Annotated in this window: 49 protein-coding genes, 1 tRNA gene and 1 pseudogene (2 of these 51 running past the window's edge); 28 read left to right on the top strand and 23 right to left on the bottom strand. The window is 67.5% G+C overall.

What is annotated here, in order from left to right:
- Both BLQ77_RS16345 and BLQ77_RS16340 read left to right on the top strand, forming a co-directional pair.
- Positions 1-1,170, top strand: partial view of a methyl-accepting chemotaxis protein gene (locus tag BLQ77_RS16345; RefSeq protein WP_242661746.1) — the 3' portion only. It extends 390 nt beyond the left edge of the window; the window shows 1,170 of its 1,560 coding nt (coding positions 391-1,560); its start codon lies off the left edge, out of view; it ends in the stop codon at positions 1,168-1,170.
- 172 nt (positions 1,171-1,342) lie between these two features.
- Positions 1,343-2,362: pseudogene (locus BLQ77_RS16340) on the top strand (transposase).
- Between the two features lie 185 nt (positions 2,363-2,547).
- On the opposite strand, the gene BLQ77_RS16335 reads toward BLQ77_RS16340, so the two are convergent.
- Positions 2,548-3,831, bottom strand: a complete 1,284-nt coding sequence (locus BLQ77_RS16335; RefSeq protein ID WP_089961119.1) for an MFS transporter — start codon at positions 3,829-3,831, stop codon at positions 2,548-2,550.
- 629 nt (positions 3,832-4,460) lie between these two features.
- On the opposite strand from BLQ77_RS16335, the gene BLQ77_RS16330 reads away from it, so the two are divergent.
- Genes BLQ77_RS16330 through BLQ77_RS16315 form a run of 4 tightly spaced genes read left to right on the top strand, consistent with a single transcriptional unit; the run spans position 4,461 to position 6,977 of the window.
- Entirely contained in the window at positions 4,461-4,721 is a 261-nt protein-coding gene (locus BLQ77_RS16330; protein WP_008885532.1) for a PepSY domain-containing protein, read from the top strand.
- Positions 4,722-4,723: 2 nt separating this feature from the next.
- Positions 4,724-5,368: a cytochrome b/b6 domain-containing protein gene (locus tag BLQ77_RS16325; RefSeq protein ID WP_008886079.1), complete on the top strand. Its 645-nt coding sequence runs from the start codon at positions 4,724-4,726 to the stop codon at positions 5,366-5,368.
- Positions 5,365-5,916: a helix-turn-helix transcriptional regulator gene (locus tag BLQ77_RS16320; RefSeq protein WP_008883928.1), complete on the top strand. Its 552-nt coding sequence runs from the start codon at positions 5,365-5,367 to the stop codon at positions 5,914-5,916. Before BLQ77_RS16325 ends, BLQ77_RS16320 begins: the two co-directional genes overlap by 4 nt.
- The gene (locus BLQ77_RS16315; RefSeq protein WP_165617137.1) at positions 5,916-6,977 is read left to right on the top strand and encodes a metallophosphoesterase family protein; all 1,062 of its coding nucleotides are present in this window, start codon (positions 5,916-5,918) and stop codon (positions 6,975-6,977) included. Before BLQ77_RS16320 ends, BLQ77_RS16315 begins: the two co-directional genes overlap by 1 nt.
- A gap of 57 nt (positions 6,978-7,034) precedes the next feature.
- On the opposite strand, the gene BLQ77_RS16310 is transcribed toward BLQ77_RS16315, so the two are convergent.
- The 3 genes from BLQ77_RS16310 to BLQ77_RS16295 form a co-directional block, all read right to left on the bottom strand.
- Positions 7,035-8,648: an OpgD/OpgG family glucan biosynthesis protein gene (locus tag BLQ77_RS16310; protein WP_242661745.1), complete on the bottom strand. Its 1,614-nt coding sequence runs from the start codon at positions 8,646-8,648 to the stop codon at positions 7,035-7,037.
- A gap of 756 nt (positions 8,649-9,404) precedes the next feature.
- On the bottom strand, positions 9,405-10,298 hold the full coding sequence (locus BLQ77_RS16300; protein WP_089961113.1) for a hypothetical protein: 894 nt from the start codon (positions 10,296-10,298) through the stop codon (positions 9,405-9,407).
- A gap of 162 nt (positions 10,299-10,460) precedes the next feature.
- Entirely contained in the window at positions 10,461-11,672 is a 1,212-nt protein-coding gene (locus BLQ77_RS16295) for a polyhydroxyalkanoate depolymerase (protein WP_242661744.1), read from the bottom strand.
- 103 nt (positions 11,673-11,775) lie between these two features.
- Between BLQ77_RS16295 and BLQ77_RS16290 the strand changes: the two genes are divergently transcribed.
- Positions 11,776-12,429 (top strand): glutathione S-transferase family protein, encoded by a 654-nt coding sequence (locus BLQ77_RS16290; protein WP_089961107.1) that lies wholly within the window; start codon positions 11,776-11,778, stop codon positions 12,427-12,429.
- Positions 12,430-12,507: 78 nt separating this feature from the next.
- Here the strand turns inward: BLQ77_RS16290 and BLQ77_RS16285 are convergent, their stop codons facing one another.
- From BLQ77_RS16285 to BLQ77_RS16275, 3 genes are all read right to left on the bottom strand, one after another.
- On the bottom strand, positions 12,508-13,350 hold the full coding sequence (locus BLQ77_RS16285) for a glucosamine kinase nucleotide-binding domain-containing protein (protein WP_008886227.1): 843 nt from the start codon (positions 13,348-13,350) through the stop codon (positions 12,508-12,510).
- On the bottom strand, positions 13,347-14,531 hold the full coding sequence (locus BLQ77_RS16280) for a vWA domain-containing protein (protein WP_089961106.1): 1,185 nt from the start codon (positions 14,529-14,531) through the stop codon (positions 13,347-13,349). The genes BLQ77_RS16285 and BLQ77_RS16280 overlap by 4 nt, the downstream gene beginning before the upstream one ends.
- A 466-nt stretch (positions 14,532-14,997) precedes the next feature.
- Complete coding sequence (locus BLQ77_RS16275) at positions 14,998-15,864, bottom strand: MurR/RpiR family transcriptional regulator (RefSeq protein WP_089961103.1); 867 nt, start codon at positions 15,862-15,864, stop codon at positions 14,998-15,000.
- Positions 15,865-15,976: 112 nt separating this feature from the next.
- Here BLQ77_RS16275 and BLQ77_RS16270 point away from each other — a divergent pair, with 112 nt between their 5' ends.
- From BLQ77_RS16270 to BLQ77_RS16250, 5 genes are read left to right on the top strand one after another with little or no spacing between them, the layout of a single operon-like run.
- Positions 15,977-16,999 (top strand): ABC transporter substrate-binding protein, encoded by a 1,023-nt coding sequence (locus BLQ77_RS16270; protein WP_089961102.1) that lies wholly within the window; start codon positions 15,977-15,979, stop codon positions 16,997-16,999.
- Positions 16,996-18,120, top strand: a complete 1,125-nt coding sequence (locus tag BLQ77_RS16265; protein WP_375360208.1) for an ABC transporter ATP-binding protein — start codon at positions 16,996-16,998, stop codon at positions 18,118-18,120. The genes BLQ77_RS16270 and BLQ77_RS16265 overlap by 4 nt, the downstream gene beginning before the upstream one ends.
- The gene (locus BLQ77_RS16260; protein ID WP_089961098.1) at positions 18,117-19,001 is read left to right on the top strand and encodes an ABC transporter permease; all 885 of its coding nucleotides are present in this window, start codon (positions 18,117-18,119) and stop codon (positions 18,999-19,001) included. The genes BLQ77_RS16265 and BLQ77_RS16260 overlap by 4 nt, the downstream gene beginning before the upstream one ends.
- Positions 18,998-19,816, top strand: a complete 819-nt coding sequence (locus tag BLQ77_RS16255) for an ABC transporter permease (protein ID WP_089961096.1) — start codon at positions 18,998-19,000, stop codon at positions 19,814-19,816. The genes BLQ77_RS16260 and BLQ77_RS16255 overlap by 4 nt, the downstream gene beginning before the upstream one ends.
- Positions 19,817-19,818: 2 nt before the next feature.
- On the top strand, positions 19,819-20,919 hold the full coding sequence (locus BLQ77_RS16250) for a DmpA family aminopeptidase (RefSeq protein ID WP_242661743.1): 1,101 nt from the start codon (positions 19,819-19,821) through the stop codon (positions 20,917-20,919).
- A 92-nt stretch (positions 20,920-21,011) separates the two neighbouring features.
- Here BLQ77_RS16250 and BLQ77_RS16245 read toward each other — a convergent pair whose 3' ends face one another.
- The 4 genes from BLQ77_RS16245 to moaA all read right to left on the bottom strand — a co-directional run bounded on the left by BLQ77_RS16245 (position 21,012) and on the right by moaA (position 24,304).
- Positions 21,012-21,179 carry a hypothetical protein gene (locus BLQ77_RS16245; RefSeq protein ID WP_008886047.1) on the bottom strand — a complete coding sequence of 56 codons (168 nt, stop codon included), beginning with the start codon at positions 21,177-21,179 and terminating at the stop codon, positions 21,012-21,014.
- Between the two features lie 18 nt (positions 21,180-21,197).
- Positions 21,198-22,562, bottom strand: a complete 1,365-nt coding sequence (locus tag BLQ77_RS16240) for a DUF2927 domain-containing protein (RefSeq protein WP_089961093.1) — start codon at positions 22,560-22,562, stop codon at positions 21,198-21,200.
- Complete coding sequence (locus tag BLQ77_RS16235; protein WP_089961090.1) at positions 22,562-23,014, bottom strand: GNAT family N-acetyltransferase; 453 nt, start codon at positions 23,012-23,014, stop codon at positions 22,562-22,564. Before BLQ77_RS16235 ends, BLQ77_RS16240 begins: the two co-directional genes overlap by 1 nt.
- 285 nt (positions 23,015-23,299) lie before the next feature.
- Entirely contained in the window at positions 23,300-24,304 is a 1,005-nt protein-coding gene (gene moaA / locus BLQ77_RS16230; protein WP_089961088.1) for a GTP 3',8-cyclase MoaA, read from the bottom strand.
- A gap of 83 nt (positions 24,305-24,387) precedes the next feature.
- Between moaA and BLQ77_RS16225 the strand changes: the two genes are divergently transcribed.
- The 7 genes from BLQ77_RS16225 to BLQ77_RS16195 all read left to right on the top strand — a co-directional run bounded on the left by BLQ77_RS16225 (position 24,388) and on the right by BLQ77_RS16195 (position 32,219).
- Positions 24,388-24,870 carry a hypothetical protein gene (locus tag BLQ77_RS16225; protein ID WP_375360207.1) on the top strand — a complete coding sequence of 161 codons (483 nt, stop codon included), beginning with the start codon at positions 24,388-24,390 and terminating at the stop codon, positions 24,868-24,870.
- Positions 24,871-25,056: 186 nt separating this feature from the next.
- Entirely contained in the window at positions 25,057-25,590 is a 534-nt protein-coding gene (locus BLQ77_RS16220) for an SRPBCC family protein (protein WP_008886210.1), read from the top strand.
- Between the two features lie 171 nt (positions 25,591-25,761).
- Positions 25,762-26,247, top strand: a complete 486-nt coding sequence (locus tag BLQ77_RS16215) for a (2Fe-2S)-binding protein (RefSeq protein WP_008886018.1) — start codon at positions 25,762-25,764, stop codon at positions 26,245-26,247.
- A gap of 150 nt (positions 26,248-26,397) precedes the next feature.
- The gene (locus tag BLQ77_RS16210; RefSeq protein ID WP_089961086.1) at positions 26,398-28,758 is read left to right on the top strand and encodes a xanthine dehydrogenase family protein molybdopterin-binding subunit; all 2,361 of its coding nucleotides are present in this window, start codon (positions 26,398-26,400) and stop codon (positions 28,756-28,758) included.
- A 113-nt stretch (positions 28,759-28,871) separates the two neighbouring features.
- Positions 28,872-29,660, top strand: coding sequence for an FAD binding domain-containing protein (locus BLQ77_RS16205; RefSeq protein WP_089961084.1), 789 nt, complete (start codon positions 28,872-28,874; stop codon positions 29,658-29,660).
- A gap of 119 nt (positions 29,661-29,779) precedes the next feature.
- Entirely contained in the window at positions 29,780-30,787 is a 1,008-nt protein-coding gene (locus tag BLQ77_RS16200) for an LLM class flavin-dependent oxidoreductase (protein WP_089961082.1), read from the top strand.
- Positions 30,788-30,851: 64 nt separating this feature from the next.
- Positions 30,852-32,219 (top strand): methyl-accepting chemotaxis protein, encoded by a 1,368-nt coding sequence (locus BLQ77_RS16195; protein ID WP_089961081.1) that lies wholly within the window; start codon positions 30,852-30,854, stop codon positions 32,217-32,219.
- Between the two features lie 399 nt (positions 32,220-32,618).
- Here the strand turns inward: BLQ77_RS16195 and BLQ77_RS16190 are convergent, their stop codons facing one another.
- Positions 32,619-32,810 (bottom strand): hypothetical protein, encoded by a 192-nt coding sequence (locus BLQ77_RS16190; RefSeq protein ID WP_089961080.1) that lies wholly within the window; start codon positions 32,808-32,810, stop codon positions 32,619-32,621.
- A 796-nt stretch (positions 32,811-33,606) separates the two neighbouring features.
- Here BLQ77_RS16190 and BLQ77_RS29670 point away from each other — a divergent pair.
- From BLQ77_RS29670 to BLQ77_RS28800, 3 genes are all read left to right on the top strand, one after another.
- The gene (locus BLQ77_RS29670) at positions 33,607-33,735 is read left to right on the top strand and encodes a hypothetical protein (RefSeq protein WP_278184702.1); all 129 of its coding nucleotides are present in this window, start codon (positions 33,607-33,609) and stop codon (positions 33,733-33,735) included.
- Positions 33,736-34,137: 402 nt separating this feature from the next.
- On the top strand, positions 34,138-34,830 hold the full coding sequence (locus tag BLQ77_RS16180; RefSeq protein WP_008885054.1) for a YoaK family protein: 693 nt from the start codon (positions 34,138-34,140) through the stop codon (positions 34,828-34,830).
- Positions 34,831-35,294: 464 nt separating this feature from the next.
- Positions 35,295-35,432: a hypothetical protein gene (locus BLQ77_RS28800; RefSeq protein ID WP_165617136.1), complete on the top strand. Its 138-nt coding sequence runs from the start codon at positions 35,295-35,297 to the stop codon at positions 35,430-35,432.
- 156 nt (positions 35,433-35,588) lie between these two features.
- Here the strand turns inward: BLQ77_RS28800 and BLQ77_RS16175 are convergent, their stop codons facing one another.
- From BLQ77_RS16175 to BLQ77_RS16140, 6 genes are all read right to left on the bottom strand, one after another.
- Complete coding sequence (locus BLQ77_RS16175; RefSeq protein WP_089961074.1) at positions 35,589-36,569, bottom strand: zinc-binding dehydrogenase; 981 nt, start codon at positions 36,567-36,569, stop codon at positions 35,589-35,591.
- A 15-nt stretch (positions 36,570-36,584) separates the two neighbouring features.
- Positions 36,585-37,196: a TetR/AcrR family transcriptional regulator gene (locus tag BLQ77_RS16170; protein WP_089961070.1), complete on the bottom strand. Its 612-nt coding sequence runs from the start codon at positions 37,194-37,196 to the stop codon at positions 36,585-36,587.
- 119 nt (positions 37,197-37,315) lie between these two features.
- On the bottom strand, positions 37,316-37,672 hold the full coding sequence (locus BLQ77_RS16165) for a VanZ family protein (protein ID WP_089961067.1): 357 nt from the start codon (positions 37,670-37,672) through the stop codon (positions 37,316-37,318).
- A gap of 1,658 nt (positions 37,673-39,330) precedes the next feature.
- Positions 39,331-39,407: transfer RNA gene (locus BLQ77_RS16150), tRNA-Ile, on the bottom strand.
- Between the two features lie 295 nt (positions 39,408-39,702).
- Entirely contained in the window at positions 39,703-40,770 is a 1,068-nt protein-coding gene (locus BLQ77_RS16145) for a site-2 protease family protein (RefSeq protein WP_089961062.1), read from the bottom strand.
- 107 nt (positions 40,771-40,877) lie between these two features.
- Entirely contained in the window at positions 40,878-41,345 is a 468-nt protein-coding gene (locus BLQ77_RS16140) for a YbaK/EbsC family protein (protein ID WP_008883867.1), read from the bottom strand.
- Between the two features lie 117 nt (positions 41,346-41,462).
- On the opposite strand from BLQ77_RS16140, the gene glnE reads away from it, so the two are divergent.
- From glnE to BLQ77_RS16125, 3 genes are all read left to right on the top strand, one after another.
- Positions 41,463-44,258: a bifunctional [glutamate--ammonia ligase]-adenylyl-L-tyrosine phosphorylase/[glutamate--ammonia-ligase] adenylyltransferase gene (glnE, locus tag BLQ77_RS16135; protein ID WP_089961059.1), complete on the top strand. Its 2,796-nt coding sequence runs from the start codon at positions 41,463-41,465 to the stop codon at positions 44,256-44,258.
- A gap of 284 nt (positions 44,259-44,542) precedes the next feature.
- A complete protein-coding gene (locus BLQ77_RS16130; RefSeq protein WP_089961056.1) occupies positions 44,543-45,793 on the top strand; it encodes a vWA domain-containing protein in 1,251 nt (416 codons plus the stop codon).
- A gap of 126 nt (positions 45,794-45,919) precedes the next feature.
- A complete protein-coding gene (locus BLQ77_RS16125; RefSeq protein WP_089961053.1) occupies positions 45,920-48,004 on the top strand; it encodes an OmpA family protein in 2,085 nt (694 codons plus the stop codon).
- Positions 48,005-48,097: 93 nt separating this feature from the next.
- Here the strand turns inward: BLQ77_RS16125 and BLQ77_RS16120 are convergent, their stop codons facing one another.
- The 3 genes from BLQ77_RS16120 to BLQ77_RS16110 all read right to left on the bottom strand — a co-directional run bounded on the left by BLQ77_RS16120 (position 48,098) and on the right by BLQ77_RS16110 (position 50,696).
- Positions 48,098-48,502 carry a carboxymuconolactone decarboxylase family protein gene (locus tag BLQ77_RS16120; protein WP_089961050.1) on the bottom strand — a complete coding sequence of 135 codons (405 nt, stop codon included), beginning with the start codon at positions 48,500-48,502 and terminating at the stop codon, positions 48,098-48,100.
- Entirely contained in the window at positions 48,447-48,872 is a 426-nt protein-coding gene (locus tag BLQ77_RS16115; RefSeq protein WP_089961049.1) for a MerR family transcriptional regulator, read from the bottom strand. The genes BLQ77_RS16120 and BLQ77_RS16115 overlap by 56 nt, the downstream gene beginning before the upstream one ends.
- 216 nt (positions 48,873-49,088) lie before the next feature.
- Entirely contained in the window at positions 49,089-50,696 is a 1,608-nt protein-coding gene (locus BLQ77_RS16110; protein WP_089961272.1) for a peptide chain release factor 3, read from the bottom strand.
- Between the two features lie 96 nt (positions 50,697-50,792).
- On the opposite strand from BLQ77_RS16110, the gene BLQ77_RS16105 reads away from it, so the two are divergent.
- A complete protein-coding gene (locus BLQ77_RS16105; protein WP_089961046.1) occupies positions 50,793-51,047 on the top strand; it encodes a DUF7218 family protein in 255 nt (84 codons plus the stop codon).
- A 182-nt stretch (positions 51,048-51,229) separates the two neighbouring features.
- Here the strand turns inward: BLQ77_RS16105 and BLQ77_RS16100 are convergent, their stop codons facing one another.
- Positions 51,230-52,252 (bottom strand): Hint domain-containing protein, encoded by a 1,023-nt coding sequence (locus BLQ77_RS16100; RefSeq protein ID WP_242661742.1) that lies wholly within the window; start codon positions 52,250-52,252, stop codon positions 51,230-51,232.
- 282 nt (positions 52,253-52,534) lie between these two features.
- Here BLQ77_RS16100 and BLQ77_RS16095 point away from each other — a divergent pair, with 282 nt between their 5' ends.
- Together BLQ77_RS16095 and BLQ77_RS16090 are read left to right on the top strand one after the other, a co-directional pair.
- On the top strand, positions 52,535-53,314 hold the full coding sequence (locus BLQ77_RS16095; RefSeq protein ID WP_089961044.1) for an SDR family oxidoreductase: 780 nt from the start codon (positions 52,535-52,537) through the stop codon (positions 53,312-53,314).
- Positions 53,315-53,436: 122 nt separating this feature from the next.
- Complete coding sequence (locus BLQ77_RS16090; protein WP_089961042.1) at positions 53,437-54,573, top strand: YhaZ family DNA alkylation repair protein; 1,137 nt, start codon at positions 53,437-53,439, stop codon at positions 54,571-54,573.
- Between the two features lie 561 nt (positions 54,574-55,134).
- On the opposite strand, the gene acnA is transcribed toward BLQ77_RS16090, so the two are convergent.
- A protein-coding gene (gene acnA / locus BLQ77_RS16080) for an aconitate hydratase AcnA (protein ID WP_089961037.1) crosses the window boundary here: on the bottom strand, positions 55,135-55,835 show its 3' portion. It continues 2,071 nt past the right edge of the window; 701 of the gene's 2,772 nt are visible here — the last part of the coding sequence; its start codon lies beyond the right edge, outside the window; it ends in the stop codon at positions 55,135-55,137.

Here is a 55,835-nt window from a genome sequence, read left to right as displayed (position 1 = left end):
TTTCTGCCGACTTTGATTTATCCAAGTAGTGGCTTGCTGCTTGACGTATCGCGCCTGGCCCTTCACGGCACGGTCTGGGTGGCCGAAACCGGAGGTCTGTTCTACCTTCTGCGTGTGCAACTTGGTCAGCGCGAGCAGATTGAGCAAGAGGCAAAAAGCCTGTCCGACGCGTTGGGAAGCTCGCAGGAGCTGCAATTGAGTTTGACCAGGAAGGAAGCGGAACAGCTCAATGTCATGGAGCAGTTCAGTGCGGCTTTGACAAAACTGGCAGACGGGAACCTTACGACTCGGATCGACACAGAGTTTCCGGATCAGTTCGAGCCACTGCGCAACGAGTTCAATAGTGCGGTCAACGCGCTGTCGGTTGCGATGACCAGCGTCCAGGAAAACGCAGATTCAATCAAAATAGATACAAACAGCATTGCTTCGGCATCCGAAAGACTCGCCAAGAGGACAGAGGATCAGGCGAACGCCCTGGGCAATGTGACGTCGCAAATTGATGAAATCAGTGAAGTCATGACCGCAGCGTCGGAGCACGCCCAGCGTGTGGCGGTGGCGACAGGCCAGACGAGAGACGACGCGGAGAACGGCATGAAAGTGGTCGACGGTGCATTGGAAGCAATGGGACAAATAAAAAGTAGCTCTGACCGGATCCTTTCGGTTGTCGTTTTGATCGAAGACGTGGCGTTGCAGACCAACCTACTGGCGCTCAATGCCGGAGTGGAGGCCGCGCGGGCGGGGGCCGCTGGTCAAGGGTTTGCTGTTGTGGCATCGGAAGTTCGCGCGCTTGCAGGCAGGTCGTCGGAAGCTGCGAAAGAAATCAGTGATCTTATAAACGATAGTGCCCGCCAGGTTACGAACGGTGTCAAACTGGTCGAGAACGCTGGTTCCGCACTTCGCGGCGTTCTCGACGCAGTTCGCAATGCTCTGGACTCCATGCAAAACATCGCATCTACGGTCGGAACGCACGCACAAGGCATCGCAGATTTAAAACATACCATGGGCGAGCTTGACCAGCTTACTCAGCAGAATGCTGCCATGTTTGAAGAGACCTCCGCTGCAACGACGGCTTTGACTGCTGCGACCAATTTGCTCAGCGAAGTCGTGGCAAAATTTCAAAATGTGGCGGAGCAAGATGATTCCGAGCGGCTTCTCCGCCATGTCGCATAGATGTTAAACGCCAAGTTTTGAATGTGAATTGGATTCACAAAAGAAGTGAAAGCTCTGTATGAAAACAGAAGCTTGCATGGAGAATGTGTGATGGGTCGTTATGCCCTTCGGCTCAGGACCCGTTGATTTGAGCCGAAGGGCATGATTCACCGCACGAAAACAGAGCGGTACTATGTCTGATCTCTTCTGGCTGAGCGATGCGCAGATGGCGCGTCTAGAGCCGTACTTCCCGAAGTCCCATGGCAAGCCGCGCGTTGATGATCGGCGCGTGTTGAGTGGGATTATCTTCATAAATCGTAACGGCTTGCGGTGGCGCGACGGTGAGGGTCGAGCCGCCACTGGTTCGAGGCCGACCCGAACGCCGCATACGGCCCCCACAGTTGAAGGCGACCGTGGCCCCAGTGGGGCCGCGAAAGCGCCGGAAACGCTCTACAATCGTTGGAAGCGGTGGAGGTGAGTGGATGAACGCCATCGGTCCGAGAGAAGCCACGAACAGGGCATCTTCGCGAAGATGATGGCGGGACTGGTTGCCGAGCACGGCGAGAACAAGACCGTAATGATCGAAGTGAGCAGGCGAACGCCATGCGTTCGAGTGAGCCTGCGCTAGTACCTGAAGGCTCACCGCACGGCGTCCAGTCTGGGCGTCAAAAAGGGGGGGCGGCCGCCTGATCGGACGAACCAAGGGGTTTGAGGGATTAAGAAACGGTCCGGGGGACCGTTTCGCCCGAAAACGGAACACGAAATTGCACGCCATCTGCGACAGCCAGGGACGTCCACTCAACCTGTTCGTCACTGCCGGGCAGGTGAGCGACTACATCGGTGCGCGGGCTCTTTGCGACAGTCTGCCGAATGTTGATTGGCTGCTCGGTGATCGCGGCTACGACGCCGACTGGTTTCGGGAAGCGTTGCAAGACAAGGGGATACGCGCCTGCATCCCCGGCCGGAAACAACGGAAGACGCAGGTGAAATACCCCTCTCGGGACATTGCTGCGCAATGCCCTGCCGGGCAAGGGACAAGCGGCGCAACCGCCCCTCTCGTGACATCGCTTCGCGATGCACTGCCGGGCAGCGATACGAGATCATTTTCGGCAGGCTCAAGGACTGGCGGCGGGTGGCCACGCGATACGACAGGTGCCCCAAGGTCTTCCTCTCGGCCATCGCTCTCGCCCCTATCGTCATCTACTGGCTATGAGTCCTGAGCCTAGAAACTTCGATCGCCAGCTCGCGCAGCTGCAGGTCCGCATTGCAGTGCTGAACGGCTACGCCGCGCTCGGACTACCCGTCACTGCCCCCCGTAGGATAACTGCGGCCGGGGAAAGGGGAAGACCGGCCCTCAGCCGATTTGTGCAACAAGGCCGCCTCTTAGGCTCAAAGTGGCTACAGACCAGTCTGCGCTCTCTCGCGGTGATCACCTTCCTGCTCACTCTCCGCCTGCTCCACCGCCCAGCTCGTGGCGGCCTCCACGGCGACGAGTGACGTCGTGGGCAGCACGGTCAGGTAGCTGTCGGTGTCCTGGTCCTTGACGCGCGGGCGCTGGGTCATGCGGTAGAGGGCGTAGGCGGAGATCCCGGCGAAGGTTCCTGTCAGGATGACCCAGAACCCTTGCGGCCCGAACATCTGCATGGCCCAGCCGCAGAGCAGGGGCCCCGCGATCGCGCCGATGCCGAAGACGAAGACGAGGCCTCCCGACGCCGCGGGCATGTCGTCGGGCGGCAGGTCGTCGTTGGTATAGGCGAGGAACAGCGAGTAGAGCGGGGTCGTCACGCCTCCGGCGAAGAAGGCGGCGAGGAGCAGCATGTCCGAGCGTCCCTCCGTCATCAGGCCGAAGGCGCAGGCGGCCGCGCCGAGGGCGGCGGCTCCGAAGATGAGCTTGCGGCGGTCCATGATGTCCGAGAGCCAGCCGATCGGGTATTGCAGGAACAGCGCGCCGGCGAAGAGCATGGCGACGAAGAGCGCGATCTGCGGGGTCGAGAGGCCGATCTGGGTGCCGAAGACCGCGCCCATGCCCGACTGCGTGGCGTAGATCCCGCCCAGGAGGAAGGTGCCGACGGTGCCGAGCGGCGCGTGGCCGAAGAGCTCCTTCAGCGACATCGCGCGGGTGACGGTCACGGCCGGGGTGGGTGAGACCGACAGCAGGATCGGGCCGAAGGACAGCGAGACCAGGATGGAGGCGGCGATGAAGAGCGCCGAGGTCGCCGCGTCGCCGAGCGTCAGGAGTGCCTGCGCGCCGATGACACCGAGCGTCTGGGCGATCATGTAGGCCGACAGGATCTTGCCGCGGGTGTCGTTGGTGGCGGCGTGGTTCAGCCAGCTCTCGGCCGCCACGTAGACCCCGGACATGCAGAAGCCGATGAGCAGGCGCAGGGGTGTCCAGGCCCAGACCTCGGTCGCGAGGGGCAGGGCGATCAGGCCGGCGGACATGAAGCTGCCAAGGGCCGCGAAGACACGCACGTGCCCCACGCGGCGAATCAGCACCGGGGTGACGCGGGCGCCGGAGAGGAAGCCGATGTAGTAGCCCGAGGTGATGATCGCGAGCGCGCCGGTGGAGAATCCCTCGATGTCCCCGCGCAGACCGATCAGGGTGAACTGCATGCCGTTCCCCAGCATGATGAGGAATGTTCCGAGAAGCAGCGCCCAGACGCTGCCGAGGACCGAGATCATGAGGCGCCTTCCGTCTTCCGAGGTAATTGCGCTCTCATCGTCGCACGGGAACCCCTGCGCTGTGAACGCCAGTGCGTCGTCAGCGGTGCGCTTTGCGACATCGCGGAGAGGTGACCGGTGTTTGGTCGCCAGGGCTCAACGATTCAGCAGGGGGTGAGGCGGCGCAGGGCAGAAAACGCGGGGTGGACGCGATTCTGCGAAGCGCTTCCGGGTTCACCGAAGCTGCGTGAACCGGTATCCTTGGAAAAGTCTGGCGAAAAGCTCTTTTACGAAGCGGGTATTGAACGGGACATCAATGGCGTGGCGGGCTGTCGCTTCGTCTATACCGAAGTGGCCGGTGGTTCGGGGCGCCAGGGCCCGGCCCGACCCCGGAACGCCGCTCCATTCGGCGGGCAGGGTGCATCGCGACACGCCGCCCGGGGATTGCGGCGCCTCCCGCCGCCCGCCCGAAAACAACGCCCAGAAACAGCACCCGGACCGGCGAAATCTCCCGAAAACCGCCGTAAGCGCGCGCTTACGCGCGTCCGGGGCAGCGTTTCTGCGATGGACCGGCCCCGGTCCGAAGGCTCAGGTCCAGTCGGCGGAGACATCCCGCTCCGTTCCATTCATTGCCACAGACAGGACACCCGATGACCAGACCCTTCCTTGCCAGCCTCGCGCTGATCGCAGTTCCCTTCGCCGCCAGTGCCATGCCCTCGGTGGGCGACGTGGTCGGCACCAACCCGACGGACGCCACCGCGGCGCTGGCAGCGGCGGGCTGCGCGGTGCGCGAATTCGAGGCCGAAGGCGGCATGATCGAAGCCAAGTGCACCGACGAGGCACAGAAGCTCTGGGAGGTCTACATCGACCCCAAGACCGGCGCCGTCACCAACATCAAGGATGACGACTGATCATGTCGCGTGATCTCGATCGGGGCGCCGAGGCGGCGCCCCTTCCTCCCGATCCCTGGGACCCGCTGGTGCGCATCAGCCACTGGCTGATCGCCGGGGTGGTGCTGGTGAACGGGCTGCTCAGCAAGCCGGGCGGCAACCTGCACGTCTGGCTTGGCTGGGTCGCGCTCGGCACCTTGGCCGTGCGGCTGCTCTGGGGGTTCGTAGGGCCGTCCGAGGCGCGGTTCTCGGCCTTCCTGCCGGACCCGGTGGGGGCGCTGCGGCACCTGCGTGACCTGCTGCGCGGGCGGCCCTCGGAATACCCCTCGCACAACCCGGCGGGGGCGATCATGGTCTACGCGCTCTGGGGCTGCCTTGCCATCGTCGTGGCCACCGGGCTCGTGATGACCGACATGAAGAGCCCGGTCACCATCGCCGAGGACCGCGCCGCGGTCGCCGCCGGGGACTGGTCGGTTCTTGTGGACGACAGCGAAACGGCAGAAAGTGACCACGAGGGCGACGGGATCGCGAAGGAGCTGCACGAGCTGGCGGCGAACCTGATGCTGCTGCTCGCGATGGTGCATGTGGGCGGCGTGGTGATCGAGAGCCGGGCCCTCAGGCGCAACCTCGTGCGCCCGATGCTGACTGGAAGAGGCAAGATGAAGTGACCGGCAAGTCATCCCGTGCCAGTGGCGACCGGCGGCAGCCGCTCGCGCTTGCCGCCGTTCTGCTGCTGCAGGGGATCGCCGCGGTGTTCTTCGTCGGCGACGCGGTCGGCGACATGCTGCTCGATCCGACTTCGCCCGAGGGGATGCTGGAGTCGCTCGTGGCGCTGGCCCTCGTGGCCGGCGTGGTCCTGAGCGGCTTGCAGCTGCGCGCGGCGCTGGAGCGCCTCGCGACGCAGGAGCGGACGCTCGACACCGCCCGCGGCAAGCTCTCGGACGTCATCGCCACGCAGTTCCAGGCCTGGGGCCTGACGCCCGCCGAGCGCGACGTGGGGTTGCTGGCGCTCAAGGGGCTCGACGTATCCGACATCGCCGCTCTGCGGGGCGCCGCGCAGGGCACGGTGCGGGCGCAGCTCACGCGGATCTACGCCAAGGCCGGGGTCTCGGGGCGTGCGCAGTTCGGGGCCTGGTTCGTCGAGGACCTGCTCGAGGACGACCTGACCCTGGCGCCAAACGAAAAGACAGCCGCAAGGACGGCGGAGAGATCATGATGAAACGGATCGGAGCGGGGCTTGCGGCCCTTGTGGCGGCGGCACTGCTGGTGACGGCGATCGAGGGGCAGTGGTTCGGCTACGCCTCCTTCCTGATGCACGGGCAGGACCGGTCGGCCTGGAGCGGCACCGAGAGCGAGCCTCAGCGCATTCTGGACGCGGCCTACGACGGCCAGAACGAGAGCATCACGCTGCTCGCGGTGGGCGACATCGCCGATTGCCCGGAGCGTCTGAACCTCGCCCATGTGCTGCCTGCGACCGCCGGCCTGCTGGGGCTGGCTTCGCCTTTCGACACCAGCCACGTGCCCGCATCGGCCACCGCCGAGCTTGCGGACCGCTGGCCCGACGCGCCGATCCTCGCGCTGGGGGATCTGGTCTACAACTCGGGCACCGCGCGCGAGTTCTCGGATTGCTTCGACCAGGTCTGGGGACAGGAGAGGCCGCGGATTCTGCCGACGCCGGGCAACCACGAGTACGAAACGCCCGGCGCCTTCGGCTATTACGAAAGCTGGGCCGGGCGGGCCGGGCTGGGCTCGGAGGGCTACTATGCCGCCCATGCCGGCAATTGGCTGGTGCTGTCGCTCAACAGCGAGGTCGAGGCCGGGGCGGGCTCACCGCAGGCGCAATGGCTGTCGGACACGCTGGCTGCGGCGCCCGAGGCCTGCGTGCTGGCCTTCTACCACCGGCCGGCCTACTCGCTGCAGCAACGCGGCGGGCTCGACAGCGCCACGGCGCTCTTCCGGACGCTGCAGGCTGCCGGGGCGACGCTAGTGCTGAACGGGCACAACCACTTCTACGAACGTTCCCTGCCGCTGGCCGGGGATGGCGCGCCGGATCGGAGCGACGGGCTGCTCGAGTTCGTCGTGGGTACCGGGGGCGAGACATCGAAGGTGCGCCCGGTGGCGCCCACCACCGCTTCGGCGGTATTCGGGCATCTCGGGCTCCTGCGGCTCGAGCTCGGGGCGGACAGCTATCGCTGGTGGTTTCACGACTCCGCCACGGGCGAGGTGCTCGACACGGGCGAGGGCGGCTGCAGCCAGCGCGTGGGCGCGCCCGCCTGACCCTTGCGCCATGAGCGGCGCCCGTCGCCATACGCGACGGGCGCCCTCGGGGAGGGTTCAGGGCCGGGAGGCCAACAGCGTGCGCATCTGCGACGGGAAGATCTGCATCAGCCAGGTCTCGGTGCGGGACTCGCCGTCGACCTCGACGAACATGCGCAGGTCGATGGGCGTGTCGTCATCCTCGGGGATGCTCGAGAAATCGAGGTCGAAGATGGCGCGCCAGTAATCCTCGTCCACCACCGGGTAGGCGGCGAACCCGCTGACCGTGCCGCGCGAGGCGGTGACCACGGGGCGGATGCCGGGATCGCGGGTCAGTTCCTCGAAGCCGTGGTTCTCGAAATCGCAGACGATCTTGACCACACCCTCGGGGCGGGGCTGGCCGGGGATGCCGCCGGCGCCGATGCGGGTCGCGAGGAAGCGCGCGGCATTGGGCGGCACCGGGTTGTCCTCGAACCAGGTCAGGCGGTAACCGACGTTGTACTCACGCCCCTTGCCGGCCGGGCCGGTCGGGGTCCACATCGCCACGATGTTGTCGTGGATCTCGTCATCGGTCGACAGCTCGACAAGGGTGACCGAGCCGTCGCCCCAGTCGCCCTTGGGCTGGATCCAGGCCGAGGCGCGCTTTTCGTAGAACACGCCGTCGTCCTGGTATTCGTCGAAGCTGCGCTCGCGCTGCATCAGGCCGAAGCCCTTGACGCCGGGGGTGTAGAAGCTGTTGGCCATTGTGCGCGGCGGGTTGTTGAGCGGACGCCAGATGCGCTCGCCGCTGGCGGTGTGGATCTCGAGCCCGTCGCTGTCGTGTACCTCGGGGCGCCAGTCCGGGGCCACGTGGGCGTCGGGCTTGCCGAACCAGTACATCGAGGTGAGCGGCGCGATGCCCAGCCGCTCGACGTCGCCGCGCAGGAAGATCTGCGCCTCGACATCCTGCGCCACGCCCTCGTCGCCGCGGGTCGAGGCGATCTTGTAGGCGCCGGTGGCGCGCGGGCTCTCGAGGAGCGCGTAGGCGGTCAGGTCGCCGCCGCCAGCCTGCTCGAGCCAGAACCGGGTGAAGCGCGGGAATTCCTCGGGGCCTTCCGGAATGGCGGTGTCGAGCGCGAGGCCGCGCACCGACAGGCCGAACTGACCGGAATAGCCCGCGGTGCGCCAGTAGGAGGCGCCGAGGAAGGCCATCCAGTCGTCGCCGCCCGGCTGGTCCTGCACCCGGAAGCCCGCGAAGCCCTCGGTGCGGGTCAGGGCGCGGGCGGGGTTGTTATCGGGGATGTCGAAGTAGTCGGTCGAGAACGGAACCTCGCGCGCCATGCCGTTCTCGACGGTGTAGATGTGCACGGGCTCGGGGAAATACTTGCCGGGGAAGAAGAACTGCACCGGCGAGGTGCCCGACTGGTTCCAAAGCGCCCGCTCCTTGCGGAACGAGATCTGGTTGTGTCGGTCGTAGTCGATCTTTTCGAGGATGTCGCCATCGGCGACCTGCATCGGCACGTAACTCTCGTTGGCGAGGGAGCGTGCGACGTCCCGTAGCTGGTCGAAGGAGAACGGCTCGGCGGGCCCGAAACCCGCGGCGTCTTGCGCGGCCGCTTTCTGGGCGCGCGCCACCTCGGGCAGGAGGAAGAAAGCTCCGGCTCCGAGGGCGGAGGCGAGCATGTCTCGTCGGGTCAGGCGAGGGTCGGTCATGTCAGTCCTTCTGTCTTTCATCCGGTTGCGCCTGAATTTGGAGACGCAGCGGAAAAGGGCAAATCCGACAGGCGCCGACCGGCAGAACCGTGCCGATGGAACCGCGGTCTGCCCATGTTCGCGTCAAAGGCGGGGCCGGAGAGGGCGCGGCCTGCTGAAAATTGGGGCAGATGCGGTCTGGAGGGGGGCGCACGCGACGCTCCTGCAGCCGGTTTCAGCGGCAGGCGTCGGGAAAGTGTCACAACCCTTGCGGGAAGCGCCGGGCGTCGACGCCAGAGGCTGAAGTGGCGCCTCAGGTTTCATCATCGTTCCGATATAGCTGAATATACAGATACTATCGGTCCTAAATGTGATCGAATAAGTAACATGTGACCGTTGCAAGGGTGACGCTTGGGTCACGTTCGCGAGATTTCAAGCGTTTTACAGCTAGCCTGCGGGTTGTGTTTTCTTTCGGACTCATTTCCTCCGTATCATCAGTTTTGTGAGCCGCCCGGACAGGGGGCGACTCGTGCTCTGGGACTGGAGAGTATTGGTATGGCTTTGAGTGATCACAGGGTCTTCATATGCAGGTATTGCGGACATGCACTCCGCTTCGGGGCGCCGGTCTGCGGCTCCTGCTATCAGCCGACGCAGGTGAGCAACCGCGTCTCGACCTGGGTCGTGGCGCTGCTGGTGCTGTTGTTGGGCATATCCTTCATACTTCTGGGGCTGCACGTGTTCTGAAGACCCGTGCGGGTGGGGCTGGCGGCGGCGCCGTCAGACCCACCCCTGGCGCCGGTAGAGCCGGAAGAGACCGTTCATCAGGCGCAGCCGCTTCCTGCGGCCTCCGGTACCGCGCGCGAGGGTTTCGGCGATCACGTCGTTGAGGCTCGCAGCGGAGAGCTTGCGCAGCGAAGAGACGAAATCCTCGCGCCGTTCCGGCAACGACCGGGCGAGATCCTGGTCCCTGGTCGCATCGGTGTAGAGCTTGTCCGCCAGCCGCTCGATCGCTGCCTCGTCGCCCGATTTCAGGGTGAAGGGCATGATGCTGCCGTGGAAAGGCAGATCCACCGGGATCAGCCGCAGCCCGGGCACGCGGCGCAACCGCTGGGCCTCGGCCACGTCCATGCCGTAGCCCGAAGAATAGTAGACCGTGGTGAGCGCGGTGCGCCCCCGGATGAAATCCTGGATATTGCCGAAGCGCCGGAAGTCCTTGGCGAGATGGGCGCGGCCCTTGCCCTCGAGCCGGTCGAGCGAGATCCGGTAGCTCGGCAGCTCGTCGAGCACCGGGTTGTGCGGGAAGAGCATGGTCTGCGGGCTGAAGGCGATGCACTGCACCGCCATGTCGCGCTGCACCTCCTGCGCGATCGAGGACCACAGCAGAGCGCCCGAGCCGCCCTTGGACGAGCCGATGAAGAGCAGGCGCAGGTAGCCGCGGGCCCGCGCAAAGGTGACGATGGCGTTCACGTTCCGGTAGGGGGCGTTGGTGTAGAACGACAGGAACCGGTCGGCCAGATGCAGGCTGCTCTGGGCGAAGGGATATTTCATCAGCACCAGTCGGGGTGTCGGCGCCAGGACGACGAGCAGCGTGTCGGATCCGCGCGGAATGTAGTCGAGCTCGTACTGGGCAGAGACCTCGGCACGAAGATCCGGCAAATGCGCGTTGGACATAAAATTCCCGGTTACAATTCTTTAGGGGCGGAAAGGAGCGGGCCTGGGGGACGTGTTCCCAGACTGCGCAGGTCGGCGGGGATTGGCAAGCTGATGCTCACGTACGCGCGGTGCCGCGCGGCGAAGCGCCGGCACGGATAGCCTCTGTGGGCGCGCGCGGCGTCACTCCATGGCGAGGATCATGTTGCGCACCACCGGGTAGATCTCGTTCTCCCAGCGGCGGCCGTTGAAGACGCCATAATGGCCGACGTTGGCCTGCAGGTGGTGGCGCTTGAGATGCGGGCGCAGGGTCGAGCAGAGGTCATGCGCCGCCGTGGTCTGGCCCATCCCGCAGATGTCGTCGCGCCCGCCCTCGACGGTCAGCAGCGCGGTGTTGCGGATCTTCGAGGGGTCGACCTTGCGGCCACGATAGGTGAAGTCGCCGGTGGCGAGCTCGGCCTTCTGGAACACCCGCTCGATGGTCTCGATGTAGAATTCCTCGGTCAGGTCGAGCACCGCGAAATACTCGTCGTAGAATTCCTTGATGCGCTTCGCGTCATCTTGCTCTCCCGCGGCGAGATGGTCGTAGAGCTTGCGATGCTGTGCCTGGTGGCGCTCCATGTTCATCGACATGAAGGCGGCGAGCTGCACGAAGCCCGGGTAGACCTTGCGTCCGGCACCGTCGTAGCGGAACGGCACCGTCGAGATCACGTTGCGCTTGAACCACGACAGCGGCTTCTCGTTGGCGAGATCGTTCACCGTGGTCGGGCTCTCGCGCACGTCCACGGGGCCGGCCATCAGCGTCATGGTGCGTGGCGTCGCGGGATTGCGGTCCTCGGACATCACCGCCACTGCGGCCAGGGTCTGCACGCAGGGCTGGCAGACCGCGAGCACGTGGCCGCCAGGCCCGATCTCTTCGAGGAAGCGAATGACGTAGGCGATGTAATCCTCGACGCCGAACTGCCCGGCCGAGCGCGGCACGTCACGGGCGTTCTTCCAGTCGGTGATGTAGACGTCATGATCGCGCAGGAGCGTCTTCACCGTGCCTGCCAGAAGCGTGGAGAAATGGCCGGAGAGGGGCGCGGTCACCAGCACCTTGGGCTGCTGCGTGTCGAGGTCCTTGCGGAAATGCAGAAGGTTGCCGAAGGGCAGGTCGAGCGCCACCTCCTCGGTCACCGGCACGTCGCGGTTTTCGACCCTCACGCTGTGGATCCCGAACGAGGGCCGGGCGTGTGTCAGCTGGAACCGCGACAGCATTTCCATCAGCGCTGCATTGCGGCGAAAGAGCTCTCCGAAGGGGCCCGGGTTCTTCGGACCGAAGGACAGCGCGGTCAGCGCGGCGGTCCGGAAAGGGGCGATAATATCATCAAGTCCTTGATACGTGGCATAAAGCACTGCGTTCGGCCCCTCTTTGCTCATCAAATTGGTAGCCAGAACCGCGCCGCCATGCGACAAAAATCGTGTCGCAGCGCAGCATCGAAGGCAAAGTGAAGACACCATGACTCAGGCAACGCTCACGATTTCATCGAAGAACTACTCGTCCTGGTCGCTGCGCGGGTGGCTCCTGTGCAAGATGTCTGGGCTCGATTTCCGCGAGGAGCCGGTCGATCCCACCGATGCCGACGTGCGCCAGGAACTGCTGCTTCTGTCGCCCACGGTGCGGGTGCCGCGGCTCACCCACGGCAAGGTGCAGGTCTGGGACACGCTGGCCATCGCGGGCTATCTCAACGAGTGTTTTCCCGAGGCCAAGCTCTATCCCGAAGACATCGTGGCGCGGGCCCATTGCCGCGCGGTGTCGGGCGAGATGCACGCTGGGTTCTACAACCTCCGCTCGGCGCTTCCGATGAACATCAAGGCGCGGCACGAGCGCTTCAAGATCTTCTCTGGCGCCCGGCCCGACGTCGAGCGGGTGCGTGAGATCTGGAGCGAGTGCCTCGAAACCTATGGCGGGCCCTTCCTGTTCGGCCCCGCCACCATGGCCGACGCCATGTTCGCGCCCGTCTGCACCCGCTTGCGCACCTATGCGGTCACGCTTGAGCCCGAGCTCGAGGCCTATATCGACCGCATCCTCGACTGGGCGCCGATGAAGGAATGGATCGCGGGCGCATTGGCCGAGCCCGAAGAGATCGAGGAGCTGGAGGTCGAGTTCTGAGCCTGAGCCACGTGCCCAGGCAGGTTTCGGCTCTTTCCGAAGACACGAAGGACACGGTCCAGGGTCCGCGCCGCATCCTCAGGCGGGGACGAGGCGCCTTGCCAGTGTGAGCGCGCCATCGAGCCCGGTGCCCTGGGGCGGACGCAGCGCGCGGGCCATCTCCTTGGGCAGCCAGTCGGCATAGGCCCCGGCGATGCCTCCGATCAGGCAGAGCGGCTCCTGCGGGTGCCAGCCAAGCGCGTTGAGCCCGGTGGCGATGTAGGCCGCACCGCGGCGCATCTGCATATCGGCGGCAGCGTCCCCCCGTGCGGCGCAGATCCGCGGCGCCAGCGTGGCGAAATCCGAGGGCGAGGCCTTGGCGGCGAAGGCGATGATCCCCGGCGCACCGCCAAGCTCGTCCGTCACCTCGCGGGTGAGCGCGCTCGGCGCCTCGAGCTTGTCGTGCACCCTGAGCGCGTAGGAGAGGAACTCGCGCCCGAGCCAGGCGCCCGAGGCCTCGTCGCCCAGCACCAGCCCGTGCCCGCCCATGGTCAGGAACTCGGTGCCCGCCTGCCGTGCGAGGAAGCTGCCGGTGCCGACGCCCGCGACGCAGCCGGTGGTCTCGCCATGGGCGCCGACCACCGCGGCGCGGCGGTCCTCGTCGATGCGGGCGTGTTCGAGCGGCAGCGCCGCAGCGACGCGCGCCGCCATCTCGGGGCCGGTGACGCCCGCCAGCGCCAGCCACGCGGGGCAGGGGCGCAGGTCGGCCACCGCAAGGCCCGCGCGGCTCGCGACCTCGGTGAGGCCCGCGAGGATCGTCGCCACCGCGCCATCGAAATCCGTGGTCACGTTGGCGGGGCCAAGCCGCGCTTCGTGTCTCTGGCCGTCGCGCTCGAGCGCGACGCGGCAGGAGGTGCCGCCCGCATCGACGCCGAGGATCATCGCGACAGCTCCCGCATGCCGCGGTCGATGCCTTCAAGGGTCATCGGAACCATCCTGTTCTCGAAAATCTGCTGAATCATGCCGATGCTCTGGGTGTATTGCCAGTGCCGCTCGGGCACCGGGTTGATCCAAAGGTGGTCGGGCCACTGGACCCGCGCCCGTTCCAGCCACGCCTGTCCGCTTTCGGCGTTCCAGTGCTCGTTGGCGCCGCCGGGGTAGGCGATCTCGTAGGGCGACATCGAGGCGTCGCCCACGAAGATGCACTTGTAGTCCGAGCCGTAGGTGTTGAGCACGTCCCAGGTCGAGGTCTGCTTGTCCCAGCGGCGGCGGTTGTCACGCCACACTCCCTCGTAGAGGCAGTTGTGAAAGTAGTAATGCTCGAGATGCTTGAACTCGGAGCGCGCCGCCGAGAACAGTTCCTCGACCACGCGGATGTGCATGTCCATCGAGCCGCCCACGTCGAAGAACAGCAGCAGCTTCACCGCGTTGCGCCGCTCGGGCCGGGTCTTGACGTCGAGATAGCCGTGCTCGGCGGTGGCGCGGATGGTGCCGTCGAGGTCGAGCTCTTCGTGGGCGCCGTCGCGGGCCCACTTGCGCAGCCGCTTGAGCGCCACCTTGATGTTGCGGGTGCCGAGCTCGATGTTGTCGTCGAGGTTGCGGAATTCGCGCTTGTCCCAGACCTTGACCGCGCGGCGGTGGCGACTTTCCTTCTGGCCGATGCGCACCCCCTCGGGGTTGTAGCCATAGGCCCCGAAGGGCGAGGTCCCGGCGGTGCCGATCCACTTGTTGCCGCCCTGGTGCCGGCCCTGCTGCTCGCGCAGCCGCTCCTGCAGGGTCTCCATCAGCTTGTCGAAGCCGCCCATGGCCTCGATCTCGCGCTTCTCCTCGTCGGTGAGGTGCTTCTCTGCCATCCGGGTGAGCCAGTCCGACGGCAGTTCCACGGCCTCGAGCACCTGCTCGAAGGAGATCTGCTCGAGCCCGCGGAAGGCGGTGGCGAAGGCGCGGTCGAAACGGTCGAGGTGGCGCTCGTCCTTCACCATGGAGCTGCGGGCGAGATAGTAGAAGCCCTCCACGTCATAGGTGGCGAGCCCCGCGCGCATGGCCTCGAGGAAGGTCAGGTATTCGCGCAGGCTGACGGGCACCTGGGCCTGTCGCAGGGTCTCGAAAAAGGGAACGAACATGCACGGTCCTCCGGCCGGTCGCGCCCACCTTACGCGACGCAGCGATGGCTGCAACCGCAGCATCCCTCATCCGCGGGCAAAAACAACATGTGCCCGGCGTGCTCGCGGGCAGGGGCAGGGGTGGCGTGAATTGCGCCGCTGTGCAAGCCAGAGCCGGTCCCAAGCGACGTAGACCGCAAGCACCAGAACGCCCCCCAGAAGCGACGGGATCAGCGGCAGATCGAAGCAGACGCAGAGGGCAGGGCCGGTGATCGTTCCGAGCAGCACCGCGAGCCCAGAGCCCCAGCGTGTTCCGGATCGCGCCCCGCGGCAGCATGGCGAAGACCCCTGCGGTTCGGGGGGCTCGGATTTCTCGGGCCGGTTCTCCTGCGGCATGGGACGCGTCGCACGTCATGGCTTGGGTGAGGGCAGGTTGGCAGGGATGCGGCGGGGGCGGGAGAGCCCCGGGGGTGGCGGAGCGGCGCGGTCAGAAGATGCCGATGGACTGCGCGAGCCGCTTCCAGTCGCGCATGCGCTCGTCGATGTCGGCGCTGCGGCCGTTGGCGGCCATGTGCACCAGAAGGCTCGTCGCGGCGTTCAGCCCGAGGATCGACTCGAGGAAGAGCCCGGTCTTCGAGGGTGCGTTGATCACCGCGTCGGTCACCTCCTGTGCCCAGTGGCAGTATTCATCCGTCACCACGACCACCGACCGGCCCTGGTCCCGCGCCAGCCGCGCGATGGTCTCGCATTCCGCAGCATAGGGGATGACGTCGATGATCAGCAGGCAGCTGCTGCCCGGCGCCGGCGGGTCGAGCCATTCCGAGAGCATGCTGTCGTGCCCCGACAGGAAGCGGACCCGGGCCCGGGCGAGCGCCAGCCGCCGCGCCACGTCCTCGGCCAGCCCGCGCACGGTCTGGAAGCCGGTGACATAGACCTCCTCGGCCTCGGTCAGGTAGCGCTCGGCGGCGCGGAAGGCGGGGGTGCCGATGCGCGAGTAGACGGTGCTCACCGCGCGCAGTTCGGCGTTCATCTGCTCCTGCCAGTCTTCGGGCAGCTCGAACCCGTCGTCGGCGATGCTTGCCCCGGTGACAGAGTAGCGGTGCCGCAGCATCGCCTTGAACTCCTTCATCCCCGCGCAGCCGAACCGGCGCAGCATCCGGCCCACGGTGATCTCGGCCACACCCGCCTTCTGGGCGATGGACTTGCCGGTCTCGAAGGACACTGAGTTCAGGTTGAGGAGAAAATACTGCGCAACCTTCGCCTCCTGCTTGGGTAGCGCGTGCAGGCCCTGCTCGACTTTGCTTACAAATTCATCAATCGGCGCCTCTGCATAGGACGCAAAGCCGTGTGACATGCCGGATCTCCACATGACAGAAAACTAACATTTGACGAAAATGACAGTATCGAACCAGTTTGGTGACTCAAGGCAAAACCGAAAAACCGGATGACAGGGAGCCACTGAAACCATGAAAAAGCTGCATCTCGCCGCAACCACGGCACTGATCCTCGCGCCGCTGGCGGCCTCCGCCGAGACGCTGTCGCTCTACAACTGGGGCGACTACATCAACCCGGCCGTTCTCGAGGCCTTCACCGAGGAGACCGGCATCGAGGTCACCCTCGACAGCTACGGCTCGAACGAGGAGATGCTGGCCAAGATCCAGGCCGGCGCCACCGGCTACGACATCGTCTTCCCGTCGGTGCACATGCACGACATCATGTTCCAGCTCGGTCTTCTGGCGAAGACCCACATCGGCAAGGCGCCTGGTTTCGAGAACATCGACCCGCAGTTCGTGCGCGCCAAGACCGATCCCGACGCCGAGTACTGCCTGCCCTACGCGTGGGGCAACGTGGGCATCGTCTACAACAAGGCGCTGGCCGGCGACATCAAGAGCTGGGCGGACTTCTTCGCGCTGGGCGCCGAGGGCAAGAAGATCACGCTGCTGGACGACCTGCGCGAGACCATCGGCATCGGCCTCATCGTGAACGGCAACTCAGTCAACTCCACCGATCCCGACGAGGTCGAGGCTGCGGCGGATTACATCATCGACCACATCGCGGGCGTCACCGCCTTCACCTACGATTCCGTGCCGCAGGTGATCTCGGGAGACGTGGCGGCGGCGCATTGGTACGTGGGCGCCAACCTCTACGTGTCCGAGAACCCGGACACCATCGGCTACATCATTCCCGAGGAAGGGGCGACGATGTACCAGGAGGACATCTGCGTGCTCGAGTCCGCGCCCAACAAGGAGGCCGCGCAGAAGTTCCTCGAGTTCTACCTCAAGCCCGAGATCGCCGCGATGAACGTCGAGCAGCAGATGAACGGCACCCCGAACAAGCCCGCGCAGGCACTGATCCCCGAGGCGATCGCCGCCAACGAGACCATCTACCCGTCGCAGGATGTGATGGACAAGCTGCAGATCTTCGAGGACCTCGGCCGCGACCTGCAGCTCTACAATTCGGAATGGACGCGCATCAAGACCGCGCAATGACGCCCTTCGACACCCATCCGGCGGGGGTCTTCCCCGCCGGCCTGCAGGACCGCAAGATCATGCCATCTCCCCTTGAAATCATCGGCGCCCGCAAGGCCTTCCGCACCCCCGAGGGCGGCACCATGACCGCGCTCGACGGGATCTCGCTGCGGCTGGCCAGCGCCGAGTTCGTCACCCTCCTTGGCCCCTCGGGCTGCGGCAAGACCACGCTTCTGCGCACCATCAGCGGCTTCGAGACGCTGGACGCGGGCGACGTGCTGATCGACGGCACGGCGGTCACCCAGATGCCCGCCCATCGCAGGCCGGTGAACACGGTGTTCCAGCGCTATGCGCTCTTCGGGCACATGAGCGTGGCGCGCAACGTCGGCTACGCGCTCGAGATCGCCGGGCGCGACAAGCGCGAGATCCGGATGCGGGTTGGCGAGATGCTCGAGCTCGTGGGGCTGACGGGCATGGAGAAACGGTCGATCGCGCAGCTTTCCGGTGGCCAGCAGCAGCGCGTGGCGCTGGCCCGGGCACTGGCGGGCAAGCCGAAGCTGCTGCTGCTGGATGAGCCGCTCTCGGCGCTCGACAAGAACCTGCGCCAGAAGATGCAGCAGGAACTGAAGGCGCTGCAACGCGAGCTGGGCATCGGCTTCATCTTCGTCACCCACGACCAGGAAGAGGCGCTGACCATGTCCGACCGGATCGCCGTGCTCGCGCATGGGCGGATCCAGCAGATCGGCGCCCCGGCCGAGCTGTACCAGACGCCCGCCAACCTCTTCACCGCCGACTTCCTCGGCGAGAGCAACCTGCTGCCGGTGACGCTTGACGGTTCCGCCGCGCAGCTGGCGGACGGGCAGGGCTTTGCCGCCGTGCGCCCCGCCGGAAAGGCCACGCTGCTGCTGCGCCCCGAGGTGCTTTCCGCCACCGCACCCGAACGCCCGGGTCTCAGCTTCACCGGCGTCATCCGCGAGACCTACTACACCGGCACCGACCACCAGGTGTCGCTCGAGACCGGCACCTTCGGCACCATCCGCGCGCTGCTGCGCACCGGAAACGCGCTGCCGGGGATCGGCAGCACGCTCACGCTGCACGCGCCCGCCGAGGGGCTGCACCTGATCGACGAGGTCGCGCCATGAGCCTCGCGCGGCGCAAGTTCCTGCAGCTCTTGGGCCTGCTGGGCGCACCGACGGTGTTCCTGCTGGTGTTCTTCTTCGGCCCGCTTCTGATCATGCTGGTCTACAGCTTCCTGACGCCCGGCCTTTACGGTGGCGTGGACTGGATCTTCTCGCATCTCAACTACGGGCGGATCCTCGGCTGGGCCGACACGCGGTACGAGAAGTTCGACCCGGTCTACATCGCGATCTTCCTGCGCTCGCTGCGGCTGGCGGCGCTCACCGTGCTGGCGAGCCTGCTGGTCTGCTATCCCGCCGCGTTCTGGATCAGCCGGATGCGGCCGGGGCTGCGCGATTTCGCCATCTTCCTCGTGACGCTGCCGTTCTTCGTGAGCCTGATCGTCCGGCTCTTTGCCTGGGTGCTGATCCTGCGTCCCACGGGCTTTCTGAATCAGGGGCTGATGGGGCTGGGGCTCACCGATGCGCCCATCGAGTTCCTCTACACCGATTTCGCCGTGATCCTCGGCATGACCTACGTCTTCATCCCGTTCATGTTCCTGCCGCTCTACGGCTCGATCGAGAAGCTCGACATGGCGCAGATCGAGGCCTCCTCGGACCTCGGCGCGACGCGGCTGCAGACCTTCCGAAAGGTGATCCTGCCCGCGACCATGCCCGGCATCGTCGGCGGCTCGGTGATCACCTTCATCCCGGCGCTGGGCAATTTCATCGTGCCCTCGGTGCTGGGCGGGGCCAAGGTGCTGATGATCGGCAACCTGATCGAGCAGCAGTTCCTCTCGGCCCGCAACTGGCCCTTCGGCTCGGCGCTGGCCATGCTTGTGATGACCGCGGTGCTGGTGCTGCTGATCGCGCAGTTCCGCCTTGCCGGGCGGGAGGAGCGGTCATGATCCTGCGCCGCCTCCTCTCGCTCTACGGGCTGCTGTTCTTCGTCTTCGTCTACGCCCCGATCCTGCTGGTGGTGATCTACTCGTTCAACGCCAACACGCTGAACATGATGATCTGGGACGGCTTCACGCTGGACTGGTACCGGCAGATCTTCGGGCTCGAGACCTCGCTGGCCGAAAGCGCCACCTATGTCGACAGCACCGACCAGCTCTGGGGCGCGGTGCGCACGAGCCTGATCGTGGCGCTTTCGACCTCGGTTTTCTCGACGGTCTTCGGCACCGCGCTGGCGCTGGCCGTCGCGCGCTACCGCTTCCGTCTGGCGCGGTTCTACCGGACGCTGATGATGCTGCCGATGATCATGCCCGACATCGTGCTGGGCATCGCGCTGCTGATCTTCTTCATCACCATCGGCATGAACCTGTCGATGCTGACCATCATCGTCGGCCAGTCGACCTTCCTGATCTCCTACGTCTTCGTGACCGTCTCGGCGCGGCTCGCCGAGTTCGACACCAGCGTCGAAGAGGCCTCGGCCGACCTTGGCGCCACGCCGGCGCAGACCTTCCGCAAGGTGACGCTGCCGGGCATCGCGCCGGGGATCCTCGGCGGCTGGCTGCTGGCGTTCATCATCTCGATGGACGACCTCGTGATCACCTATTTCATCGCGGGCACCGGCAACACCACGCTGCCCATCCACATCTGGGGGCTGCTCCGGCGCGGCATCAAGCCCGAGATCAACGCCATCGCCACGCTGATGCTGCTCTTCACCCTGCTGATCGCCGCCATCGGCCTCTATTTCAGATCGAGACGACAGAAATGACCATGACGACCAAACCCCGCGCGCGCCGTCTCGGCATCCCGCTGCCCGGCACGCCGGGCCCGCTGAACGCCATCACCGACGTGCCCGGCCTCGAGGTCGGCACCACCGAGCTGCTGTCGTCGCGCGACCCATCGCTGGCCACCCGTGGCATCCAGGTGCAGACCGGGGTCACTGCGATCCTGCCGCGCGGTCGCGATCCCGAACCGAAGCCGGTCTGGGCCGGGCAGTTCAGCCTCAACGGCAATGGCGAGATGACCGGCGCCCACTGGGTGCGCGACGGTGGCTGGCTGGCGGGGCCGATCATGATCTCGAACTCGCACGCCATCGGACCCTGCCACGCGGCGGCGGTGCGCTGGATGGTCGAGACCTACGGCGACACGTGGGAGGACAACCACCTCTGGGCGATGCCGGTGGTGGCCGAGACCTATGACGGCGTGCTCAACGACATCAACGGGCTGCACGTGACCGAGGCGCTGGCCCGTCAGGCGCTGGACGCGGCCAAGCCCGGTCCGGTGACCGAGGGGAATTCCGGCGGCGGTGCGGGGATGATCTGCTACGAGTTCAAGGGCGGCACCGGCACCGCGTCGCGGGTGATCGACGTCGAGGGGCAGGGCTTCACCATCGGCGCGCTGGTTCAGGCCAACCACGGGCTCAGGCCCTGGCTGACCGTGGCGGGCCGGCGCGTGGGCGAGGCGATGCCCGAGGACCGTATCGTGAACATGATGACCGAGCGTGGCTCGATCATCGTCATCCTCGCGACCGATCTGCCGCTTTCTCCCAGCCAGCTCGAGCGGCTGGCGCGGCGCGCCTCCATCGGCATCGGGCGGGGCGGCACGCCGGGCGGCAACAACTCGGGCGACATCTTCCTCGCCTTCTCTACCGCCAACGAGATGCCGCTGCCGCAGCTCTCCGGGGCGTGGCGGCAGATGACCAGCCTCAACGACGAGCGGCTCGACCCGGTCTATCTGGCGGCGGTCGAGTCCGTGGACGAAGCGGTGCTGAACGCGCTCTGCGCCGCCGAGGACGTGCCGCTGGCACGGCCTGCCAACGGCATCTGCCGGGCGATGGACACGGAACGGCTGATGGACCTGCTGAGCGCCTGAGCGGCGGTCCCTCGCGACAGGGCGCCCGCCACGCGGTGGGCGCCTTGTTTCAGAAGAAGCATGGGCGACAGGTGCGGCTCAGAGGGCAGAACTCAGGACGCGACCTTCTCGAGCACGATGGTCGCGACCAGCCCGAGCAGTCCGAAGGCGATCGCATAGACCACGACGAACTGCGCGATGTCGGCCGTATTGCCCTTGCGCCGACGGGCCGTCAGCCCGCCGAGGATGGCTCCGATCAGCACTCCCGCGATCACGATCATCTGGCCCTCATCCTCCCGTCAGCCCCTAGCCGAATTGAGCGCGGCGATCTCGCGCATCTTCGCGCGCACCGCCCAGTCCGAACCGAAGCCGTATCGCGCCCAGCCAAGGGAGTCCATACGAACGATCCTCGCCTCGGACGGACGGCCCGCAAGCGCGAGCGCCTCGGCCTTCAGCATCATCAGCGTCGCCAGCAGCGCGGCGTTTTCGTGCCGCGTGGCGGTGGCCAGATGCGGGGCAATCAGCGCCAGCGCGTCCTCGGGCCGGTGGTCGTTGATCGCATAGGCCGCAAGCTGCGAGGCGACGTAGGCCTGGTGCAGCGCGGTGTTTGGGGTGATCTCGAAATAGCGCTGCGCCTGCAGGAATTCCTGCATCGCGGCGGTCGCGTCCGTGCCCTGCATAAGCCGCCCCATGGCGTAGTGCGAGAAGCCCCGGCGGTGATCGGTCCAGCCCTCGTCCGTGGCGATGCGCACCGCCCGCTCGGCGGCGCGGCGACGCTCGGCATAGGGGGCGCCGGGGCCGAGCGCGGTCTGCACCGCCTCGGTCCAGTCGCGCGGGGTGGGTGGCAGGTAGCGCGGGGCAAGGCCTTCGCCGCGCGGGTTTACCCGGGCCAGCACCGCGGGCAGCCGCGCCGCGACCTCGCCGCGGGTGAGGCCCGAGCGCAGCGCCGGGTCGTACCACGCCCGCAGCACCGTCATGTCGTAGCCGGTGAGCACCGTGTGCACATTGTCGTCGTTGAAGACGCTGTCGGTGAGGCGGTAGAGGTCGTTGAGGGGTCCCAGCGCCTGCGCGATCTCCTCGTGCAGGCAGTCTCGCACCTCCTGCGGGGCGGCGTCGGCGGGCAGGAAGATCGCCACCCGCTCGCGCGTCTGCACCCGCGTCCAGCTCACCGCGCCCGAGTTCCGGGCCGCGAGGTATTCGCCGAGGGACGAGACATTGGGCACCACGAAACAGGCGGCCTGCGGCAGGTGCTTGCGGATGTCGTCGCGGGGGATGGCCACGAGAGTGATGCTGGCGTCCGGGGCCGAGCTGCGGCGGATATCGATCTGCGCCTCGGCCCGCAGCCGGGCCAGCAGCCGGTCGAGATCGCCCGAAAGCGTCCGCGGCGGGCTGCCGGTGACGCGCAGGGTGACCGGCCTCTCGAACCGGGTGAAGCTGCTGAGCGTACGCCCGGATTCCAGCGTGAAGGCGAGATCGAGGATGTCGCGCTCGAGATCGCGATTCGAGACCACGGCAGGCTGCGGCGCGCTGCCGGGGAAGGTCTTCATCGCGGGCAGGCCGGTCGGTGCGGAGATCCCGGCCACGGCGCGGCTGGCGGTGTCTGCGGGGGGCGCCGGCACACAGCTCGCCAGCGCAAGGACCAGCGGCAGGACCAGCGCGCGCATCACGGCCTCTGGTATTTGATGAAGGGGGTAAGCACGCCGATGCGGTCGTAGAGCTTGCGCGCGGTGTCGTTGAAATGCTGCGTGGTCCAGTAGACCGCCGGCGTGCCGCGCGCATCGGCGGCGGCATAGACCGCCTCGATCAGGGCGCGGCCGACGCCGGTGCCCCTGGCCTCGGGGGCGGCGTAGAGATCCTGCAGGTAGCAGACCTTCTCGAGCCGCCAGCAATGGTCGTGGAAAAGGTAGTTCACGATGCCCACGGGCGTGCCGCCCACCTCGGCGATGAAGCCCGCCATGTCGGAGACCTCGGGGTCGGTCAGCCGCGCGAAGGTGGCGGCATAGACCTCTTCGGTCACGCTGCTTTCGTAGAAGTCGAGATAGGCCGCCCACAGGGCGCGCCAGCTATCCTCGTCCTGCGGCGCGAGGGGCCGCACGTTCACATCTGTCTGGGACACTGTCTCTCAAGCCTGCCTGCTCTGATTCCCGGTTGCCCGCGAGGGTCCGGGATTTTCTGTCGGTTTGTCAGGGCAGTATAGGGCAGGATCCGGGCATCTGCACAGCATGTGAAACAGTTTCGGGGCAATTTGCCGCCCCGCGCGCACCAATGCGCCTAACGCGTTGATTTCACGGCAGCACGCCGGTGCATCGATGCAACATCATGCCGGGCGACAGGCTATGGGAGCCACCGCACAGGAAGAGTGGACACCGTGCGACAGCCCATGGAGCTACCCGGGCGGCATTCAGCCACCGGTGTGGCTCATGTGGCGCGAGACACGGCCGTCGACGGTCTGGCGCGAATAGTCGAAGTCGTGGCCCTTGGGCTTGTGCTCGATGGCGTTGCGGATCGCCGTCTCGAGCGGGGCGTCGCTGCCGGGGTGGTTGCGGAGCGCGCTGCGCAGGTCGGCGTTGTCTTCCTGGCCGAGACACATGAAGAGTTCGCCGGTGCAGGTGACGCGCACCCGGTTGCAGCTTTCGCAGAAGTTATGGGTGAGCGGGGTGATGAAGCCCACCTTCTGGCCGGTCTCCTCAAGCCGCACGTAGCGTGCGGGCCCGCCGGTGCTGAGCGGCAGGTCGGTGAGCGTGTACTGCTCGGCCAGACGTGTGCGCAGGTCCGAGAGCTTCCAGTACTGGTCGAGCCGGTCCTCGTTGCCGATGTCGCCCATCGGCATGACCTCGATCCAGGTCAGGTCCATATCACGCGAGGCACACCATTCCGTGATGGCGAAGAGCTCGTCCTCGTTGAAGCCCTTTAGCGCCACGGCGTTCAGTTTCACCCGAATCCCCGCCGCCTGCGCCGCGTCGATACCGCGCAGCACCTGCGCGAGCCGGCCCCAGCGGGTGATCTGGTGGAACTTGTCCGGATCCAGCGTGTCGGCCGAGACGTTCACCCGGCGCACGCCCGCGTCGTAGAGCGGCTGCGCGAACTTCTCGAGCTGAGAGCCGTTGGTGGTGAGGGTCAGCTCCTTGAGCGCGCCGCTGTCGAGATGGCGGGACATGGAGCGGAAGAAGGTCATGATATCGCGCCGGACCAGCGGCTCGCCGCCGGTGATGCGCAGTTTCTCGACACCCATGCGCACGAAGGCCGAACACAGGCGGTCGAGTTCCTCGAGCGTCAGCAGCTCCTTCTTGGGAAGGAAGGTCATGTTCTCGGACATGCAGTAGACGCAGCGGAAGTCGCAGCGGTCGGTGACCGAGACACGCAGGTACGAGATCGGACGCGCGAAGGGATCAATGAGCTTTTCCATGAGGCGAAACTAAGCATGAAACCGCCTCGCGGCAAGGATTCCCGCGATTGCCAGACATGGGCTTCCGTCCTAGGTTCGTGAACATGAACATCGTGCAGTCCCTCCCGCTGATCGCCCTTGCCGCGCTGGCCGCCTGTGCCGAGCTCCGCCCTGCCGCAACCACCCCGCCGCAACCGGCCGAGGAGGCCGCGGCCCGGCCCCAGGCGCGTCCCGCCTCGGTGGCGCCGGCTGCCAATGCCCGCACGGCCGAGCAGTTCGACACCACCACCGCCGATGAGCGCGCCGCCGCGGCTGCGCCCAAGGCGGGGGGAGAGCGTTCGCTCGGGACATCGGTGGCATCGCTCGGCGATCCGTCGAAGCCCGGGTTCTGGCTCGAGACGCCGCTGGTCACGTCGCCCACGCAGGGGCGGGTGCGCTACCCTGGCTCGGGCAAGTCGGCGCAGGTCGAGCTTCTCCCGATCGACGGGGCGACCACCTCGGGCAGCCGGATCTCGCTCGCGGCGATGCGGCTCATCGAGGCGCCGCTCACCGACCTTCCGACGCTCGAGGTTTATGCCGGCGGCTGATCCGCACGGCGTTGCGTTGCCCGGGTGTTTTTTGATCAGAAAGACCTTGGCAGCCGCTGGGGCTTTCGACATGCTGCCCTCCAGAAGGCGGTGGCCCCGGGCGAGTCCGGGCTACGCCATTGGTCTAATATGCCACCGCCTGCGACCGTGTAGTGTGGTGGCACGGAAGGAAGGGAGGCTCTCCAGATGCATATGAGCGATACCCGCGAGATCAACGCCCCGCGCGAGGTGGTGTGGGCCGCGATCCTCGATCCAGAGGTGCTGAAGCAATGCGTGCCCGGCTGCACCGAGATGACCGGGTCCCCCGAGGAGGGGTTCGAGGCCACGGTGGTGCAGAAGGTCGGCCCGGTGAAGGCGACCTTCCAGGGCAAGGTCACGCTGTCGAACCTGAACGAACCGGAAAGCCTGACCCTGTCGGGGGACGGCAAGGGCGGGGCCGCAGGCTTTGCCAAGGGCGGCGCCGACGTGACGCTGACCGACAAGGGCGACGGCATCACGGTGCTGCACTACGAGGTCGAGGCCAAGGTGGGCGGCAAGCTGGCCCAGCTCGGCAGCCGGATCATCGACGGCTTCGCCAAGAAGATGGCGGACCAGTTCTTCACCAATTTCCAGGAGGCCGTCGAAGGCCCCGCGGATCCGGACGAAGCGCCGGAAGCCGAGGGCGACGCCGGTGCCGAGGGCAAGAAGAAGGGCTGGTTCAAGCGCATGGTCTCGGGCTGAGGCGGGCTGGCCGGGGCCGGGGGCTCTGGCCGCTGACCCAATGACCGGGACCGGATGCCGGGGACAGGCAGACGGACGGTCGGTGCATGATCGGGCAGGCAAGGGGCCCGCGGCACCCGACAGGGAACACGACCGATACAAAAGAACACAAGGACACCCAGGGAGGACTTGATGACCAAGGTGACGATGACGGTGAATGGCAAGGCCGTCTCGAAAGAGGTCTCGGGCAACACGCTCATGACCGAGTTTCTGCGCGACGAACTGCGCCTGACGGGCACCCACGTGGGCTGTGACACCAGCCAGTGCGGTGCCTGCGTGATTCATGTGGACGGCAAGAGCGTGAAGGCCTGCACCATGTTCGCCGCCGAGGCACAGGGTGCCGCGGTGACGACGATCGAGGGGATGGCCAACGCCGACGGCTCGCTGTCGGTGATCCAGCAGGCGTTCCAGGATCATCACGGGCTCCAGTGCGGGTTCTGCACACCGGGCATGGTGATGACCGCCGCGACGCTGCTCAAGGAGAACCCGACCCCCTCCGAGCACGAGATCCGCGACTATCTCGAGGGCAACATCTGCCGCTGCACCGGCTACCACAACATCGTCAAGGCGATAATGGCGGCCTCGGGGCAGGACGTGAGCGGCATCGCCGCCGAGTGACGCCACCGCTGTCGCGCCCGAAGGAGAGTGGGCGCGCCGGTGGGGATTCGCAGACAGAGGACAGGGCGGGGCGTCGAGGAACGCCACGCCCGGAATCCACGGGGTTCGAGACGCGGGCAGGGTCCCGCTGTTTTCAGGGAGGAGTTTTTCATGCCCAAGGATCATGGCATCGGAGCCGCGCAGAAACGCCGCGAGGACGTGCGTTTCCTGACCGGAGCCGGTCGGTACACCGACGACATCAGCGCCTATGGCCAGACCTATTGCGTGTTCCTGCGCTCGGACGTGGCGCACGGGACCATCAACTCGATCGACACCAGCGACGCAGAGGCGATGCCGGGCGTGGTGCGGATCTTCACCGGCAAGGATTTCGAAGGCATCGGCGGGCTGCCCTGCGGCTGGCAGGTGACCGACAAGCACGGGGAGCCGATGAAGGAGCCCGGGCACCCGGTGCTCGCGCAGGGCAAGGTGCGCCACGTGGGCGATCCCTTCGCTGCGGTGGTGGCCGACAGCCTCGAGGAGGCCCGCAACGCGGCCGAGGCCATTGTCTACGACATCGAGGAATTGCCGGCTGTCGTCGACATGAAGGCGGCGCTCGCCGAGGGCGCCACCAAGGTTCACGACGATCTGAGCGACAACCTCTGCTACGACTGGCATTTGGGCTCGGACCAGGCTGCCATCGACGAGGCCTTCGCCAACGCCGCTCATGTCACGACGCTGGAGCTGATCAACAACCGGCTCGTCGCCAACCCGATGGAGCCTCGCGTGGCGCTGGGCGAATACAACCGCGCCAATGACGAGAGCACGCTTTACACCACCTCGCAGAACCCGCACGTGATCCGGCTGCTGATGGGCGCCTTCGTGCTCGGCATCCCCGAGCACAAGCTGCGCGTGGTGGCCCCGGACGTGGGCGGCGGGTTCGGCACCAAGATCTTCCACTACGCCGAGGAGGCCTTCGTCACCTTCGCGTCGCGCCAGATCAACCGGCCCGTGAAGTGGACCTCGACCCGGTCCGAGGCCTTCATGTCCGACGCTCATGGCCGCGACCACGTGACCAAGATCGAACTCGCGCTGGATGCGGACAACAACTTCATCGGGCTGCGCACCGACACGCTGGCCAACATGGGCGCGTACCTGTCGACCTTCTCGTCGTCGGTGCCCACCTGGCTGCACGGCACGCTGATGGCGGGCAACTACAAGACGCCTGCGATCCAAGTGAACGTCAGGGCCGTCTTCACCAATACCGTGCCGGTGGACGCCTACCGCGGGGCAGGCCGCCCCGAGGCGACCTTCCAGCTCGAGCGCCTGGTCGACAAGGCCGCGCGCGAGCTCGGCGTCGACCCGATCGCGCTGCGCCGCCAGAACTTCATCGAGAGCTTCCCCTACGCGACGCCCGTGGCGGTGGAATACGACACCGGCGATTACGTCGCGACCATGGACAAGCTCGAAGAGATGATCGACCGCCCCGGCTTCGAGGCGCGCCGGAAGGAGAGCGAGGCCAAGGGCAAGCTCCGCGGGCTCGGCATCAACTGCTACATCGAGGCCTGCGGCATCGCGCCGTCGAACCTCGTGGGCCAGCTCGGCGCCCGCGCCGGGCTCTATGACGCCGCGACCGTGCGGGTGAATGCCACCGGCTCGATCTCGGTCATGGTCGGCGCGCACAGCCACGGGCAGGGGCACGAGACCGCCTTCCCGCAGGTGGTGGCCGAGATGCTGGGCATCGACGAGAGCATGATCGACATCGTGCACGGCGACTCCTCGAAGATCCCCTTCGGCATGGGCACCTACGGTTCGCGCAGCCTCGCGGTCTGCGGTTCGGCCATGGTCCGCGCCACCGAGAAGATCATAAACAAGGCCAAGAAGATCGCCGGCCACCTGCTGGAAGCCTCGGACGCGGACATCGAGCTCAAGGACGGCAAGTTCACCGTCGCGGGCACCGACAAGTCGGTGGCCTGGGGCGACGTTACGCTCGCCGCATACGTGCCCCACAACTACCCGCTCGAGGACATCGAGCCGGGGCTCGAGGAAACCGCCTTCTACGACCCGTCGAACTTCACCTACCCCTCGGGCGCCTATGCCTGCGAGGTCGAGGTCGATCCCGAGACCGGCCGCGTCACCATCGAGAGCTTTGCCGCCGCCGACGACTTCGGCAACGTGGTGAACCCGATGATCGTCGAAGGGCAGGTGCATGGCGGTATCGGCCAAGGCATCGGGCAGGCCCTGCTCGAGAGCTGCATCTACGACGAGAACGGCCAGCTGCTGTCGGCCTCCTACATGGACTACGCCATGCCGCGCGCCGAGGACGTGCCGTTCTACAAGGTGGACCACTCCTGCGTGACCCCCTGCACCCACAACCCGCTGGGCGTGAAGGGCTGCGGCGAGGCGGGCGCCATCGGCTCGCCGCCGGCGGTGGTCAACGCGGTGATCGACGCGCTGGCCTCGGGCGGCTTCAACGTCGAGCACATCGACATGCCGGTTTCGCCGCACCGGGTGTGGAAAGCGATGCAGGGCTGAGCCTCTTTCCGGCGGTGCCGCTTGACGGCGCCGCCGGATCGTTGAGTATTCGGGGAAATATGAGAGGGCAGGGGCGTGCGGCGCCCCGGGGCCCTCTGCCAGGAGGATAGAAGATGTACAGCTTCGAGATCGAGAGCCCGACGAGCGTCGCCGATGCGGTGGCCGCCCTCGGGCAGGAAGAGGCACAGGCGCTGGGCGGCGGGCAGACGCTGATCCCCTCGCTCAAGGCCCGGCTCGCGTCGCCGGCGGTGCTGGTGAGCCTCAAGAACATCGACGAGATCAAGGGCGTCAGCAGCGATGGCGGCACCGTCACCATCGGCGGCGGCACCACCCACGCCACCGTGGCCGAAGAGGTCGCGGACAGCTACCCGGCGCTCTCGGCGCTGGCCGGCAACATCGGTGACCCGGCGGTGCGCAACCGCGGCACCATCGGCGGCTCGCTCGCCAACAACGACCCCTCCGCCTGCTACCCGGCGGCGGCGCTGGCCTCGGGGGCGACCATCGTCACCAACACCCGCGAGATCGCCGCGGATGACTATTTCCAGGGCATGTTCACCACGGCGCTGGAAGAGGGCGAGATCATCACCTCGGTCAGGCTGCCGGTCCCGGAAAAGGCGGCCTACGTGAAGTTCGAACAGCCCGCGTCGCGCTTCGCGCTGGTGGGGGTCTTCGTCGCCAAGTTCGCCGACGGCGTGCGCGTGGCCGTCACCGGCGCCTCGGAGGAGGGCGTGTTTCGCTGGACCGAGGCCGAGGAGGCGCTCTCGGGCAACTTCAGCGCCGACGCCCTGTCGGGCCTCTCGGTGCCCGCGGATGGCATGATCGGCGACCTGCACGGATCGGGCGAGTATCGCGCCCATCTCGTCGCGGTGCTGACGAAACGCGCGGTCGCTGCCGCCGGCTGAGCACGGACCACGGTCTGACGGTGAATTGCCCCGGTCCCGCAGGGATCGGGGCTTTCGCGTCTTTATCCGCCGGAACGGGGGCCTATATCGGTACCATGACACTCGCAGGACACTCCCCCATGATCCCCGTTTCCGTTCTCGACCTCTCGCCGGTGCCCGAGGGCAGCACCACCGCAGACGCGCTTGCCGCCACCATCGAGCTGGCGCAGCACACGGAGGAGCTGGGCTATCACCGCTACTGGCTGGCCGAGCACCACAACATGCCGGGCATCGCCTCGGCCGCGACCTCGGTGGTGATCGGACGGGTTGCCGCGGCCACCAAGACCATCCGCGTCGGCGCCGGCGGCATCATGTTGCCCAACCACTCGCCGCTGGTCATCGCCGAGCAGTTCGGTACGCTGGCGACGCTGTTCCCCGACCGCATCGACCTCGGGCTCGGGCGGGCGCCGGGTTCGGACCAGATCACCGCCATGGCGCTGCGCCGCAACCACGCCTCATCCGACCGCTTCCCCGAGGACGTGGTCGAGCTCATCGGCCTGTTCGGTAACAGCGTCGAGGGCCAGCCGGTGCGCGCGGTGCCGGGCGAGGGCACGCATGTGCCGGTCTGGATCCTCGGCTCGTCGCTCTTCGGGGCGCAGCTTGCGGCGCATCTGGGGCTGCCCTACGCCTTCGCCTCGCATTTCGCCCCCGACGCGCTCGAGCAGGCCATCGCCATCTACCGCGAGCGCTTTCAGCCGGGCATCACCGACACGCCCCGCTTCATGCTCGCCGCCAACGTCTGGGCCGCCGACACCGAGGCCGAGGCTATCCGCCTCAAGACCTCGCAGCAGCAGGCCTTCATCAACCTGCGCAGCGGCCAGCCGGGCAAGCTGCCGCGGCCGGTGGCGGACATCTCCACCGTGGCCGACCCGCGCTACGTGGCGATGGCGGACCATGCGCTCAGTGTCTCGGCGACCGGCGATCCGGGGCAGGTGGCCACCGGTCTGGCGCGGCTCATCGACCGCTACCAGCCGGACGAGCTGATCCTGTCGAGCGCCATGCACGACCCGGCCGCGCGCCGCCGCAGCTACGAGATCGCCATGGATGCGATGAAATCTCTGCACTTCGCCCCCTGTACTGCGGAGTGATTCAGGATTCGGAAAGAACCCGCGCTGTATGAGTGGAGCCGTCCGCCGGTAAGGAGATTCTTTCATGTGGTTTTCGCGGAAACCGAAGCAGACGGTGCAGAAAGTCACGGGGGATGAAGCCATTCTCCAGATCGTGGAGCGCACGCAGGCGGTGATCCACTTCAACCCCGATGGCACCGTCATCCGGGCAAATGATGCGTTTCTGAAGGCCTTGGGGTACACGGCGGAAGAGCTCGTGGGCAAGCACCACAGCATCTTCGTGCAGCGCGGCTACCGCCAGACCGAGGATTATCGCCGCTTCTGGGAGGATTTGCGCGCCGGCAAGTTCTTCTCGGACGAGTTTCCTCGGGTCACCAAGGACGACAAGGTGATCTGGATCGCCGCCACCTACGCCCCCGTTTTCGACGAGGCAGGGAACGTGGTGCGGATCACCAAGATCGCGACCGAGATCACCGGCCAGCGCGAGGCGATCCGCGAACTCGGGCGCGGGATCGAGGCGCTCAGCCGGGGCGACCTCTCGACCCGGGTCGAGATCGGCCGGGACAACCGGCTCTGCGAGATCGGCGATGCGCTGAACGCGGCGGTGGACAATTTCTCCGGGCTGATCACGCAGGTGCAATCGACGTCGAACACCATCGACGCCATCACCTCGCAGATCGGCGTGAACTCCGACGAGCTGTCGCGCCGGACCGAGACCCAGGCGGCAACGCTGGAAGAGACCGCCGCCGCGGTCGAACAGCTGAACGCCAATGCCCGCTCTGCGGCGGAATACGCGGGTGAAGTCGGGCGCGAGGCCGAGGACACCAAGAACGCCGCCGAAGGCAGCAGCAAGGTGGTCGAGGACGTGACCCAGGCGATGAAGCGGATCGAGACCTCGTCGGACTCGATTTCTCAGATCATCTCGGTGATCGACGACATCGCCTTCCAGACCAACCTGCTGGCGCTCAACGCGGGCGTCGAGGCGGCGCGCGCGGGCGAGGCCGGCCGCGGCTTCGCGGTCGTGGCCTCCGAGGTGCGCTCGCTGGCGCAACGCTCGGCGGAATCCGCGCAGGAGATCAAGGCACTGATCAGCGAGAGCGGCGGGCACGTGAAAGCGGGCGTCGATCTCGTGAGCCGCGCCAGCAACGAGCTTTCGAACATCTTCCAGGGGGTCGAACGCATCTCGGACCGGATCCGCGCGGTGGTGCACGGGCTCAACGAGCAGACCATGACGCTGGGCGAAATCAACACCGCGATCTCGCAGCTCGACTCCGTGACCCAGCAGAACGCCGCCATGGTCAACGAGACCACCGGCGCGACCCGGACACTCGCCGCCAACAGCGCCTCGCTGGCCGAAGGGGTGAGCGTCTTCCGGGTGACGGGCGACGGCAGTGCGTCGAGCGGATGGGACAGCACCGGCGGTACGCAGCACTCGGGGCGCACGGCGGCCTGACCGGCGGGCCGTGGTCTCGCAGCGCTGAACCACCGCGCTCTGACGCGCGCGCGTGCCGAGACGATGCGGGGAGATGTCTCCCCGGCGACACAACACCGGCAACGTAAGTCCGGCACAGACCCACCGACAAACATGCACGGGCACCGAAACATATACAGGCAGCGGCCCGGTCATGCGGGTCGCTGCCTTTGTAATTCTGGCTAACGTACGCGCCCACCACGCAAGCATCGCGCCAGAGCGCAAGCTGGCCTGCCGTCCGGGCACGCACCAGCGCCCTTCCGCCCGGTGCGCCGGGCAGGCAGGGCCATCATGCACAACAGCGGCACTTACCGCGAGGTGATCCCCGGCGGTGTGGCGAGATTTTGCGGAATGTCAGAGCAGGCCGCGAGGCCGTGTAAGTCAGGCCTTCTTGCGCAGGCCCGTCGCATCCCATTGCAAGCGCTCGATCAGCGCTTCCTGCGCTTCGATCACGGCTGCAGCTTCATGGCGTTCGGAGAGAATTTCGCCGAAGTCAATTCGGGAAGTCATACCGCCGTCCGGGCTGTAAGAAGGGAGTTTGTCGGCCCGAAGCCGGTGAACTAGTTCATCCATCACACGTCTCTGTACAAGTTGACCCGGGCGTGGTGGCCAGGAAAAAACAGCGGCCGACCTGCTCGGAATCAGATTACTTCAAACTGGCATTTCTAGTGTTACGCTTTGTATCGCAAAGATCGCGGCTTCCGAAAGGTTTTTCTCGGCAGGCACAGCACATGTGCAGCCTGGCACAGGGGCGACCGCAACCCAGACCTGTGACCCGTGCTTACGTCGAACCGCTCCGAGAGGCGCAGCTCCTGACCATGGAACCGGCAGCCGCGCCGCATTTCCAGGCGTTTCGCGAAGGGGAAGCGCAAGGCGCGATCTGAGAGCTGTCAACGGCTTGCGAGATGTGTCCGCATGCGCCTCTGCGAGACCGGCGAGATGTCGCACCCGCCCACGAATCGCCCGTGAAACGTTTTACCGCCCGGACAATCCTGTTCCGGTCGAGCCATCCCTTCACCAAGACGAGTCTTCCTTACAAAACCCCCGCGAGTGCACTGGCGACGCCGCTCCCGACCTGCGCGAGGGCCACGACGTCGCCCCGCGCGGAGCGCTTCCCTATCCGAAGGGGTAGGAGCCGCCCCCTTGGCGTCGCTTCGCCATCCCGAGGCCCGATACCCTCGGGCGCGGCGGCGGGGCATATTGGTCTCAACAGCAAGGACGACGAAGTAAGGCGAGGTTGCCGCAATTCGGCCATCATCTCGGCAAGAGGATCCGCGATAGGCACAGAACTGCCGTTGCAGACCCCGCTTTCGTCGATCTGCCGCAGACCGCCCCGAAGGGCACTCTGAAGAATTTGGAGGACTTGGAAATGTATATTGGTGCAGTGATCGTCATCGTCGCCGTTGGTTGCGTGATCGAACTTTGCGAGGGCGTCTCCGCCCGTCGCAGCAACGACCGGGACGCCCGGCTCGCGGAATTCCCCGGGCTGAACGGCTGAACCGCCTGACGTGGTCGCCGAGCCCGCGCCTCTTCCGGACGTACCCGGGCGCTGCGGGCAAGGCCTCTGGACTGATCCAGGTCCATCAAGTGAACGACCCGTCCCGCCGCGCCGGCCGCCCGTTTCGCCGGCGCATGTGACGAGACGGTATGCCCGGACCCACGGTCCCGGGCGGTGTGTACGGCGCAGGTGTTTGCGAGTGTCAGGTTTGCGTTCTGCGTCTTCCGGCGGGTTGCGCCGGGGTGTTGGTAAATGGTCTCCGGGGTGGTTGGCAGGGGGCGGACACTGTCCGCGCCCTGTCTTCCCGTGTGTCCATCCGGAAACGTTCCGCATCGGGCGCTTGTCTCCCGCGCGCTGAAAGCCGATCACTGGGGCAGAACCTGCCGTGAGGGAGAGCTGCCCGTGCTGTTTCGAGAAGGGAACGACCGCAACCAGTCCATCGACCTGGGCCTCGCCGCGCTGCTGTCGCTGGTGGCCGGGGCGCTGAACGCGACCGGATTCGAGGTCGCGGGGCTGTTCTCGGCCAACATGACCGGCAATGTCTCGGCGATGGCCGACAAGATCGCCTCGGGCGCCTGGGGCGTGGCGCTGCTCTTCGCGCTGGTGGTGGCGCTCTTCGTGAGCGGTGCCCTGCTCGCCGGCCTTGCGATAGAGTGGGCGCGCGGGCGCAATCGTCGCGGCATCTACGCGGTGCTGATCGAGGTCGAGGCGGCGATCCTGCTCGCGCTCGGCGGCATCGGCCTCTACGCTCCCGGGCTGATCGACGGCGTGGCGCTGATCGGCGTGCTGGGCTTCACGCTCGGGCTGCAGAACGCGGTGACCACGCGGATCTCGAGTGCGCGGGTCCGCACCACCCACGTTTCGGGCATGGCCACAGATGTGGGGCTCGCGCTTGCCGGGCTCTGGGTGGGCCGCAATGGCGCCGAGCGGCACCGGGCGCAGCTGGCGCTCCATGGCACCACCATCGCGGCCTTTGTCGTCGGCGGCATCCTCGGCGCGCTCTCGCACGCGGCGCTCGGGGCGGGGACGTTCCTGCTCTGCGGGCTGCCGATCGGCGTCGTCGCCGCCCGAGAGATGGCGCGCCAGAAGCGGTAGGCGGGCGCGCCGATCGCTGCCGACATTTGGACATTTCAAAACTACGTCGCGCTTGGGCCTATCCTGATGGGTGGGCCTGCTGCATCCGAAAGATACCGAAACTCCCTCCGGTTCACCCCTCCGGTTGCTAGGGTGACAGTAAGACCCTTGAAATTTCGAGTCAGCCTCGCAACGCGGGGCGAATCGGCCTGCGATGGGGTCGCGGTCCGCGCTCCCATCTCTCAGCGAGGGCTTGTATCCCTGTCAAACGTTTGCGCGCGATGGTTGATCGAGAGTCTCCCACGCGACGGATAGATGGATCTCTATGTGTTTTCGCCGACATCACGGGCGGTAGAAATTGTCTCTCGCCGCGAGTTGGATCACCATGGGGATGCTCCAGGAAACTGAAGCAGCGCAATTTGGGCGCCACCCGCCGTATTTCCGGCAATCCTCAGTGTTTGAATTAAGGAGTACGAAATTTGGAAATGTATCTCAGTGCCCTTGCCCTCGTCGTCCTTGTCGGAGGCGCGTTCGAGTACTTCGAGCACCGCGCCCAGCGCAAGGAACAGCTGCGCAAGCAGCAGAACGTCGACTTCCCCGGGCTGAACAACTGGCAGGACTGACCTCGTCGCGGCGATGCGGTCTTTCGGCGCGAGGCTCGTGCCGATGCCAGAGTCCTCCGCGCTACAAGATGGCGCGGGTGGAGCCGCCGGGTCTTATGTGAAAGCGCCGCCCTGCTCGGGGGCGGCGCTGTATATTTCGGGATCTGCCGAAGGCCGTCAGGGACGCAGCAGGATCTTGCCGGAGCGGCCCGGGGTGAGCGCCGCGGTCATCGCCTCGCGGCACTCCGCCAGCGCGAAGACACCGCCGCTGTCGAGCGGCAGCGCGCCCTTCGTGGCCAGCTCCAGCAGCTCGCCGAGCAGCGCCATGCGGGTGTCGGTCGCCATCTCTTGGCTCACCTTCGCGCCCCAGAAGCCCTTCACGGTCACATGCTTGGTGATCAGATCGCCGGTCGAAAGCTGCAGTGGCGCCCCGGTCGCGGTGCCGAAGACCACGAGTTCGCCATCCACGCCGAGCAGGTCCACCAGATCCATCCCGAATTCCCCGCCGACGGAGTCGATGGCCGAGACCGCCCCGGCCTCGCCGATCAGCGTCTTCGCCTGCGCCTTCCAGTCGGGCGCCTCGGTCGAGAGCACGTTCTCGATGCCCGCCGCACGCAGCTCGTCCGCTGCCGCGTCCCGGCGCACGAGGCTCAGCAGCCGAATGCCGCGCGCCTTTGCCAGCGCCACCATGATCTTGCCGACGGCGCCGTTCGCGGCGGTCTGCGCCAGCCACTCGCCCTTGCGCACCTTCAGCGTCTGCAGAAGCGACAGGGCGCTGAACGGCATCGCGATGAGCTGGGCAGCGGCGGTGTCGGGGATTGCGTCGGGCAGGGGCACGACGCCGCCCGCGGGAGCGGTGAAGTACTCGGCCCAACTCCCGTGCACGCCGGCGGCGGCAACGCGTTTTCCGAGCAGTGCGGGGTCGGCGCCCTCTCCAAGCGCCTCGACGATGCCGACCGCCTCGGAGCCGCCGATGGCGCCGGGAAGCGGCGGCTTGTAGCCGTATTGCCCGCGCACGGTCCACAGGTCGTGGTTGTGGATCGGCGACAGCACCATGCGGATCAGCACCTCGCCGGCGGCGGGGGCAGGGCGCGCGGTCTCGCGCGCGGTGAGGACGTCGGCGGGCTCGCCGAAGGTATCGTGGATGACAGCGAACATGCTGGTGTCTCCTTGTCAGGTGGTTTCAGGGGGCCCGGAGGGGGCAAGCCGGGCGGCAGTCTCGTCGCGCGCAGCCCGCAGCGGTGCGTCGCTGCGCGCGAGTTTCGCGAGCACGGCGGCGCCCAGCCACGTGGCATAAAGCATGCGGGCGGTGGTCTCGGGGGCGTCGAACGCACGGATAGAGCCGTCCTTCGCGCCGTCCCGCAGCAGCGCGGCAAGGCGCAGGATCAGCGCGTCGATGCCGCGGTCGAGGGTCTCGCGCATCGGCTCCGAGAGGTCGGCCACCTCCGCGCCCAGCTTGACCACGAGGCACTCGCTGGCGATGCCCGCGTTGCCTGCCTGTTCGAGCCAGGCGTCCCAGAACGCCCCGAGCTTCTCGCCGGCGGTGCCGGGTCCGGCCGCGAGCGCGTCGACCCTCGCGAGGTACTGCGCGACATAGTCCTCGAGCAGCGCCGCGCCGAACGCCTCCTTCGAGGCGAAGTAGTGGTAGAACGAGCCCTTCGGCACCCCGCTCTCGGCAAGGATGCGCGACAGGCCGACGCCCGAAAAGCCGTGGCGGAGCAACAGCACCCGCCCGGCATCGAGGATACGCTTCCGCGTGAGATCAGATTTGCTTTCTCCGGTCATGACGGAGGAGGTAGGTCGGAATAGACCGGTCGTCTAGTGATGACGTCGCGGCAGATTTCTCTGGTCGGGGATCTGGTCCGCCGGGCCGGTGGGATTGCCTTTCGGCAGCCAGTGCACCCTCAGGCGCGCGACACGGTCCGGAAGAACGCCGCCCGTACGGCGGCTCCGAAGCCCGTCGCAAGCGCCAGGCCGACCAGGTCGGCGAGCCAGTCCGCGAGCTCTCCGTCGCGTCCGACGCTCATCTGGACGATCTCGATGACGCCGCCGAAGATCGCGACGGCAGGCACTAGGGACCAGAGCCAGCGGGGCCGGAAAACGGCGGCGGGGAACACGATCGCGCCGAACCCGAGCGCGTGCTGCACCTTGTCTCCGGACAGCGCGTCTCCGGGCACCACCCGGGGCCCCACGGTGAGGTAGGTCACTGTCAGGATGAGCAGGAGCGTGAGGGCTGCGGTGAAGAGGGAGGTGCGGGTCATCCGGCACTCAGACCACGCCAACCGGCCGATATCCAGTGCCATCTGCGTGAGGGCCCGTGTGCGGGCAGCCCTCTGCCCGGTTGCGAGGCGCTGATCGCCTGCGGCGCACGCCAGCGCTCTGCTTGCGTGCAATCGCTCGCCCCGTCGCCGCGGGGGGCAAGGTTCCGACCTCCCAGACCGCGCCGGATCCGGGGACGCTGGATATCCGGAAGGGACCCCGCCGGCTCGGGACGGTTGTTGATGTCCTGAGAGGGAGGGTGTTCGCGCCATCGCACCTGCCGCCCGCGCGCAGCCGAAGACCCCTCCCAAGGATCCCGAAGACGTCGCACCGAAGACGATGGGGCCACGGGAACAGGAGGCCCAGATGCCCAAGGATACCCGCCAGACTGCCGTGCTCTACCGCATGGTCATGCCAGAACATGCCTGCGTCGCCTTGCTGCTCTTGGCGCGCCATTGGGCCACGCTCTCGCCGAGACGGAAGTCGAGTTCCTCCTCGGTCTCGACATTGAGGTGTATGTCGTTGGCGAACTCGCGGCAGACGTAGTTCCACCAGTCGCGGATCAGCGGGTCGGGGTGTGGGCTGCCATCACGTCCGTTCCTTTCCGCATCCGTCGCAGATGATGGGTTTCGCGCGCAGTAGGCGGAGCGCCACCGCGCCGCGGTGAGGGCAGGGGGAGAAGCCGGGGATCCTGCGAGATCCTGTTCGAGAGGGTCCGGGTGGGGTTACCAAATACCTCGTGATTGGGGGGCGACCAGACGCCCCGCACTGTTTCCAAAAGGTGAACGAATCAAGTGACTTATGATAGCGCTGACGCGCGAGTAACGGGCTTGAGAAGTATGTCGCGCGGGCGACAGTTGTTTCGATTTTTGGAAATGTATATTTCAGGAGTTGAAATCTAAAAATCGTTGAAATTGAACTTGTTATCTTTTTCTGCATCTGCGAGATGATCGGACTCGACACCTGTGAGGTGACACGGCAAAACCCACGGTGTCCGGTTTGGACATCTGAGTGAGTGGAATTGATTATGTCGTAAACGCTCGAAGCGGAGATTTTTCCGCAAAGGCGTTCTGTAAGAATTGAAGAGTTTCTTTCTTTATCAATCTGCCCTGGCATGGCTTCCGTAGCATGCCGGGGCAATTTGGTTTGTAGGACAGCGTTGCCTCTCATGCCGCCAGCTCCTCGCTTGCCGATGCGAGATGCCCTTGAGCGACATGAGCGACATGAGCGACGGGGCGATGAGGGTAAGCCCTGCGCCGCCTGCCGTGACGGTGTGTGTCGGTTCACTGACGCCCTGCCACGGCTCCTGACTGTTCCTCATGGTTGCCATGAGAGGGGCGATGACCGCGTGTTGGATGCCGCCCACAGTGATGGTGCCTAGGAGGTGGCGAGGTGCGAGAGCCAACAAATATCGATCGCTTCTAACCATAGTGCGCGGGTCTGCCTTCTTCGGGTCCGACCGGCTGGCCGCTCACCGACGCGGCATTGGCCCGGCTGCGGTGCTCGGCCTGGCAGCCGGAGGAGGTTCCGTTCCGGTGGAGCCATGGCACGCGTGATTCCGGTGGTCCACTTCGCTCGTAACCCATTGATACAATATGGACCCATGCCGCGCTAAGGTGGTCCACGTTGCCATTGATTTTACTGGATTTTCGGTGGTTCTTGGTAGGCCCGGCAGGACTTGAACCCGCAACCAAGGCGTTATGAGCGCCCTGCTCTAACCAATTGAGCTACAGGCCCACCGTGCATGCTTCAGTAGCATCAGTACCGGAGGGGTCAAGCTCTTCGCGCGGGAGACGGAGGGGCGTCGGGCATGCGCTGACCTCAGAGCAACCGGCGTGCCGGGCAAGGGGGAGGAGCGACGGAGGAGAGCTGCGGCCTGCAAAGTGGCGAGGGCCGGGTGGGAGCGCGCTCTCAGCCTGACCTTGTGCAGCGCCCGACCGAACCTTGTGCCTCAGCACCTAACCTCGCACCGCACAGGACCCGACCTTGTGCCGCCCGGGGACCCAGCCTCGCGCCATGCCCGACCCGCGTGTCACCGCGGCGCGCGCAGGACCATGAGCTCGCCCACGTTCTCGCGCGTGATGTAGCCCAGCACCCTGCCGTCCGGATCGGTGACGGCGACGGCGGGGGCATCGGCGAGGGCGTCGAGGGCGGCCTCGAGCGCGGTGCCGAGGGTGACCTGCGGCACCTCCTCCATCACGTCGCCCACCGCCTGCGTGGTGTGCCCTGAGGCCATGGCGCGGAAGAGCGCCGTGCGGGTCAGGAAGCCGGCGAGGTGATCCTCCGGGTCGAGCACCGGGAACTCGTGCTGCGTGGTGCGGATCAGGGTCTGGGCGGCGACATGCATGGGATCGGCCGGGCGCAGGCTCTCGAAGCTGGTGATCATCGCGTCCCGCGCCAGAAGCCCGCCGGCGACGGCGCGCGAGGCCACGTCCTGGCTCTCGGCCTGGCCGGCGAAATAGACGAAGAGTGCGATCAGCAGCAGCATGAAGTTGCCCGAGGCGAGCCCCCAGAAGGCGAAGAGGAAGGCCATGACCTGGCCTGCGGTCGCGGCGGCGCGGGTGGCATGGACCCGGTCCATCCGGGTGGCGAGCAGGGCGCGCAGCACCCGTCCACCGTCCATCGGGAAGGCGGGGAGCAGGTTGAAGAGCGCGAGGAACAGGTTCACCGCCGCCAGCTGGCCAAGGAAGGATCCGGGCACCGAGGTGCCGAGGCCTGCCAGCGCGTCGATCGAGGTACCCGCACCGGCGAGCATCAGCACCGACCAGATCACGATGTTGACCGCGGGCCCCGCAAGGGCGACCGCGATCTCCTGCGCGGGCTTCTCGGGCATGCGCTCGAGCCGCGCCAGCCCGCCGATCGGCAGAAGCGTGATGTCCGGGGTCTGGATGCCGTAGCGGCGGGCGGTCAGGGCGTGGCCGAATTCATGCGCGACGACGCAGGCGAAGAGCGCCAGCACGAAGGCGAGGTTCTGCAGCGCCGCCTGCGGCCCGCCGCTCGACCACGCGGCGACGCCGATCCAGGCGAGCAGCAGGAAGAAGGTCGCGTGGACGCGAAGCTCGGACCCGAACAGCCGCCCGATGGAAAAAGACCAGCTCATGCGATGCACTCCCACCCTGTTACGGGCTCCACCATGGGACAGGGGGCGCAGGGCGGCAAGGGCCGCCGATGCCGCATCCGGGGGGCACCGGCGTCTCGGGGCATCCCTCAGAGCGTGAAGGCCGCGGGCACGGCACCGGTCAGCCCCGGCAGCAGGTGCGCATCCAGCGCGAAGACGTGGCGCGGGGTGCCGGCGGCGGCCCAGATCGTGGTGAACTCGAGCAGCCGCGGATCGATCCAGGCGCGGATCGGCGAGAGGTGACCGACCGGGGCGACGCCACCGATGGCGAAGCCCGTCTGCGCCCGGATCAGCGCCGCATCGGCTTTGCCCAGCGGCTCTCCCGCCAGCGCCGAGGCCTTCTCGGCGCAGACCTTGTTGCCGCCTGCGGTCAGGAACAGCACCGCCTCGCCGCTGGTCTCGGCGCGGAAAATGATCGACTTGGCGATCTGGTCGATCTCGCAGCCCACGCTGTCGGCGGCCTCCTGCGCGGTGCGGGCCTGCCCGACCTCGCGGATGTCGGCGTCGAGGCCCGCGTCTTCCAGTGCGCGGCGCACCCGTGCAAGGCTCTTGCTCATGGTTCTTTCCTCATCCCTTGTCGGTCGTCCGAAGTCCGGCCGGTTAGAGCGCGATGCGACGACGGGTGCAAGACCGCGCCATTGCGCAGACCGGGGCGGCTCGGTCATACAGGCGGCATGAGCTTTGCATCCCGCATCACCCGCCTGCCGCGTGCCCTTGAAACCGACCTCGGAGACGAGGCCCGTGCCGTCACCCCCTGGGCCGAGGGCGACATCGCCGCGCTGATCGCCGGCGCCGGCGGGTCGAGCCCCTATCTCAAGGGGCTGATCCAGAAAGAGGGCGACTGGCTCGAAGCCGCGGTCGAGGCGCCGGAAGACGCCTTCACGACGCTCTGCGAAGACCTGGGCGAGACCTCAGACGATACGCTCGAGACCGCGCTGCGGCAGGGCAAGCGGCGGGTGGCGTTGCTCACGGGTCTTGCCGATCTCGGCGGCGTCTGGGAGCTGGAGCAGGTGACCGGGGCGCTGACCCGCTACGCCGACCTGTCGGTGCAGCTCGCTCTGCGCGCCGCCATCGCCCGCGAGATCCGGCGCGGCAAGCTGCCGGGCGCGACCGAGGACGACATCGCCACGGCGGGCGGCATGGTGGTGCTGGCCATGGGAAAGATGGGCGCCTTCGAGCTCAACTACAGCTCGGACATCGACCTCATCTGCCTCTTCGACGAGACCCGCTTCGAGCGCGACGATTTCCACGACGCCCGCAGCGCCTTTGTCCGCGCCACGCGGCGCATGTCGGGCACGCTCAACGACCTGACCGGCGAGGGCTACGTCTTTCGCACCGACCTGCGGCTGCGTCCCGATCCCTCGGTGACGCCGGTCTGCATCGCCATGGAGGCCGCCGAGCGCTACTACGAGAGCCTTGGCCGGGCCTGGGAGCGGGCGGCCTACATCAAGGCGCGGCCCTGCGCCGGTGACACCGCGGCGGGCGAGCGCTTCCTCGAGACGCTGCGGCCCTTCGTCTGGCGCCGCCACCTCGATTTCGCCGCGATCCAGGACGCCCATGACATGCGCCTGCGCTACCGCGACAAGAAGGGGCACGGGCCGATCACGCTGCCGGGCCACGACATGAAGCTCGGACGGGGCGGCATCCGCGAGATCGAGTTCTTCACCCAGACCCGCCAGATCATCGCCGGCGGGCGCGACCCGGACCTGCGGGTGCGCGCCACCGTGGACGGGCTGCGGGTGCTGTCGGAAAAGGGCTGGGTGCCGTGGGACGTGACCACGCGGCTGACCGAGCACTACCGCTTCCACCGCGAGGTCGAGCATCGGGTGCAGATGGTTGGCGATGCCCAGACCCACCTGCTGCCCGGCAACGACGCGGGGTTCGAGCGGCTCGCGGCACTGATGGGGCGCGAGCGGGCGGGGCTCGAGGAGGAGCTGCGCGCGCGGCTCGAGGAGGTGCACGAGCTCACCGAGGGGTTCTTCGCCCCCGACGCCCGCGACGCCACCGAAAGCGACATCCCCGACGAGATCGAGCGCAGCCCGCTGGTGGCGCGCTGGCCAAGCTATCCCGCTCTGCGCTCGGGCCGGGCGGTGGAGATCTTCAAGCGGCTGAAGCCCGAGATCCTCGGGCGGCTCGCCCGGGCCGCGCGCCCGCAGGAGGCGCTGACCGCCTTCGACGGCTTCCTTGCCGGATTGCCCGCAGGGGTGCAGCTCTTCTCGCTGTTCGATGCCAACCCGCAGCTTGTCGACCTGCTGGTCGACATCGTCTCGACCTCGCCCGATCTCGCGCGGCACCTGTCGCGCAACTCCAGCGTTTTCGATGCGGTGATCGGCGGCGATTTCTTCAGCCCGTGGCCGGGGCCGCAGGCGCTCACCGCCGAGCTCTCCGAGATCCTCGCACGCGAGGACGACTACGAGAGCCGCCTCGACATGGCGCGGCGCTGGCAGAAGGAATGGCACTTCCGTGCGGGCGTGCATCTGCTGCGCGGGCTGAGCGAGCCCGAGGAAGCGGGGCAGCATTACGCCGATCTCGCGCAGGCCTCGCTGGCGGCGATCCTGCCGGTGGTGGAGGCCGAGTTCGCCCGCAAGCACGGTGCGCCGCCGGGGCGCGGGGCCGTCGTGGTGGGCATGGGCTCACTCGGCGCGCGGCACCTGCACGCGCTTTCGGATCTCGACCTCATCGTGATCTACGACGCCGACGGGGTCGAGGCCTCGGATGGCCGACGCCCGCTGCCCGCGCGGACCTACTACGCGCGGCTCACGCAGGCGGCGATCACTGCGATGACGGCGCCGATGGCCGAGGGCAAGCTCTACGAGATCGACATGCGTCTGCGGCCCTCGGGCAACCAGGGCCCGGTGGCGACCTCGCTCACCGCCTTCAGCGAGTACCAGCGCGAGCGGGCGTGGGTCTGGGAGCACCTCGCGCTGACCCGCTCGCGGGTGATTGCGGGGCCGCCCGAACTGGCGGCCGAGGTCGAGGCGCTGCGCTCCGAGATCCTTGCAGCACCTCCTCCGCGCGAGCAGGTGCTAACCGAGCTTTCCGAGATGCGCGCGCGCATCAGTGCCGCCAAGGGCCGGGGCGATGCGTGGGATCCCAAGCTCGGGCGCGGGCGGATGCAGGACATCGAGCTTCTGTCGCAGGCCGGGTCGCTGCTGTCGGGGCAGGCGCCGCGCAGCACCATCCGCGGGCTCGCCGCCGCGGCCCGGCAGGGCTGGCTGCCCAAGGCGGCGGCCGAGCAGCTCGCGGCCACCTACCGGCTGTGCTGGAGCCTGCAGATCGGCGCGCGGCTGATCACCCAGGGGCGGCTCGATCCCGAGAGTCTGGGCGTGGGCGGCTGCGCTTTCCTCACGCGGCTGACCGGCACCGAGGGGTCCGACGACCTGAGCGCCCGGCTGGCGACGATGACGGCTGAGGCCTCGGGTCACATCGACGCGGCGCTGGCCGAGGTGGAGGGGACGTCGGGGGGCTGACGGGGTCGGGATGCGCCGAAGAGGTCATCCCGAAGAGGTGATCATCCTGACGGACCGCCCGGAGACGCGATCATCCTGAAGGGCATGCCGTCGCCGCGGGTGGCCTGACGGCCATCCCTCGAAAAGGACATCGCCGAGACCACACCGCCTCGCCGCCCGACCCCATCACCGTGCCAGGGGCCGCCGCCGACCCCACCAACCCGCCCCCGACCAACGGAGGGCTTGCGACCCGGACCCGCATCGGTTTCCCTGTGCCGACGGTCCCCGAACCGCCACGGAGCAACATGCCGGAATACCTGCCCATCGCGGTGCCTGACGACCCGAGGCTCGCGCAGAACATCATCCACTTCGCCCGGGCGCTGCGGCGGGCCGGGCTGCCCGTGGGGCCGGGCCGGGTGATCGACGCCATCCGGGCGGTGGCGGCGGCGGGGTTCACCGACCGGATGGACTTCTACTGGACGCTGCACGCCTGTTTCGTGAACCGTCCCGAACATCGCGTCGTCTTCGCCCAGATCTTCCGCCTCTACTGGCGCGACCCACGCTATCTCGAGCACATGATGTCGATGATGCTCCCCGCGGTGCGCGGTGTGCAGGAGGAGAAGCTGGCGCAATCGGCCGAGAAACGCGCTGCGCAGGCGCTGCTCGGCGACCAGATGCCCGAGCTGCCCCAGCCCGAGGGCGACGACGAGGGCACCAAGCTCGAGATTGACAGCTCCTTCACCATCTCCGCCGAGGAGCGGCTCAAGACGCTGGATTTCGAGCAGATGTCCACCGCCGAGATCGCCGAGGCCAAGCGCATGCTGGCGCGGCTGCGGCTGCCGGTGAAGCCGATCCCGTCGCGCCGGGGCATGGCCGCGCATGGCGGGCGGCGGATCGACTGGCGCCGCACGCTGCGGACCTCGATGCGGCAGGGCGGCGAGATGCGGGAGCTCTCGCACCTGAAGCCGCGCCCGCGCTGGCCGAACCTCGTGGTGCTCTGCGACATCTCGGGAAGCATGTCGCAGTATTCCCGCATGGTGCTGCATTTCCTGCACGCGGTGGCGAACGAGAAGGGCGCGGGATGGGCCAAGGTCCACGCCTTCACCTTCGGCACGCGGCTTACCAACATCACCCGCCACCTCGCGACCCGCGACGTCGATGCGGCGCTGCGCGCGGCCGGGGCCGAGGCGCAGGACTGGCAGGGGGGCACCCGTATCGGCCAGTGCCTGCACGACTTCAACCGCGACTGGTCGCGCCGGGTCATGGGGCAGGGTGCGGTGGTGCTCCTGATCACCGACGGGCTCGACCGTGACGACGCCGAGGCGCTGGAGCGCGAGATCGAGCGGCTGCACCTGTCATCGCGGCGGCTGATCTGGCTCAACCCGCTGCTGCGCTGGGACGGGTTCGCGCCCAAGGCCAAGGGCATCCGCGCCATGCTGCCCCACGTCGACAGCTTCCGCGCCGGCCACTCGATCCAGTCGCTCGAGCAGCTGGCCGAGGCGATCTCGCGTCCCGACGACGCGGGCGAAAAGCAGCGGCTCTTGGACGCGCTCTGAGGCCCTCCGGTGCCCGGCCCAGCGTCGCGGGTGGCAATTTCCTGCCTATATTTTGAACAAAATCTGTCTGAGCGCGTTTCTGTCGGGATCGCCGCAGCCATTGCGGCACGGAGGAAAGGACCGAGAATGCGCACGACCAAACCGTTTCTGAGAACCACCACCGCGCTGGTGCTGATGGCGAGCCTCGCGCTGCCCGCAGCGGCGCAATCGCTGTCGGGCATGAAGCAGAAGGAGATCATGGACGGGGCGCTGGCGGGGACGGTCGATCTCGGATTCGACACCTCCGGCATGACCCGCGGCCAGATCCGTTCGCGCATCGTCGAGGTCGCCTCGCAATGCGCCACGGGTGAGGCGGCTGACGGCGTCGACTGCGCTGTCGTGGCCCAGATCCCCCAGAAGCTGACCCAGGCGAAAGGCGAAGACGCCGCCGCAGCCAAGGCGGCGACCCCCAGCGAAGCGCCCGCAGCCGACCGCGCCGACGCCCCGGACGCGGCCCCGGCGGATGCGCCCGCCGCGCAGGCGGAGGCATCCGAGCCGGCCCAGCCGGCCGCGGAGCAGGCCGCAGAGCAGGCGGAGCCCTCTGAGAAGGCCACCAAGAAACAGAAGCAGGCCGACGCCAAGGCCGAGAAGAAGGCTGCCAAGAAGGAGCAGAAGGCAGAGGCCAAGACCAAGAAGGCCGAGAAGGCCGGTCAGCAGGCCGCCGCGGACACGCCGTCCGAGGACGACCTCGCCAAGGCGCTCGCCGCGCAGGAGACCGCCGACCAGAGCGCCAAGGCGGCCGACAGCTCCGAGCCCGTAGCGGGCCCGGAGACCACGGCGCAGGATGCAGACCCGGCCCCGAAGACCACGGCAGAGGCACCCGCCGAAACGCCCGACACCACCGCTGAGGCGCCGAGCGCCGCGCCGGAGACGACGGCTGACGCGCAGACCGACGCCCCCGCCAAGGCCGACAGCGAAGCGGTGGCCACCACTGACGCTCAGACCGGCGAGACCCGCACCGAGACGCCCGGGCAAACCGCCGAGACCGAGGCCGCGCCGCTTGACGAAGCCGACCGCGAGGCCGCCGCAGCGGGCCCCGAGGATGTCACTGCCCAGCAGCAGGCCGACGCCGTTGCCCGCATCGCCGAACGTCTGGGCCTTGGCGCCGCCGCCGCGGCCGCTGCCGGCAATGGCGAGCAGGCTGACGCCGAGGTGGTCGAGGAAGAGGTCACCGCCGAGGACGTCCGCAGCTCGGACGAGGACTTCGACACCCGTATCGGCGAGAACGCCGGCGAGACCAAGAAGAAGAACCAGAAGAAGGCGTCCAAGGATGACGACGACCGCGGTCTCACGGATGCGCAGAAGACCGCGCTCGTGGGCCTTGGTGCGCTGGCACTGACCCAGTTCCTCGGCAACGACGCCAAGGTGGTCGAGAACTCCGGTGACCGCGTGGTGGTCGAGGAGGGTGGCCAGTACCGCGTGCTGCGCAACGACGATGTGCTGCTGCGCCGTCCGGGTTCGGACGTCACCACCTACCGCTATGACGACGGCTCGACCCGCAGCGTCGTGGAATACGACGACGGCAACGTGGTCGAAACGGTGAAGGCCGCCGACGGCCGCGTGCTGCGCCGCACACGGACGCTGCCCGACGGTCAGTCCATCGTGCTCTTCGACGACACCCAGGCCGAGACCGAGGTCGTGGTAAACGATCTGCCGCAGACCACCGAGACGCCGCGCCGGATGAACTTCCAGGAGGTGGACGAGACCGAGCTGGCGGCCGCGCTCGCTGCCGAGAGCGGCACGTCGGTGGACCGGACCTTCTCGCTCAACCAGATCCGCAACATCGACGCGGTGCGCCATCTCGTGCCCGAGGTCAGCGTGGACTCGATCAACTTCGAGACCGGCTCGGCCGCGATTCGGCCCGAAGAAGCGCGCGCGCTGGCAGCGCTCGGCAACGCCATGAAGCAGGTGATCGCCGAACGCCCGGGCGAGGTCTTCCTGATCGAGGGCCACACCGACGCGGTGGGCAGCTGGACCTACAACCTCGCGCTGTCCGACCGCCGGGCGGAATCGGTGGCTCTGGCACTGACCGAGTATTTTGACGTGCCGCCCGAGAACATGGTGCTTCAGGGCTACGGCGAGGGTGACCTCGCGGTGCAGAGCGACGCCGCCGAACGCGAGAACCGCCGCGCCGCCGTGCGCCGCATCACGCCGCTGCTTCAGGGCAGCTGAGGCTTCGCCGCGCGCGCCGTCGATGGTGCGCGCGGACCGAACGGGATCGCGTCGCGCAGGCAAGCGCGGCGCGATTTTCGTTTGTATTGTGGGCTATTGACCCTCGACCTTCACGTCACGCGCCGAGAACACCTCGCGCGCGACCGCCAGCGCATTCAGCGCCGCTGGGAAGCCCGCGTAGACGCTCATCTGGATCATGATCTCGACGATCTCCTGCCGGGTGACGCCCACGTTGAGCGCCCCCTGCACGTGCACTCCAAGCTGCTTCGGCGCCGTTGCCATCGCCGACAGCGCCGCCACGGTCGCGATCTCGCGGTCGCGCAGCGACAGGCCTTCGCGGGCGTAGATGTCGCCGAAGGGGAACTCGAAGAGCAGCTCGGCAAAATCCGGGGCGATGTCCTGCAGCCCCGCGATCACCGCGTGGCCGGCCTCGCCGTCGATCTCATCGAGCAGCCTGCGGCCGCGTTCGCCTCGTGTTTCCGGTGTGCTCTGCAACATGGTCAGGTCCTTTCGCGTCTGACATCGTCGCCTCGTAGGAGGCGATCTTGCTGTCGAGAACGGAGAGGCAGTCCTGCAGCTCGGCCACGCGCCGCGCCACCTCGGCACGATGCTCCCGCAGCATCCGGGCGCGCTCGGGCGTGGTGACCTCGCCCTCGGCCCGCGCCCGGGCATAGGCCAGCATTCCCGAGATCGGCATGCCGGTGGTCTTGAGCCGCCCGAGGAACTTCGCCCAGCGCAGCTCGGCCGGCCCGTAGATCCGGTGCCCGGCGCTGTCGCGCAGGGGCGGCTCGATGAGGCCGATCTTCTCGTAGTAGCGCAGGGTGTCCACCGCGAACCCGGTGGCCTGCGCGAACTCTGCGATCCGCATGGCAGGGGCCTTTCGTCCGTTCGACGCTTCCCCTTGTGGGGGCTGGAGCGCACTCCAGGTCAAGGGAAAATTTCGGCTCACGTAGGCCCCGGCAGGGGCGTGCGGCCGATACCGGTCCCGCGTCCCCGTCCAGACGTGCGGCTCCTGAGCACCGGCAAGGCCCGTGCCCCGAAGCCCCGGAACGGAAAAGGCCGGGCAGGGCGCCCGGCCATCCGATCAGACCATCATTTCCTTGGTGGCCGAGAGCCTGATGTCGGGATAATCCCGCACCACCCGGTCGATGTCCCATTGCAGCCGGGTCATGTAGACCACGTCGCCGTCGTTGTCGTGGGCGATGTGCTGCTTGTTGGCGTTGACGAATTTCTCCACCGCCGCCTTGTCGCCATGCACCCAGCGCGCCGAGGTGAACTGCGAGGCCTCGAAGCGGACCGGCAGCCCGTATTCCTGCTCGATCCGCGCGCCCAGCACCTCGAACTGCAGCGCGCCCACGACGCCCACGATGTAGCCCGAGCCGATGTTGGGCTTGAAGACCTTGGCGGCGCCCTCCTCGGCGAACTGGAACAGCGCCTTCTCGAGGTGCTTGGCCTTCATCGGGTCGCCCGCGCGCACGCTCTGCAGAAGCTCGGGGGCGAACGAGGGGATGCCGGTGACCTTCAGCGTCTCGCCCTCGGTCAGCGTGTCGCCGATGCGCAGCTGGCCGTGGTTGGGAATGCCGATGATGTCGCCGGCCCAGGCCTCTTCCGCCAGTTCGCGGTCGGCGGCGAGGAAAAGCACCGGATTGGCGATCGCCATGGGCTTCTTGGTCCGCACGTGGGTGAGCTTCATGCCGCGCTCGAAATGCCCCGAGGCGAGGCGGACGAAGGCCACCCGGTCGCGGTGCTTGGGGTCCATGTTGGCCTGCACCTTGAAGACGAAGCCCGCGACCTTCTTCTCGTCGGGGGCAATCTGCCGGGGCTCGGCGCTGGTGGGCTGCGGCTCGGGCGCGAGGTTGCCGATGCCGTCCATCAGCTCCTTCACGCCAAAGGAGTTGATCGCGGAGCCGAACCAGATCGGCGTCATGTGGCCTTCGAGAATGGACTGCGGGTCGAGCGCGGGCAGCAGCTCGCGCGCCATCTCGACCTCTTCCTTGAGCTGGTCGAGCAGGTGCGCGGGCACGTGCTCGGCAAGCTTGGGGTCGTCGAGCCCCTCGATGCGGATCGACGCCGCCACCTTGTTGCGGTCGGCGCGGTCCATGAGCTCGAGCCGGTTGCGCAGCATGTCGTAGCAGCCGATGAAATCGCGCCCCATGCCGATGGGCCAAGAGGCGGGGGTGACGTCGATGGCCAGGTTTTCCTGGATCTCGTCGATGATCTCGAAGGTGTCGCGCGCCTCGCGGTCCATCTTGTTGCAGAAGGTCAGGATCGGCAGGTCGCGCAGGCGGCACACCTCGAACAGCTTCTGGGTCTGGCTCTCCACGCCCTTGGCGCCGTCGATGACCATGATCGCCGCATCCACTGCCGTCAGGGTGCGATAGGTGTCCTCGGAGAAATCCGAGTGGCCGGGCGTGTCCACGAGGTTGTAGCGGAAGTTGCCGTAATCGAAGGACATGGCCGAGGCCGAGACCGAGATCCCGCGCTCCTGCTCCATCTTCATGAAGTCCGACCGGGTGCGCCGCGCCTCGCCCTTGGCACGCACCTGTCCCGCCATCTGGATGGCGCCGCCATACAGAAGGAATTTCTCGGTCAGCGTGGTCTTGCCCGCGTCCGGGTGCGAGATGATCGCAAAGGTGCGGCGGCGGGCGATTTCCGCGGGAAGGTCGGGGCGGTTCGAGGGCGTGTCCAGCATGGCGCGCATATAGCTTCACCGCCCCCGCTTGGGAAGGCCCCGCGGAACCCTCCGGCCCGCCTGCGGGTTCTTCCTGCGCAGAGAGGAGACACAGCGATGGCCAACCCCAGCCTCAAGAACGAAGAACTCTACGAGACCCTGCGCGACAAGGGCATGTCGAAGGAAAAGGCGGCCCGGATCTCGAATGCCGAGGCCAACCCCGACATGCACCCCTCCGAGAAGGGCGGCAAGGCGCATCCCTACGAGGACTGGACCAAAGACGCGCTCTACGCCCGCGCGCAGGAAATCGACATCGCAGGCCGCTCCACCATGACCAAAGCCGAGCTCATCAAGGCCCTCCGCTCCCACTGACGCGCAGCTCTCACCGCCTCACCTCGGCCCCCGACCACCACAGCGCGGTCCCTGATCACCAATCCGGACCACCGTCCGCGACACACCCGCCCGGCGCCCGCCCTTCATCTTGCCAGATAAACTCCGGGGGAGTCGCCCAACGGGCGACGGGCAGCGCCCCCTTTCAACCCGACCCACACGCATCACCCGCCGGAACTGCGCCGCAGCAACTCCGCCAGCCCGGGCCGCCCGAGCAGCGCCTCCTGCACCTCGAGACCGCGGTGATCGCTGTCGCGGTGCCCGGGGAGCACCTCGGCCATCCGCTCGACGAGTTCCTCGGGCAGGGCTGCCCGGGTGCGCCCGTCCACCAGCATGGATTCCGCGGCGATGCCCTCGGCGTAGATGATCTGGTGGTGGTCGAAGAGCATCTGGAAATACTCGACGAAGCCGCCCCCGACGCGGCGGATGCTGTCGCCGTTCACGAGGTGGCGCGCCTTCACAAGCACCTCCGGGCGCCCCGCACCCAACCGGTCCTCGCGCTGGTAGATGAAGAGCCGGTGGTCGGGGCTCACCACGAGGTCGCCCGCGTTGTTGAGCGCGCCCGCCCGGATCAGGACCGGGGCGAAAGCGCCGACCGCGCGCGCCGTGTGCTGGCCGATCCAGCGCAGTGGCTGCGGGCCGTCGTCGCGCGTCAGCACGCGGTCGCCCACGGCCAGATCCTCGACCCGCCGCTGCTCGCCCGAGGCCAGCGTGATCATCGTGCCGCGGGTGAAGGAGACGCAGGCCGCCTGCGCGAATTTCTGCAGCGCGCCGTCGCGGCTTATCCCCACCAGGGCGTAGTCCTGCCGGGCGGTCATCTCGCCCAGCGGCAGGAAGAACAGGTCGGCGACGTTGCCCTCCGCATCGGTCTCGACCAGCATCAGCCCCTCGGAGGTCTGGCCGTCGCCGCACATGAAGGTCAGCACGCAGTCGAGATGCAGCGCCGCGCCGTCGGTGCCGATCTCGCCGGGCCCGATGCCGAAGGGCGGGGCGCTGGACGGCCGCACCGCGAGCCTGCGCAGGGACGCCAGCGGCGAGACCCGGTAAATGTCGTCGGGCAGCATGTCCTCGGCAAGGCCCAGACCATCGCCGAGATTGGCACCGTTGACGACGCGGATCTGCTCGGCACGGTAGACTCCGACGCTGTGCGCCGCACGATACCTTGCCTCCTCCGTCCCTGTCGCCACGTCCCGATCCCTCGTCCTGCCCGATACATCCGCCTCGCGCCTCAGCTGCCTCGAGGACGTGCAGCAAGCGGTGCCGCCCAAGGTGCCGCCCCCCGCCGCCGGTGACAAGGCCCCGCCAAGCGCCCGACGAAAGACGTCGCGGTCAAAGTCCCCCTCGGTCACAGCCGTCCGCAGCCGCGCCCCATTGAATGCCACCCGAATGTGTCATCAAATGGGACGACCCTCCCGCGGCCACACACGCAGACGCGCGGCCGAGGGACACGACAAAGGAGCGAACAAGCGATGGATCTGAAGATTTCCGGCAAGCGGGCGCTGGTCTGCGCCTCGTCCAGGGGGCTGGGGCTCGGCTGTGCCGAGGCGCTGGCCGAGGCGGGCTGCACGCTGATCATGAACGCGCGCAGCGCGGGCCCGCTCGAGGAGGCGGCGGAGACGATCCGCGCCGCCCACGGCGTCGAAGTGATCACCGTGGCCGCCGACATCGTCGACCCCGAGGGCCGCGCCCGGGTGCTCGAGGCGGCGGGGCAGGTCGACATCCTCGTGACCAACGCCGGCGGACCGCCGCCGGGCTACTGGATCGACTGGGACCGCGACGATTTCATCGACGCGCTCGATGGCTCGATGCTGACGCCCATCGCGCTCATGCAGGCGCTGATCCCCGGCATGATGGAGCGCGGCTGGGGCCGGGTGGTCAACATCACCTCGCGCTCGGTCAAGGCGCCGCTGCTGCCGCTGGGCCTTTCGAACTCGGCCCGCGCCGGGCTCACCGGATTCGTGGCCGGCACCGCGCGGCAGATCGCCAACAAGGGCGTGACCATCAACAACCTGCTGCCCGGCGTGCACGACACCGCCCGCATCGTGCAGATGGACGACCTGGTGATGGAGCGCGACGGCATCAGCCGCGACGAGGCCCGCAAGATCCGCGCCGCCGGCATCCCCGCCGGCCGCTACGGCGACCCGGCCGAGTTCGGCAGGATGTGCGCCTTCCTGTGCTCGGATCACGCAGGCTACATCGTGGCGCAGAACATCGTGCTCGACGGGGGCGAGACCTTTGCCACCATCTGACCGGGCCCGCCCTGACGCCGCGTCCCGGCCTTCCAATGGCCATAAATATCCCGGGGGAGTCGCCGCAAGGCGACGGGGGCAGCGCCCCCTCCCCGGGGCCTCGGTCCGCGAGCCGGCATCTCATGGCGCGCGGGCCTGACGGCAAGGGCGGCGGCGCGGGGTTCTCTCTCGCCGACCAGCTCTTCAACGCGCAAAGCACCGCCGATCTCGCGGCGGATTTCGCGGTGCTGCCCGGCTTCGACGCCGGGCGCTTCCTCGACGCCGTGCTGCCGCGCTTCCCGGGGGAGGGCGTGCACGCAAGGCTTGGGGTGCTCGCGGACGGGCTCGAGGAGCAGCTGCCGCGGGACTTCCCCGCCATGGCCGAGGCGCTCGAGGCGGCGATGCCACCGCCGCTCGATCCCACCCGCGGCGACGACGATTTCGGCCGCTTCATCCACGGCGTGCACGGCGTCCTGGCCGCGCGCCACGGGCTCGAGACCCCCGAGCGCGCGCTCGACCTGATCCACGCGGCGACGCAGCGCTTCTCGATGGAATACGCCATCCGGCCCTTCCTGAACCGCTGGCCCGAGCGGGTACTGGCGCGCATGTCGGGCTGGGTGGAGGATCCGCACTACCACGTGCGCCGGCTGGTCTCGGAAGGGACCCGCCCGCGCCTGCCGTGGGGCACCGGCATCCGCCTCGACCCGCTGGCGCCGCTGCCGCTGCTCGATGCCCTGCACGGCGATCCCACGCGCTTCGTCACCCGCTCCGTGGCGAACCATCTCAACGACCTGAGCCGACCGCACCCCGAGGCGGTGATCGACCGCCTTCAGACCTGGCAGGCCGAGGCGCGGCAGGCACCGGGTGAGCTCGGCTGGATGACCCGCCACGCCCTGCGCACCGCAGTGAAGCGCGGCGCCCCCGAGGCGCTGGCCTTGCTGGGCTACCGCGCCGACCTGCCGGTGACGGCGACGCTCTCTGTGCCACCGCGCGTGCGCATCGGCGAGGAGCTCGGGGTCGTGGCCGAGCTGCGGGGGACCGAGGCGGGGCCCGTGCTGGTCGATTACCGCCTGCGCTTCTTCCGGCCTTCGGGCAGCGCCGAGAAGGTCTTCAAGCTGCGCGCTGGCAAGCTGGCGCCGGGCAAGCCGCTGCGGCTCGAGAAGCGGCACCGCATGAAGGGCGACGCCACCACCTTCCGCCTGCACCCGGGCCCGCATGCGGTGATCCTGCAGGTCAACGGGCGGGACGTGGCAGAGGCGGTGTTTGACCTCGCAGACTGAGGCGGCGTCCTTGCCGGAGCGGGCTGCCCGTGGCGGGCGTCGGTTGCCTCCGGCAGGAGTTTAACTGGCAAGATGAAGTTGGGGCGCGGGTGCCGGAGATTGGCGCTTGTGGCGGGCGTCGGGTGCCTCCGGCGGGAGTTTGACTGGCAAGATGAAGTTGGGGCGCGGGTGCCGGAGATTGGCGCTTGTGGCGGGCGTCGGGTGCCTCCGGCGGGAGTTTGTCTGGCAAGATGAAGTTGGGGCGCGGGTGCCGGGGATTGGTGCCCGTGGCGGGCGTCGGGTGCCTCCGGCGGGAGTTTGTCTGGCAAGATGAAGCTGGGGGGCGGGTGCCGGGATTTGTGCTCGTGGTGGAGGGCGGGCGCCTTCGGTGGGAGTTTGTCTGGCGAGGTGAAGGAAGGCGTGTGGTGGGCGAGGTCGTGGGGCCTCTGGTGCCGGGGGGCGGGCAGGGTGTTTCGGGACAGGGGGGTGAGGGAGGCGCAGTGCCTGCGGGTGGCGGACACGAGAAACCCCGCCGGCTTTGGGCCGGCGGGGTGATGAGTCGGCTCGGGGCCGAGGTTCGTGTCAGGCGCGGGCGAGGTCGCGGAGCACGTAGTGCAGCACGCCGCCGTGCTCGACGTATTCCTTCTCGATCGCGGTATCGATCCGACATTTCAGCGTGATCGTCTTCGTCGAGCCGTCCGCGAAGGTGATCTCGCAGGGGACTTCGGCCAGCGGCCTGATGCTGTCGAGCCCGGTGATCGAGACCGTTTCCTCGCCGGTGAGGCCCAGTGTCTTGCGGGTGTCGCCCCCGGTGAACTCGAAGGGAATGACCCCCATGCCCACGAGGTTGGAGCGGTGGATACGCTCGAAGCTCTCGGCGATCACCGCCTTCACCCCCAGCAGCGCCGTGCCCTTGGCCGCCCAGTCGCGCGAGGAGCCCGCGCCGTACTGTTCACCGCCGAAGATCACCAGCGGCGTGCCCTGATCCTGGTAGGCCATGGAGGCCTCGTAGATCGAGGTCTGCTTGCCGTCCGGGCCCTTGGTGTAGCCGCCCTCGACCCCGTCCAGCATCTCGTTCTTGATGCGGATGTTGGCGAAGGTGCCGCGCATCATCACCTCGTGGTTGCCACGCCGCGAGCCGTAGGAGTTGAATTCGCGCACCGGCACCTGCCGTTCGATCAGGTACTGGCCGGCCGGGGTGCTTTCCTTGAACGAGCCCGCGGGCGAGATGTGGTCGGTGGTGATCATGTCGCCCAGGAGCGCGAGCACCTTGGCGCCCTCGA

It is taken from the genome of Salipiger thiooxidans, assembly GCF_900102075.1.
In the GTDB taxonomy this organism is placed as follows: domain Bacteria; phylum Pseudomonadota; class Alphaproteobacteria; order Rhodobacterales; family Rhodobacteraceae; genus Salipiger; species Salipiger thiooxidans.
The sequence above is the reverse complement of the archived record's forward strand: the minus strand, read 5'-3'. Positions and strand labels throughout refer to the sequence as shown.

What these genes read in the sequence shown, in the direction of transcription:
- BLQ77_RS16335 (WP_089961119.1), bottom strand. Translation starts at nt 3,831, where the DNA reads ATGATCTCGGTCCTCGGCAGCGTCTGGGCGCTGCTTCTCGGAACATTC.
- BLQ77_RS16330 (WP_008885532.1), top strand. Translation starts at nt 4,461, where the DNA reads ATGACCAGACCCTTCCTTGCCAGCCTCGCGCTGATCGCAGTTCCCTTC.
- BLQ77_RS16325 (WP_008886079.1), top strand. Translation starts at nt 4,724, where the DNA reads ATGTCGCGTGATCTCGATCGGGGCGCCGAGGCGGCGCCCCTTCCTCCC.
- BLQ77_RS16315 (WP_165617137.1), top strand. Translation starts at nt 5,916, where the DNA reads ATGAAACGGATCGGAGCGGGGCTTGCGGCCCTTGTGGCGGCGGCACTG.
- BLQ77_RS16310 (WP_242661745.1), bottom strand. Translation starts at nt 8,648, where the DNA reads ATGACCGACCCTCGCCTGACCCGACGAGACATGCTCGCCTCCGCCCTC.
- BLQ77_RS16300 (WP_089961113.1), bottom strand. Translation starts at nt 10,298, where the DNA reads ATGTCCAACGCGCATTTGCCGGATCTTCGTGCCGAGGTCTCTGCCCAG.
- BLQ77_RS16290 (WP_089961107.1), top strand. Translation starts at nt 11,776, where the DNA reads ATGACTCAGGCAACGCTCACGATTTCATCGAAGAACTACTCGTCCTGG.
- BLQ77_RS16285 (WP_008886227.1), bottom strand. Translation starts at nt 13,350, where the DNA reads ATGATCCTCGGCGTCGATGCGGGCGGCACCTCCTGCCGCGTCGCGCTC.
- BLQ77_RS16280 (WP_089961106.1), bottom strand. Translation starts at nt 14,531, where the DNA reads ATGTTCGTTCCCTTTTTCGAGACCCTGCGACAGGCCCAGGTGCCCGTC.
- BLQ77_RS16275 (WP_089961103.1), bottom strand. Translation starts at nt 15,864, where the DNA reads ATGTCACACGGCTTTGCGTCCTATGCAGAGGCGCCGATTGATGAATTT.
- BLQ77_RS16270 (WP_089961102.1), top strand. Translation starts at nt 15,977, where the DNA reads ATGAAAAAGCTGCATCTCGCCGCAACCACGGCACTGATCCTCGCGCCG.
- BLQ77_RS16265 (WP_375360208.1), top strand. Translation starts at nt 16,996, where the DNA reads ATGACGCCCTTCGACACCCATCCGGCGGGGGTCTTCCCCGCCGGCCTG.
- BLQ77_RS16260 (WP_089961098.1), top strand. Translation starts at nt 18,117, where the DNA reads ATGAGCCTCGCGCGGCGCAAGTTCCTGCAGCTCTTGGGCCTGCTGGGC.
- BLQ77_RS16255 (WP_089961096.1), top strand. Translation starts at nt 18,998, where the DNA reads ATGATCCTGCGCCGCCTCCTCTCGCTCTACGGGCTGCTGTTCTTCGTC.
- BLQ77_RS16250 (WP_242661743.1), top strand. Translation starts at nt 19,819, where the DNA reads ATGACGACCAAACCCCGCGCGCGCCGTCTCGGCATCCCGCTGCCCGGC.
- BLQ77_RS16245 (WP_008886047.1), bottom strand. Translation starts at nt 21,179, where the DNA reads ATGATCGTGATCGCGGGAGTGCTGATCGGAGCCATCCTCGGCGGGCTG.
- BLQ77_RS16240 (WP_089961093.1), bottom strand. Translation starts at nt 22,562, where the DNA reads ATGCGCGCGCTGGTCCTGCCGCTGGTCCTTGCGCTGGCGAGCTGTGTG.
- moaA (WP_089961088.1), bottom strand. Translation starts at nt 24,304, where the DNA reads ATGGAAAAGCTCATTGATCCCTTCGCGCGTCCGATCTCGTACCTGCGT.
- BLQ77_RS16225 (WP_375360207.1), top strand. Translation starts at nt 24,388, where the DNA reads ATGAACATCGTGCAGTCCCTCCCGCTGATCGCCCTTGCCGCGCTGGCC.
- BLQ77_RS16220 (WP_008886210.1), top strand. Translation starts at nt 25,057, where the DNA reads ATGCATATGAGCGATACCCGCGAGATCAACGCCCCGCGCGAGGTGGTG.
- BLQ77_RS16215 (WP_008886018.1), top strand. Translation starts at nt 25,762, where the DNA reads ATGACCAAGGTGACGATGACGGTGAATGGCAAGGCCGTCTCGAAAGAG.
- BLQ77_RS16210 (WP_089961086.1), top strand. Translation starts at nt 26,398, where the DNA reads ATGCCCAAGGATCATGGCATCGGAGCCGCGCAGAAACGCCGCGAGGAC.
- BLQ77_RS16205 (WP_089961084.1), top strand. Translation starts at nt 28,872, where the DNA reads ATGTACAGCTTCGAGATCGAGAGCCCGACGAGCGTCGCCGATGCGGTG.
- BLQ77_RS16200 (WP_089961082.1), top strand. Translation starts at nt 29,780, where the DNA reads ATGATCCCCGTTTCCGTTCTCGACCTCTCGCCGGTGCCCGAGGGCAGC.
- BLQ77_RS16195 (WP_089961081.1), top strand. Translation starts at nt 30,852, where the DNA reads ATGTGGTTTTCGCGGAAACCGAAGCAGACGGTGCAGAAAGTCACGGGG.
- BLQ77_RS16190 (WP_089961080.1), bottom strand. Translation starts at nt 32,810, where the DNA reads ATGGATGAACTAGTTCACCGGCTTCGGGCCGACAAACTCCCTTCTTAC.
- BLQ77_RS29670 (WP_278184702.1), top strand. Translation starts at nt 33,607, where the DNA reads ATGTATATTGGTGCAGTGATCGTCATCGTCGCCGTTGGTTGCGTGATC.
- BLQ77_RS28800 (WP_165617136.1), top strand. Translation starts at nt 35,295, where the DNA reads ATGTATCTCAGTGCCCTTGCCCTCGTCGTCCTTGTCGGAGGCGCGTTC.
- BLQ77_RS16175 (WP_089961074.1), bottom strand. Translation starts at nt 36,569, where the DNA reads ATGTTCGCTGTCATCCACGATACCTTCGGCGAGCCCGCCGACGTCCTC.
- BLQ77_RS16170 (WP_089961070.1), bottom strand. Translation starts at nt 37,196, where the DNA reads ATGACCGGAGAAAGCAAATCTGATCTCACGCGGAAGCGTATCCTCGAT.
- BLQ77_RS16165 (WP_089961067.1), bottom strand. Translation starts at nt 37,672, where the DNA reads ATGACCCGCACCTCCCTCTTCACCGCAGCCCTCACGCTCCTGCTCATC.
- BLQ77_RS16145 (WP_089961062.1), bottom strand. Translation starts at nt 40,770, where the DNA reads ATGAGCTGGTCTTTTTCCATCGGGCGGCTGTTCGGGTCCGAGCTTCGC.
- BLQ77_RS16140 (WP_008883867.1), bottom strand. Translation starts at nt 41,345, where the DNA reads ATGAGCAAGAGCCTTGCACGGGTGCGCCGCGCACTGGAAGACGCGGGC.
- glnE (WP_089961059.1), top strand. Translation starts at nt 41,463, where the DNA reads ATGAGCTTTGCATCCCGCATCACCCGCCTGCCGCGTGCCCTTGAAACC.
- BLQ77_RS16130 (WP_089961056.1), top strand. Translation starts at nt 44,543, where the DNA reads ATGCCGGAATACCTGCCCATCGCGGTGCCTGACGACCCGAGGCTCGCG.
- BLQ77_RS16125 (WP_089961053.1), top strand. Translation starts at nt 45,920, where the DNA reads ATGCGCACGACCAAACCGTTTCTGAGAACCACCACCGCGCTGGTGCTG.
- BLQ77_RS16120 (WP_089961050.1), bottom strand. Translation starts at nt 48,502, where the DNA reads ATGTTGCAGAGCACACCGGAAACACGAGGCGAACGCGGCCGCAGGCTG.
- BLQ77_RS16115 (WP_089961049.1), bottom strand. Translation starts at nt 48,872, where the DNA reads ATGCGGATCGCAGAGTTCGCGCAGGCCACCGGGTTCGCGGTGGACACC.
- BLQ77_RS16110 (WP_089961272.1), bottom strand. Translation starts at nt 50,696, where the DNA reads ATGCTGGACACGCCCTCGAACCGCCCCGACCTTCCCGCGGAAATCGCC.
- BLQ77_RS16105 (WP_089961046.1), top strand. Translation starts at nt 50,793, where the DNA reads ATGGCCAACCCCAGCCTCAAGAACGAAGAACTCTACGAGACCCTGCGC.
- BLQ77_RS16095 (WP_089961044.1), top strand. Translation starts at nt 52,535, where the DNA reads ATGGATCTGAAGATTTCCGGCAAGCGGGCGCTGGTCTGCGCCTCGTCC.
- BLQ77_RS16090 (WP_089961042.1), top strand. Translation starts at nt 53,437, where the DNA reads ATGGCGCGCGGGCCTGACGGCAAGGGCGGCGGCGCGGGGTTCTCTCTC.